This is a genomic window from Shewanella sp. ALD9 (assembly GCF_002836315.1).
GTDB lineage: Bacteria > Pseudomonadota > Gammaproteobacteria > Enterobacterales > Shewanellaceae > Shewanella.
This window is the reverse complement of record NZ_PJCD01000041.1, coordinates 230,687-288,357: the sequence shown is the minus strand read 5'-3', so window position 1 is coordinate 288,357 and position 57,671 is coordinate 230,687. Positions and strand designations below refer to the sequence as shown.

At 40.9% G+C, this 57,671-nt stretch carries 36 protein-coding genes and 1 tRNA gene (2 of these 37 running past the window's edge); 20 read left to right on the top strand and 17 right to left on the bottom strand.

The window, feature by feature from the left end; all coding sequences use genetic code 11:
- Positions 1–1,430 carry the 5' end (the start) of a chromosome segregation protein SMC gene (locus CXF88_RS17885; RefSeq protein WP_101088062.1) on the bottom strand. Its footprint begins 2,005 nt before the window's first position, so 1,430 of the gene's 3,435 nt are visible here — the first part of the coding sequence; its start codon is at positions 1,428–1,430; its stop codon lies beyond the left edge, outside the window.
- A gap of 160 nt (positions 1,431–1,590) precedes the next feature.
- Here CXF88_RS17885 and cysZ point away from each other — a divergent pair, with 160 nt between their 5' ends.
- Both cysZ and CXF88_RS17875 read left to right on the top strand, forming a co-directional pair.
- The gene (gene cysZ, locus CXF88_RS17880; RefSeq protein WP_101088060.1) at positions 1,591–2,364 is read left to right on the top strand and encodes a sulfate transporter CysZ; all 774 of its coding nucleotides are present in this window, start codon (positions 1,591–1,593) and stop codon (positions 2,362–2,364) included.
- A gap of 270 nt (positions 2,365–2,634) precedes the next feature.
- Positions 2,635–5,019 (top strand): carbohydrate binding family 9 domain-containing protein, encoded by a 2,385-nt coding sequence (locus CXF88_RS17875; protein ID WP_101088224.1) that lies wholly within the window; start codon positions 2,635–2,637, stop codon positions 5,017–5,019.
- Between the two features lie 113 nt (positions 5,020–5,132).
- Here CXF88_RS17875 and CXF88_RS17870 read toward each other — a convergent pair whose 3' ends face one another.
- Complete coding sequence (locus CXF88_RS17870; RefSeq protein ID WP_174839635.1) at positions 5,133–6,359, bottom strand: response regulator; 1,227 nt, start codon at positions 6,357–6,359, stop codon at positions 5,133–5,135.
- Between the two features lie 37 nt (positions 6,360–6,396).
- A complete protein-coding gene (locus tag CXF88_RS17865) occupies positions 6,397–7,518 on the bottom strand; it encodes a beta-ketoacyl-ACP synthase III (RefSeq protein ID WP_101088058.1) in 1,122 nt (373 codons plus the stop codon).
- A 385-nt stretch (positions 7,519–7,903) separates the two neighbouring features.
- On the opposite strand from CXF88_RS17865, the gene cysK reads away from it, so the two are divergent.
- Both cysK and CXF88_RS17855 read left to right on the top strand, forming a co-directional pair.
- Positions 7,904–8,869, top strand: coding sequence for a cysteine synthase A (gene cysK / locus CXF88_RS17860; RefSeq protein ID WP_101088056.1), 966 nt, complete (start codon positions 7,904–7,906; stop codon positions 8,867–8,869).
- 331 nt (positions 8,870–9,200) lie between these two features.
- Positions 9,201–10,094 (top strand): LysR substrate-binding domain-containing protein, encoded by an 894-nt coding sequence (locus CXF88_RS17855; protein WP_101088054.1) that lies wholly within the window; start codon positions 9,201–9,203, stop codon positions 10,092–10,094.
- A 66-nt stretch (positions 10,095–10,160) separates the two neighbouring features.
- Here the strand turns inward: CXF88_RS17855 and focA are convergent, their stop codons facing one another.
- Positions 10,161–11,822: a formate transporter FocA gene (gene focA / locus CXF88_RS17850; RefSeq protein WP_101088051.1), complete on the bottom strand. Its 1,662-nt coding sequence runs from the start codon at positions 11,820–11,822 to the stop codon at positions 10,161–10,163.
- 1,496 nt (positions 11,823–13,318) lie between these two features.
- Between focA and CXF88_RS17845 the strand changes: the two genes are divergently transcribed.
- The 4 genes from CXF88_RS17845 to pflA all read left to right on the top strand — a co-directional run bounded on the left by CXF88_RS17845 (position 13,319) and on the right by pflA (position 21,932).
- Entirely contained in the window at positions 13,319–16,192 is a 2,874-nt protein-coding gene (locus tag CXF88_RS17845; RefSeq protein ID WP_101088049.1) for a TonB-dependent receptor, read from the top strand.
- 702 nt (positions 16,193–16,894) lie between these two features.
- A complete protein-coding gene (locus CXF88_RS17840) occupies positions 16,895–18,427 on the top strand; it encodes a DUF3360 family protein (RefSeq protein WP_101088047.1) in 1,533 nt (510 codons plus the stop codon).
- Positions 18,428–18,833: 406 nt separating this feature from the next.
- Positions 18,834–21,116 carry a formate C-acetyltransferase gene (gene pflB, locus CXF88_RS17835; RefSeq protein WP_101088045.1) on the top strand — a complete coding sequence of 761 codons (2,283 nt, stop codon included), beginning with the start codon at positions 18,834–18,836 and terminating at the stop codon, positions 21,114–21,116.
- A 78-nt stretch (positions 21,117–21,194) separates the two neighbouring features.
- The gene (pflA, locus tag CXF88_RS17830; RefSeq protein ID WP_101088044.1) at positions 21,195–21,932 is read left to right on the top strand and encodes a pyruvate formate lyase 1-activating protein; all 738 of its coding nucleotides are present in this window, start codon (positions 21,195–21,197) and stop codon (positions 21,930–21,932) included.
- A 53-nt stretch (positions 21,933–21,985) separates the two neighbouring features.
- On the opposite strand, the gene yfbV is transcribed toward pflA, so the two are convergent.
- Positions 21,986–22,429, bottom strand: coding sequence for a terminus macrodomain insulation protein YfbV (gene yfbV, locus CXF88_RS17825; RefSeq protein WP_101088042.1), 444 nt, complete (start codon positions 22,427–22,429; stop codon positions 21,986–21,988).
- Positions 22,430–22,652: 223 nt separating this feature from the next.
- Here yfbV and ackA point away from each other — a divergent pair, with 223 nt between their 5' ends.
- Together ackA and pta are read left to right on the top strand one after the other, a co-directional pair.
- Positions 22,653–23,855: an acetate kinase gene (ackA, locus tag CXF88_RS17820; RefSeq protein WP_101088040.1), complete on the top strand. Its 1,203-nt coding sequence runs from the start codon at positions 22,653–22,655 to the stop codon at positions 23,853–23,855.
- 62 nt (positions 23,856–23,917) lie between these two features.
- Positions 23,918–26,068: a phosphate acetyltransferase gene (pta, locus tag CXF88_RS17815; RefSeq protein ID WP_101088038.1), complete on the top strand. Its 2,151-nt coding sequence runs from the start codon at positions 23,918–23,920 to the stop codon at positions 26,066–26,068.
- 264 nt (positions 26,069–26,332) lie between these two features.
- Here pta and topA read toward each other — a convergent pair whose 3' ends face one another.
- Positions 26,333–28,972, bottom strand: a complete 2,640-nt coding sequence (gene topA, locus CXF88_RS17810) for a type I DNA topoisomerase (protein WP_101088036.1) — start codon at positions 28,970–28,972, stop codon at positions 26,333–26,335.
- Between the two features lie 391 nt (positions 28,973–29,363).
- Between topA and astB the strand changes: the two genes are divergently transcribed.
- A complete protein-coding gene (gene astB / locus CXF88_RS17805) occupies positions 29,364–30,698 on the top strand; it encodes an N-succinylarginine dihydrolase (protein ID WP_101088034.1) in 1,335 nt (444 codons plus the stop codon).
- 447 nt (positions 30,699–31,145) lie between these two features.
- On the opposite strand, the gene CXF88_RS17800 is transcribed toward astB, so the two are convergent.
- Positions 31,146–35,408 carry an invasin domain 3-containing protein gene (locus tag CXF88_RS17800; RefSeq protein WP_101088033.1) on the bottom strand — a complete coding sequence of 1,421 codons (4,263 nt, stop codon included), beginning with the start codon at positions 35,406–35,408 and terminating at the stop codon, positions 31,146–31,148.
- A 224-nt stretch (positions 35,409–35,632) separates the two neighbouring features.
- Between CXF88_RS17800 and CXF88_RS17795 the strand changes: the two genes are divergently transcribed.
- Both CXF88_RS17795 and CXF88_RS17790 read left to right on the top strand, forming a co-directional pair.
- Complete coding sequence (locus CXF88_RS17795; RefSeq protein ID WP_277949095.1) at positions 35,633–36,943, top strand: dicarboxylate/amino acid:cation symporter; 1,311 nt, start codon at positions 35,633–35,635, stop codon at positions 36,941–36,943.
- Positions 36,944–37,129: 186 nt separating this feature from the next.
- Positions 37,130–37,807, top strand: coding sequence for a LysE family transporter (locus CXF88_RS17790; RefSeq protein ID WP_059745481.1), 678 nt, complete (start codon positions 37,130–37,132; stop codon positions 37,805–37,807).
- Between the two features lie 140 nt (positions 37,808–37,947).
- Here CXF88_RS17790 and CXF88_RS17785 read toward each other — a convergent pair whose 3' ends face one another.
- The 3 genes from CXF88_RS17785 to CXF88_RS17775 are packed head-to-tail and all read right to left on the bottom strand — an operon-like array spanning position 37,948 to position 41,054.
- Positions 37,948–39,465 carry an ABC transporter permease gene (locus CXF88_RS17785; RefSeq protein WP_101088031.1) on the bottom strand — a complete coding sequence of 506 codons (1,518 nt, stop codon included), beginning with the start codon at positions 39,463–39,465 and terminating at the stop codon, positions 37,948–37,950.
- A 57-nt stretch (positions 39,466–39,522) separates the two neighbouring features.
- A complete protein-coding gene (locus CXF88_RS17780) occupies positions 39,523–40,200 on the bottom strand; it encodes an ATP-binding cassette domain-containing protein (RefSeq protein WP_101088029.1) in 678 nt (225 codons plus the stop codon).
- On the bottom strand, positions 40,200–41,054 hold the full coding sequence (locus tag CXF88_RS17775) for a putative selenate ABC transporter substrate-binding protein (protein ID WP_101088027.1): 855 nt from the start codon (positions 41,052–41,054) through the stop codon (positions 40,200–40,202). The genes CXF88_RS17780 and CXF88_RS17775 overlap by 1 nt, the downstream gene beginning before the upstream one ends.
- 240 nt (positions 41,055–41,294) lie before the next feature.
- Between CXF88_RS17775 and CXF88_RS17770 the strand changes: the two genes are divergently transcribed.
- Both CXF88_RS17770 and CXF88_RS17765 read left to right on the top strand, forming a co-directional pair.
- Complete coding sequence (locus CXF88_RS17770) at positions 41,295–41,969, top strand: response regulator (RefSeq protein ID WP_101088025.1); 675 nt, start codon at positions 41,295–41,297, stop codon at positions 41,967–41,969.
- A complete protein-coding gene (locus tag CXF88_RS17765) occupies positions 41,960–43,312 on the top strand; it encodes an ATP-binding protein (RefSeq protein WP_101088023.1) in 1,353 nt (450 codons plus the stop codon). Before CXF88_RS17770 ends, CXF88_RS17765 begins: the two co-directional genes overlap by 10 nt.
- Before the next feature lie 70 nt (positions 43,313–43,382).
- Here the strand turns inward: CXF88_RS17765 and CXF88_RS17760 are convergent, their stop codons facing one another.
- On the bottom strand, positions 43,383–44,078 hold the full coding sequence (locus CXF88_RS17760; protein ID WP_101088021.1) for a 2OG-Fe(II) oxygenase: 696 nt from the start codon (positions 44,076–44,078) through the stop codon (positions 43,383–43,385).
- Between the two features lie 115 nt (positions 44,079–44,193).
- On the opposite strand from CXF88_RS17760, the gene CXF88_RS17755 reads away from it, so the two are divergent.
- On the top strand, positions 44,194–45,444 hold the full coding sequence (locus tag CXF88_RS17755) for a DUF3391 domain-containing protein (RefSeq protein WP_101088019.1): 1,251 nt from the start codon (positions 44,194–44,196) through the stop codon (positions 45,442–45,444).
- A gap of 158 nt (positions 45,445–45,602) precedes the next feature.
- On the opposite strand, the gene corA is transcribed toward CXF88_RS17755, so the two are convergent.
- Positions 45,603–46,550 carry a magnesium/cobalt transporter CorA gene (corA, locus tag CXF88_RS17750; protein WP_101088017.1) on the bottom strand — a complete coding sequence of 316 codons (948 nt, stop codon included), beginning with the start codon at positions 46,548–46,550 and terminating at the stop codon, positions 45,603–45,605.
- A gap of 450 nt (positions 46,551–47,000) precedes the next feature.
- Complete coding sequence (gene yejK / locus CXF88_RS17745; RefSeq protein WP_101088015.1) at positions 47,001–48,029, bottom strand: nucleoid-associated protein YejK; 1,029 nt, start codon at positions 48,027–48,029, stop codon at positions 47,001–47,003.
- A gap of 183 nt (positions 48,030–48,212) precedes the next feature.
- Between yejK and CXF88_RS17740 the strand changes: the two genes are divergently transcribed.
- From CXF88_RS17740 to CXF88_RS17730, 3 genes are all read left to right on the top strand, one after another.
- Entirely contained in the window at positions 48,213–48,425 is a 213-nt protein-coding gene (locus tag CXF88_RS17740) for a YejL family protein (RefSeq protein WP_011637946.1), read from the top strand.
- Between the two features lie 85 nt (positions 48,426–48,510).
- Positions 48,511–50,301, top strand: coding sequence for a DUF3413 domain-containing protein (locus CXF88_RS17735; RefSeq protein WP_101088013.1), 1,791 nt, complete (start codon positions 48,511–48,513; stop codon positions 50,299–50,301).
- Positions 50,302–50,592: 291 nt separating this feature from the next.
- Positions 50,593–50,669 (top strand) — tRNA-Pro (locus CXF88_RS17730).
- Between the two features lie 116 nt (positions 50,670–50,785).
- Here CXF88_RS17730 and CXF88_RS17725 read toward each other — a convergent pair.
- From CXF88_RS17725 to CXF88_RS17705, 4 genes are all read right to left on the bottom strand, one after another.
- Positions 50,786–52,249 carry an ankyrin repeat domain-containing protein gene (locus CXF88_RS17725; protein WP_101088011.1) on the bottom strand — a complete coding sequence of 488 codons (1,464 nt, stop codon included), beginning with the start codon at positions 52,247–52,249 and terminating at the stop codon, positions 50,786–50,788.
- Between the two features lie 111 nt (positions 52,250–52,360).
- Positions 52,361–54,439, bottom strand: a complete 2,079-nt coding sequence (locus tag CXF88_RS17720) for a hypothetical protein (RefSeq protein ID WP_101088009.1) — start codon at positions 54,437–54,439, stop codon at positions 52,361–52,363.
- A gap of 957 nt (positions 54,440–55,396) precedes the next feature.
- Positions 55,397–55,708, bottom strand: coding sequence for an EthD family reductase (locus tag CXF88_RS17710; RefSeq protein WP_101088005.1), 312 nt, complete (start codon positions 55,706–55,708; stop codon positions 55,397–55,399).
- A 272-nt stretch (positions 55,709–55,980) separates the two neighbouring features.
- Positions 55,981–56,829, bottom strand: coding sequence for an AraC family transcriptional regulator (locus CXF88_RS17705; protein ID WP_101088003.1), 849 nt, complete (start codon positions 56,827–56,829; stop codon positions 55,981–55,983).
- Between the two features lie 391 nt (positions 56,830–57,220).
- On the opposite strand from CXF88_RS17705, the gene CXF88_RS17700 reads away from it, so the two are divergent.
- A protein-coding gene (locus CXF88_RS17700; protein WP_101088001.1) for a glutathione S-transferase crosses the window boundary here: on the top strand, positions 57,221–57,671 show its 5' portion. Its footprint extends 206 nt past the window's final position; only the first 451 of its 657 coding nucleotides appear in the window; the start codon lies at positions 57,221–57,223; its stop codon lies beyond the right edge, outside the window.

Sequence of the window (57,671 nt, the reverse complement as noted above, 5' to 3'; positions counted from 1 at the left end):
CTCGCTTCAGTGACGGCTTGTTGCTGCTCAAGTAAGGAAAGCTCAAGTTGACTGTACTGCAGCTGTTTATCATTTAGTTGTTGTTCAACATTAGCTAATTCTGCCGTGCTGTTTTGCAACTGCTGTTGGTTGTCTTGCTGAGCTAAAACAGCTAACTCTGTTTGTAATTGAGCTAAGTACTGTTCGTTTTGAACCAAACTTTGCTGTTGATGGCTGAGCGTCGATTGGCTCAGTGCCAACTGCATTTTGTTAGTTGCTAAGATCTCAGCATATTGGGTTACTTGTTGCTGCTGATCATCACACGCTTCTTCGATAGCAAAAACTTGCTCATCGATTTGCTCAAGCACAATACTCGCCTGTTCATAAGCGGGTTGGTGAGTATCCAATTGCGCAACCAATTGCTGATGAGTATCGGTCATGCTGATAATATTATCGTCAGCTTGTTTGATTTGCTGTTGTAATACTTGAATTTGCTGCTGTAACTGAGAGTCTTGTTGCTGCTGATGAGCAAGCTGCTGTTCAAGCTTGGTCATGGTATTACCGGCTTGGTAATATTGCTCTACTAGCTTATGTTCAGCATCACTGAGCTCAGCCAATTGCTGTTTCACCTGAATAACACTGGTGTCGCCCTGCTGTGCGGTTTTGGCTAACGCTTCAGATTTAAGCTCACCTTCGGCCGTTTCGGCATCAAGTCGGTCTGTTTGCTGCAACAATTGCTGATAGCGCATCACTAATAGTTGACTATGCAACTCACGTTCACTATTTTTTAATTCGCGATACTGCAGAGCAGCTTTTGCTTGTTGCGATAATTTGTCTAATTGAGCACCGAGTTCAACTCGAATATCGTTTAAACGTTCGAGGTTTTCACGGGTATGACGAATACGGTTTTCGGTTTCACGGCGACGTTCTTTATAACGCGAAATGCCTGCAGCTTCTTCAATAAACACTCTTAATTCTTGAGGTTTAGATTCGATTAAGCGTGAAATAGTACCTTGCTCGATAATGGCATAACTACGCGGCCCAAGACCCGTACCCATGAATAAGTCGGTTATGTCTTTTCGACGACATTTTTGACCATTAAGGAAATAACTTGATTCACTGTCGCGGTTAACTTGTCGCTTTACCGAGATTTCTTGATAACTGGCATATTGTCCAGTGAGCCTTCCCTGAATGTTCTCGAATACCAGTTCGACACCCGCAACAGAAATGGGTTTGCGTGCCGATGAGCCGTTAAAAATAACGTCGGTCATCGAATCACCGCGCAAATGCTTTGCTGAACTTTCGCCCAGCACCCAGCGCACGGCATCAATCACATTGGATTTCCCGCAGCCGTTAGGGCCAATAATCGCTGATAAGGCGTTATCAAATGGGATTTTAGTTGGGTCTACAAACGACTTAAATCCAGCAAGTTTTATTTGTTTTAATCTCATGTTGCCAGTTCAGGTACGCATTAAAAGGAAAAAGCAGCTCACTTTAGCAATTGAGCAGCTTTTTGTAACGATTTTTATCCTTTTGACACAGTTTATCACTTGTTTTATTGTGCTTGGCTCGTCAAAATCAACAATATAAGTCACAAAATAGGCAGTCTCAATGGTTACCAATTCAATAATCGCCAAGAAAAGTGGTGTGAATTATTTTATCCAAGGGTTTCAATTAATTAAACAACCGGGTTTGCGCTCATTTGTCTTTATACCGCTGATGATCAATTTAGTCTTATTCGCCTCAGCGATGTATTTTGCACTAGGACAATTAACAGCATTATTTACCTGGATGGATGGACAACTCCCAGAATATCTAAGCTGGTTGAATTTTTTATTATGGCCATTAGCCGTACTAACAATGCTAGTGGTAATGTCATTTTTATTCAGTTCCGTAATGAACTGGATTGCAGCGCCGTTTAATGGTTTGTTGGCCGAAAAAGTCGAGCAGCATCTCACCGGAAAAAGCTTAAACACCGGCGGTTCAGTCGATATGATCAAAGATTTGCCGCGAATTTTTGGTCGAGAATGGATTAAGCTAAAATACTATTTACCACGAGCATTATTGTTTTTAGTGTTATTTTGGTTGCCGATTATCGGCCAAACTGCAGCGCCCATTTTATGGTTTTTATTCACTGCGTGGATGATGGCAATTCAATATTGTGACTATCCATTTGATAATCATAAAGTGCCTTTTGATGATATGAAGTTCGCCCTCAAAAATACTAAAGGATCTAGTTTTAGCTTCGGTGCTACCGTGACAGTGTTTTCAATGATACCGATTGTAAACTTTATCGTTATGCCGGTAGCCATTTGTGGTGCAACCGCTATGTGGGTCGATAAATATCGTGACGCCTACAAAAATAGCAGTATTGCCCCAGATTAATCTGTAGAGAATTAATGCTTAGATGCATGGATGCATGGATGCATGGATGTATGGATGCTCCAACAGTAGACCAGCTTAGATTGCAGCGCCTCAAGACAAGCCCGATAGCGACTATCGGGCTTTTTTATTACATTCACGCAAGCTAATTTAACATTCAGTAACAATTTAGTGATGATTTTAGTACAAGTCGGACCTACGTTTTAAGGACTTTTTTGCGACAATAAGACAAATAACAAAAAATAAAAAAGAGTAAAAGTGATCAACGACTTAATGCCAACTAGCAGCTTAACCCCAATCAACCGATTAACCCGCACCTGTGACGTTATATTCACGTTAGCATTGGTAATATTAAGCAGTTTATTATCTTTTGCTGCGTTTGCGGGGTCGAGCCAGCAATTTCATCTCGACATCCCGACCATCAATGAAGATATTGAGCTTGATGGCGACTTTAACGAGCCTGCATGGCAACATGCTACCGAGGTAATACTGCGTTATGAAACCTCTCCTGGAGAGAATACCGCTGCACCAGTGACAACCACAGCTAAAGTCTATGCGTCGAACACCAGCCTATATTTTGCGTTTACTGCCCACGATCCTAATCCGGACAATATTAGGGCAAATCTACGTGATCGAGACAAATCCTGGGGCGATGACATGGTGGGTATTAAATTGGACACCTTCAATAATGCTCGTTTAGCCTACCAATTTTTTATTAACCCTTATGGCGTCCAAAGTGATTCCATAGAAAATGAACTCACAGGCCAAGAAAGTGATGCGTGGGACGGGATTTGGTATAGCAAAGGTAAACTGACCAAAAACGGTTTCCAAGTTGAGGTACAACTCCCTTTAAGACTGTTTAATTTTGATGACAGTAATCCAATTCAAACTTGGGGCATTGAGCTTATTCGCTTTTATCCTCGCAATGAAACCCATCGCTTATCCACTCATAAAATCGACCGTAACGTGTCATGTCAGTTATGCCAATTAGGTATCGCATCGGGTTTAGCCGGCGCAACTCAGGGTAAAGACTTACAACTCACGCCCTCTATTGTGGCAAATCAAGGCCAGCAACGAGACGTAACACAAGCCCAACCTTGGAGCGATGACAGTAATGTCGATGTTGGATTAGATTTACGTTGGGGGATCACACCGACTACCTTACTTAACGCCACCATTAACCCAGACTTCTCTCAAGTGGAAGCCGATGCGGGTCAGCTAGATGTTAACAACACATTTGCACTCTTCTTTCCTGAAAAGCGCGCCTTTTTCTTAGATAACAAAGATTACTTTGATACCCAATTAGATTTGCTACACACCCGCAATATTAGCTCGCCAGATTATGGTTTAAAATTGACCAGCAAAACCGACAACCATACTGTTGCAATATTGGCGGCCAATGACACTCAAACCCAGTTTTTAGTCCCTGGCAATTTAAGTTCTGATGTGGCGATATTAGATCAGCAAAGTCATAACATGGCGGCTCGTTATCGATTTGACCCCAGCAGAGAGTTTTCAATCGGTGGCCTGGTGACCTTAAAACAAGCGGATGATTATCATAACTATGTTGCCAGTGTTGATATAAAGTACCAACCGACGAAACAAGATACTTTTACCGCACAATATGCGCATTCACAAACAGCTTATCCGGACGATTTATTCACTAACTTTTGCAATACGGATGATTGTTTACAACCATCTGAACGATGCGAATTTGGTGATTGTAATATTAACGAACGCGTTTTACGCACCCATAAAGACGATAATTTTAACGACAACATGTACGCGGTTAGTTATCAACACGAACGCCGTAATTGGTATGCCAGTACTCACTACGAATCTACAGGTGATGATTTCCGTGCCGATCTTGGCTTTATCGACAAAATTGATGTCGCAAAATTTGTTGCTGGCGGTGGCTACATCTGGTATCCAGACAATCATTTTTTCAGCAAAATTAACCTCGGCGGCGATTGGGACATTACTCATAATCAAAACAACGAACGACTCGAGCAAGAAACAGAAATGTATATCGAGTTTGACGGCGGGCTTCAAAGTTTTATCGCCACAGGGATAGTGCAACGACAACGAGTGGGCAGACGCCACAATCCGAGCATTATTGATATAGAGAATAACACTAGTGAATTTAATGAAACCTTAGGTTGGTTTTACACCAACTTCACTCCTATTGGATCGCTGAAATTAGAACTAGATGTTAACTATGGTGATGACATTGATTTCGCTAATGACAGGCCTGCAACTATCACTATGTTGAATCCGGGCATCGAATGGAAATTAACCGAATCATTAGTGCTTGATATATCACACCGCTACCAGACATTAGACGTCGATGATGGTCGTTTATTTACCGCTAATCTCAGTGATATGCGCCTCAATTGGCAGCTGACGCTAAACAGTTTTATCCGCTTAAGCAGTGTGTATACTCGCATAGAGCGCGACCCTGACTTATATCGTTACCAACGTCCAAATACACTGTATCAAGATATTGGTAATGAATTGCTCTATGGCTATAAACTTAACCCCCAAAGCGTGTTTTATCTCGGTTATTCAGACGCATTTATTGCTAATGATGACATCGACTCGTTAACCCAAGACGAAAAAACCTATTTCATGAAACTCAGTTACGCTTGGCTGCTTTAGGCATAACCAATAGGTTTACAATTAACCTTGTCGGGACAGCCATCGAGGCAAAAAAGCCGTTGATACTCAAGTATCAACGGCCTTATATTAGCTAACTCATCAGATGAAGTAACTTACTGAGAAACAACCTTATTGCGACCTGCATTTTTAGCTTTATACAGCAACTCATCGGCACGTTGCAGTGCATGGTCTAATGTTTCATTACTCAAGGTAGACACGCCGCAACTAAATGAAACAGACAAATCCCCTGCCGAGGTCATTATCGGGTTGCTTTCACATTGTTCCCGAAATTTATTCACTAGTAGGCTAGCTTTAATGGCATCTAAACCTTTAAAAGCAACAACAAATTCTTCTCCACCAAAACGCGCTACAGTAAAGTTAGCTCCAAAGGCGTTTTCTAAGCGTTGCACAAATTCAATTAACACTTCATCGCCGACATCATGGCCATAGGTATCATTGATTTTTTTAAAAAAATCAATGTCTAATAGTGCCACTGATAGCAGTTTCTGTTCCGAATCATTTTGTTGGTATTGACCAAAAAAATAACGCCGAGTGTAGGCTTTAGTTAAATAATCACGATTGGCTTTACGCCACAAATTACGCATCATATCGAGTGAATCAAGGGTGTTAAGCACTCGACAATGAAACTCTTCATGCACAAACGGTTTTTGTAAAAAATCATTAGCGCCGTTTTTAATAAACTTTGCCGACAAACTTTCATCATTGTCATTAGACAAACCAATGATAGCGATATCTTCACGGTTAAACTGCTCACGTACCCGCAAAACAAGTTCAACACCATCAACCTTTGGCATGTTGTAATCAGTAATAAGCAACTGAATATCAGGCTGCGCCTCTAATACGGCTAATGCTTCTTCACCATCATTGGCTTCAATAACTTTGAACAAATGCTGTTCAAGTAGCATTTTTACAAACTTACGACTCACCAGCGAATCATCTGCAACCAATACTTTAACGTCTTGATTGCGATAAAGTCTGTCAATTAACTTGACCACATATTGATAACTGTGACGTTTATCTTTTGGGATATAGTCAACGATGCTGAGTTTCAAGATTTCTCGACGTTGAGCAGCATCTAGATTACTAGTCAGTACGATACAAGGAGTCGAATACGATGCCACTAACTTGACAATATCGCCGTCAGAAGCATCGGGTAAATTTAAATCTGCAACCACTACAAAATATTGATTTTTTTCTAAAAAAACCAATGCACTCGACATATCAGGTGCGATATCCACATGGTATCCAAGATCCTGAACAATCATGTGTTTTAATATTTTCGATACCGTGGTGCTATCTTCTACAATCAACACTCGCAATATGGTCACCTTTATTATTGTCTCGTACTCGAGCTATCTAACACTTTTCAAGTACGATACTACCGATAGAGTAGCCTGCACCAAATGAGCACAACAAGCCTAAATCACCTGTTTTAAAATCGTGGTTAAATTTATGAAAAGCAATAACCGATCCCGCAGAAGCGGTATTGGCATACTCATCTAATACAATAGGCGCTTGAGTTGGTTCAACATTATCACCAAGAAGCTTCTTCACTACAAACAAATTCATGTTTATATTGGCTTGATGAAGCCATAAGCGCTTAAATTCTTCAGGCTTTATTTGTTCATCGGTAAATTGTGCGTCCAAATGCTGGTAAATCATCGGCAGTAGTTCTTTAAATACTTTACGACCTTGCTGATGAAACAGCTTATCTGCCGTGGTTGCATTTTCAGGGTCGCAGCGATTAACAAAGCCAAAGTTACTGCGAATATTACTAGAATATTCGGTTACACAGCGCGTAGACAACACGTTAAAGGCAAGTTTTGATGTAGATAACTCTTCGCGTTCAACCACGACTGCAGTAGCAACATCACCAAAAATAAAATGGCTATCGCGATCGCGAAAGTTGATTTGCGGCGAGGTTAACTCAGGATTAATGACCAACACTCTATTAGCTGTGCCGCCACGAATAGCGTTAACGGCATTCACAATTGCAAACGTAGCCGATGAACATGCCACTAACATGTCATAGGCAAAGCCCTTGGTGCCCATAGCTTGTTGGATTTCAATGGCAATAGCTGGGTAAGCTCGTTGGGTATAAGCACACGCCACAATAACCAAATCGATATCTTCAGCCGTTAAGTTTGCTTGTTGTAATGCTTGGTTCGCAGCTTCAATACCCATCTCGGCTTGCATAGACAAAGATTCAGAAGGTCTATCTGCAATTAATGGCATCATAATATTGGTATCAAGAATACCGTCTTTTACCATGACATAACGGCTTTTAATCCCAGAGGCTTTTTCGATAAACTCACTTGACGAATATGCCAACGCTAGCGTGGTCCCGGCCTCAATTTCGGCCGAATGCTGTTGATTAAACTGGTCAACATAACTATTGTAGCTATTAACTAATTCGTCGTTAGAGACACTGTAAGGTGGTGTATATAAACCACTGCCTGAAATCACAACTTTATTCATTTTACTCTACCATTTTTAGTGAATGAGTTAGCGAAAGTTCATTGAGCGCCAAATACATCGATATGGATCACTGAAGGTTTTAACATCGCTTATCGACGACCTTACTGATCAATTGCGTGGCACGACAGAGAAACATTTTGCTGATTAACGCTATTCTAGTATTTTATGATTTAATCTCGTCATACTAAATTAAATTTGTTTGATGGTCAGACCATTGAGTGATGACAATTGACTCCAAAAGCCTAATATAGCAGCATCTATAGGGTTTTTAGAATAAAAATAAACCCCTTAATAACTAAAAAGCATAAAGAAGAACAAACTTTCACTTCTAAATCCTGCTGAGCAGATTATGATTAGACGATGCAACCATAGGAGCAAATAATCCATGAGCAAAATTTTCGAAGATAATTCATATACTTTAGGCAACACACCGTTAGTTCGTTTAAACCGCGTTAGCAACGGTAAGGTGTTAGCAAAAATAGAAGCACGTAACCCAAGCTTTAGTGTTAAGTGTCGTATTGGCGCTAACATGATTTGGGATGCTGAAAAGAAAGGTATACTCACCAAAGATATCGAGTTAATTGAACCTACATCAGGTAACACCGGTATTGCACTTGCTTATGTTGCTGCAGCACGTGGTTATAAATTAACCTTAACTATGCCAAATACCATGAGCTTAGAGCGTCGTAAGCTACTGAAAGCATTAGGTGCAAACTTAGTGCTCACAGAAGGCGCTAAAGGTATGAAAGGTGCCATTGATAAGGCTGAAGAAATTCGCCAATCTGCGCCTGAAAAATACCTAGTGCTTGGCCAATTTGATAATCCTGCTAACCCTGAAATACACGAAAAAACCACTGGTCCAGAAATCTGGAATGATACCGATGGTGAAGTTGATGTATTTGTGGCCGGTGTTGGTACTGGCGGAACCTTAACAGGTGTAAGCCGTTATTTAAAAGCACAAGGCAAAACCATTACCTCTGTTGCTGTTGAGCCAGTTGATTCTCCGGTTATTGCGCAAGCATTAGCAGGCCAGCCAATTCAGCCAGGTCCACACAAAATCCAAGGTATTGGCGCAGGTTTCATCCCAGGCAACCTAGATTTATCTATTATTGACCGCGTTGAAGCGGTAACCAACGAAGAGTCTATTGAAATGGCTCGTCGTTTAATGAAAGAAGAAGGTATCTTAGTCGGTATTTCTTCTGGTGCCGCGGTTGTGGCTGCAAATCGTATTGCTGCATTACCAGAGTTTGCTGATAAAACTATTGTGGTTATATTGCCTTCAGCTGCTGAACGTTATTTATCAACGGCGTTATTTGCTGGTGAGTTTAGCGATAGCGAAAACGTACAGTAATAGATTGCTTGAATAGACTCTACATTTGTCTATTATAAAAACCAGCTTCGGCTGGTTTTTTGTTTCATCTCCATTTTGTTTCATCTCCATAATAAAGCCTAAACGTTGCTCAACTAAAAAAGCATCATGCTCATCGCATATATTGCTAACTCCTTGTCTAATTTCGATAAATAATTATTTATTTGTACTAAAAACTAAACCTCAGTTGCAAAGTTGATATAAGTCGCTTGCCTATGCAACAGCCTTCCGTTTTACTTATTGAAGTAAACACTAGTAAACATCAATTTTATTGATACTTAAATGATTCATAAAACGGAGCTATTACGCTGATATGAAATACTCGCTTAAACAAATTACCGTTTTTGATGCTGTGGCCAGTCTTGAAAGTGTTAGCGCAGCTGCCAGAAAGCTATCGATGACCCAATCAGCGGTGAGTATGTCACTTTCTCAGCTAGAGAATTTACTAGACCGTCCGCTGTTTATTAGACAAGGCAACCGACTAACCCTAAGCCATTGGGGCAATTGGTTAAGGCCCAAAGCACGCCAATTACTTCAAGATGCACAACAAATTCAATTTGGCTTACACGAACAACACATAATTAGTGGTCAATTTAAGTTATGTTCGAGCCAAACTGCAGCAGAATATTTATTGCCAAACTTAATCAGCAAAATTGATAATGATTTTCCAGAATTAAGGATTGATCTTGAGGTTGAAAACACCGAACACGTTGTTGAAGGATTAATTAACTACGACTATGACCTTGGTATTATTGAGGGGCGTAACGACGATAGCCGCTTACATCAAGAAAAGTGGATTGATGATCATCTTGTGGTAGTTGCCGCGCCGCACCACCCTTATGCCAATGCTGAAAAAATTAGTTTAGCGCAATTGGAACAAGCAAAATGGGTGCTTAGAGAGCAAGGTGCTGGTACCAGACGCATTTTTGAAGGAGCTATCCACGGTGTGCTTGAAAAACTCAATGTGTGGAAAGAATACGAACATGTACTGCTGTTAAAGGCATTGGTCAGAAATGGGTCTTACTTAAGCTGCCTGCCCCATATTACCGTAGAGCAAGATGTTGCTGAAGGTAAGCTGGTTATGATTGATACACCACAGCTTAACCTACAGCGTCAATTGTCTTTTGTATGGCGCAATGATGCGGGTGATAATCCGCTTCGTGATTGCGTCCTAAATGAAGCAAGACGCATGAGTAAAACGCTTTAATGGTATTTGATAACGCCTTTACTTAACCATTAGATGGCTTGTGAAAGGCGTTATCGATTGAGTTGACTATCCCATCACCGAACAAATTTTAGTAGCTATCTGTTCTCGAGTAATAACTCCAAGCAATATTCCCTCATTTACAACAGGAAAACTACTCGGTTTATTCGCAGAAGCATGTCTTAAACGTTCTTCATAACTCATAAAGCGGCTACCGGTATACATTCCGCTAGCGGTAACAGGAAACAACTTCTCTCTGTCGACAACCATTAACTCAACAAGATCGGCAATTTTATCGTTGCCAGATACGGTCATCACTTGCGTCTGCATTAAATCAGCAACATGACTGTTAATGTGTTTGTTATATTCTTCTGACCATAAGCATCTTAATAAATCTTGTTGAGATACAAATCCTAATAAGCGATTTTGTTTGTCGACAACTGGTGCTCCTCGTTCTTGCGCAGCAGTGAGTTGCATCAGTCCTTCATGAATAGAGAGTTCTGGTGATAATGTAAAAGGTGTCGCTTGCATTAATTCACTGACAGTAAGATTAATAATTGATTTAGGCATAGCAGTTCTCCCATTCGTTTTTAGCGAAGGTGTAAGGTTAGATTCATGGTGGATTTGGGTTAATACTGAATGTGATTTGGAAAAATCTGTGGTCGATTGACTGACCATTGGTCGACTTGATATTGGTACGTTAGGTATTGGCTTATCTGAATTAGGCTGGTTAGAAGCAGACTTATTTGACATAGCCTGGTTTGGCATATGCGCGTCAATCGCCGGAATACATTCAGCTAATGCCAACGTGGCTAACGCCATAGGCGCTGTATGATTAGCATTAGAGTGTTTTAATCGTTCGATCATTAAATAAGCAAGACCGACAAATAACGCACCGCCGACGATGTTGCCTAACGTGACAGGAATAAGATTATTAAACAGAAAATGCATTATTGTGATATCAGCAAACTGGCTTGCGGGTACACCAATAGCGTTAAAGAAATCCACCGATGCAAATTGCTGCAACATGATCCCCAGCGGCACCATAAACAAGTTAGCGATACTGTGTTCAAAACCACTGCTGACAAACATGGCAACGGGTAGCATCAGTAAGAAGGCTTTGGTTAGTACGTCTTTACTGGAAAACGTCATCCAGACACCTAGGCACACCAAAACATTACATAATATGCCCAAAATAAATGCTTGGCTCCAATCATGATGTATTTTGTGTTGCGCAATATTTAATGCATTCAAGCCCCATTGACCATCATTGAGCAGGTGCATTTTAGCCCCTAAAATCAACAACAACATCAACATAGCGCCAATAAAATTGCCAACATAGACCCGAGTCCAACACATCAATAAATCTCTAGTAGTAACCCGTTTTTGAGCCCATGCAACACTGCTTAAGACTGTGCTGGTAAAAAGTTCCCCCCCACAAATAACCACTAGAATTAACCCTAAGCTAAACGCTAAACCACCAATAAAGCGCACTTGCCCCCAAGGACCAATTGTTCCGGTCGTTACCGTAATATAAAAAACAAAAGCCAACGCAATAAAAGCACCGGCAAAAATAGCTAAACCGAATGACTCAAGGTGCGACTTAATGACTTTAGATTGCCCGTATTGTTCAGCTTGCTGGCACATGTTGATAACTGCACTATTCGCAGCGTCTTGTGTGTAAGCACTCTGTATCGGCACTGTTGAAGTTTTTGTTGTTAAAGCAGTCATAAACTACATTCCAAATAAACTAATGGTTATTCTTTGGCTGCAGCATAAATATTGTAGGAACAGTGAGACATGTATTATCACTCTACTATTCATGGCGGCCTTCTTGTCGAAACATAAGACTACCTTTGAAATAATCAGAATAAAATCTGATAATAATGATGGCAACCATCAATAATATTGATTCACAATTCGTAATACCAACATCTGAAAAAATAGAATGATACCGATGGTAAAGTTGATGGAAGAGTTGATGGAAGAGTTGATGGATTGATCACTGATAGTGGTATTTTTATTGGTACTGATACTGATACTGATACTGATACTGATATTGATGTGAATGTAGATGCCAGCACTGATGTGCAGTAACGGTTATTCGTAGTTATCTCGCGATGCAATGTAAACCATTATGTTTGCGGCTGTTGAGTCTGTTAAATCAGTATCGTGTCAGCTTTTATACACTTAATCCGCAGTTACCCCAAAGTAATGTCGCAGGTTCATCTTTGTAATCATAGACCTAACTATTATTGACTGAGCTAAAACGGTAACCCGTGCAAAGTCTATCTATACTGCTCACCGTTAATGAAGAGAAAGATATCATAATGGGTATTTACTCTGTTTCCGCTATTACGATAGATAATCATATGTCTACATTTGCCAATAAAAAATGGCAGTAGCCATAATTTATGTTGCCGCGTTCTATCTACACTAGGCTTTATCATCGATGTTATTTGCTGATTTATTTTGTGATTATAAAAACCTACGGTAGTGAATTAGGATTTTATTAGCCATTACAAATGATGGATAGTGTTCAATATTAATGGTGCTTATGGACAGTACTTATGAATAGCGCTTATTGATAAAGTATCTGCAATGTTTCTTACTAGTATTTTTTGTTTATAAAAAACTCATCTATGACAATCATCTATGACAATCAACATCATGCTAAACATAATAACGAAGCGCATAAAAAATCACTTAAAAATCATTAATATTCAAATAATGAATAATAATCTATTATCAACGAAGGTCAAAACCTAGATTTTTTTACGTAAAAACCACATTAATTAAACTCATGAAAAAAATTTATAATATGTTAAATCGATAATTTACCTGAAAAAAACGCTAGGTTATAATTTTTCATATAAAAATTAAAAATAATTTATGAACATTATTTTAACAAATTAAATTTCGGCAGCCACAAATAACACAACAAACCAATATATTAAAAACCATTTATTAACAACACAAGCTACTTTAAATAACATTGTAATCTTGATGCTTACATTATTACAACTTATCAGCGTTTATGATGTCGAATTGTTAATAAAAATGAGCTTAATTGTATATACCCAGCTAATTACCAACCAGATGGCCTGATATTGTTTTTTTATTTAGGTGTGCTTATATCGATAGCTGTGTAACTTTGTTTCATTTTTATATTAAAAATGATCTGAATGATTACACCATAATAAAAAAACATTTTAGGGAGTTAAAATATGCAAGTTAATTCGCATTTAGCCAAAGCTATTCGCTTTGCGCTAATCAGTGGTGTCGCTGTTTCTGCAGCAACCACATTCAATACCTTTGCAGCAGAAGATCAAGCTAATCCAGCATCAACTGTTGAAAGAATATCGGTAACAGGCTCACGTATTATTCGTGAAGGTGCTGTTGCACCAACGCCGGTTACAGTAATTACTGGCGACGAGTTATTATCAACTGGTGTAACAAATATTGGTGAAGCGCTAAACCAATTACCTGCACTAGGTAACACCTACTCACTTGCCAACTCAGGCCGCTTTATTGGTACTTCGGGTCTTAACTTGCTCGATTTAAGAAGCATGGGTACCGCCAGAACACTCGTGTTAGTGGACGGTAAACGCCATGTATCAAGTTCTGCAGGTACTTCTTCAGTCGACGTCAATACCATTCCAAGTGTATGGATCGATAGAGTAGAAGTGATTACCGGCGGTGCATCTGCCATTTACGGTGCTGATGCGGTAACCGGTGTTGTAAACTTCATTTTAAAGAAAGATATTAATGGCTTAGATGTATCAGCAACCAAAGGTTGGGCTGACGATAGTGGCCACAATAAAGACCGCTTCTCATTATCTTATGGTTCTGATTTTGCCCAAGGTGATGGTAATGTTGCCTTTGCGGTTGAGTACAGCGCTCAAGAGCAATTAAGAGCATTTGATCGCGATCAGACTTCAACTGCTTTTTCGAGCCTAGCAAATAAAAACCGCACTGAAGATAACAATGACCCATCAGATCCAGACAAAATATGGACTCCTAACGCCGGTCACTACACGATTAGTAATGCCGGTACCTTCAATTTAGATGGTTGGAAAAGCTTTAATCCTGATGGCTCATTAAGCGATGTTTATAGCGGTCAAAATGTTGATGGTATTCGTTGTGCAAATTGTGATGTCACTAACTTAAACCAGTTTGTCGAATTACAACCAGAATTCGAACGTTACAATATTAACTTTAAAGCAAACTACCAGCTTAACGATAATCATAACGTTTATTTTGAAGCTAAATACGTTAACAGCCAATCAACAGATGAAGGCCAACCGGCATTTTTCTTTGGTAACCCGGTCAACGATATCAAAATTGATAATGCTTTTATCAATCCTGAGCTGGTTGCTTTAATGAAAGCAAACAAAGATAGCGACGGTAATTCAGCGCCATTAGATACACTTAATATTCGTCGTTTTATGACGGACTTGGGTGCGCGTATTGAAGATGATACTCGCGAAACTCAACGTTATGTTATCGGTCTTGAAGGTATAGTATTCCAAGATTGGGATTACGATGCCTATGCTATTTATGGTCAAACTGATTTAGAGCGCGTTAATAAAAATAACTTAATCTATGACAATTACACCAACGCCCTTGATTCTGTATTAGAAAACGGGATTGCAGTATGTCGTGATCAGTCAGCTAGAGATGCAGGCTGTGTGCCAGTCAACATTTTTGGTTTTGGCGCGCCAAGTCAAGATGCTATTAACTATATTAATACCGCTTCAACTGGTACATCGATTATTAAGCAAACCGTATTAGGTGGCTCACTAACTAACTCTAGTTTATTTGAATTACCTGCCGGTTATGCAGGCTTCTCTACTGGTGTTGAATACCGTAAAGAAGAAAGTGAGATATTTGAACCTTCAAATGCAGCAGGTACTTTCTTCAATGCATTGGGCGAAGATAAAGGCGATTTTGATGTAAGCGAAATTTTTGCTGAAATCACGCTTCCTTTGCTAGCCGATTTACCAATGGTACGTCAGCTAGACTTAGATCTTGCAATACGTTTTGCTGATTACAGCACCATTGGTAATGCAACAACATGGAAAACGGGCTTAAGCTGGGAAGTTGATGATCAGATCCGCGTTCGTACTACATACTCAGAAGCTATTCGTGCACCTAACATCAGTGAGCTTTATGGTGCTGCAAGCCAAACATTCTTCTCTGTAGATGACTCTTGTCGTGCTAAAAACTTAAATGATCTAGCTGATCCAACTCAACGTCAGGCTAACTGTGCGGCGTTAGGGATCCCTGCTGGTTTTGACGCTGACTACGACGATAAAACACTTGAAGGATTAAGTGGTGGTAATCGCGAGCTAAAAGCAGAAGAATCGAAAAGTTTCACGTTAGGAATTGTTTATCAACCTGATTTTATTGATGGATTATCGATCACTACCGATTATTGGAATATCGAGATCGAAAATGCAATCAGTGCTGTTGGTGCTCAAGATATTATCGACCGTTGTGTTGATTCTCCATCTGGTGTGAATAACGAATACTGTAGTTTGATTACTCGTGATTCAACTAGCCACGAAATTACTCAAATTAGACAGTTCTCGTTAAACATTGCATCTCTTGAAGCTGCTGGTATCGACTTTGATATTGGTTATAACTTTGAAGCCTTTAGTGGTGATGTACGCACTAACCTTATTGCGACTCGTCTATTAAAACGTAAAGACTTTTCATTCCAGGATGAACCAGATACGTTTGAAGAACTTGCAGGCACGGCAGGCTATGCTGAATGGCAAGCAAACTGGAGCCTAAGTTACTCTATCGATAGCTGGGATGTTAGCTGGAGAACGCGCTATGTTGAGGGTGTAAGCCTTTATACTGATAAGGAATTAGCCTTAAACGCGAATCCTAATAGCAACATGGAATTTGACGATTACTTTATCAACGACATGGCAGTTGCATACAACTTCGATTCAGGTATTCGTTTGAAGTTTGGTATCGATAACGTGTTTAACCGTGAACTACCATACGGTTATACAGGTACTGATACTACAAGCTCAGCTTATGACAACGTAGGTCGCTTCTTCCATACTACAGCCTCTTATAAGTTCTAAACTATTCGTTATAAGCGATAGGTTTATTGATACAACGGCATCTTCGGATGCCGTTTTTTTTATCCATTCATGTTTATCAATTTCATGCTTCTCAAGTACTGACATTATCAACCACCAAAGCCAATCTTACTTTCCTTCACCCATAATAAGCATTTATACATTAACGACTGCCATAATAACTAAAACTTCAGCCAGCACTCGACCAATTTATTTTGTAACCACCATGGTAGCTACTGCAGAGGTCATTTCTCTATTATTCTTAATAATCCCGTCGACAAGTCTTAAATATAATTGAATAATAATTATACCCAGTATCAATTATATTGATGTTACACAATATTCTGAAATGAGTATTGCTTACGAGGTGAGTTATTAGGCAAATTTACTGATCTAATTTTGCTGTTAACTTGTTATCCAGCTCTCACTTCTAGTAAACAAAACATCAACTTTCTTGATACCAAGTGATGCAATCTTAACGCTATGCTAAAATCAACAAGGTAAATTGGTCTTACCAAAAAAGATCGTAATAAGGACATCACTGTAATGCTTCCCTAATAAAGGCATCGCAGCTGAGCAAAGTGATAAGAGCCATTGCGGCTCACCGGCAAGCTGCTCTTACGGACATAGCCATCACTTCAAAGGAACACACTCAAACTTCATCATTTGATGGATTAACCTGTTCTTTTCGGAGAATGAGAAATTATGTCAGACACAGTCAGTAATTCAGATACACAAGCTCAAGAAGCAAGCTACAGCGAGCTTCACCGTCCTGCTAGCGAGTTTGACACTCGCGATGCCTATCTAGAAAATGAACTCAAGATAATGAAGCCCAAACGTTGGGGACTCAACCTTCCTGGACGTGATTTTCGTTTTGAATGGGAAGACTTAGTCCCAGCCATTGCAGGAACCATTGGTATTACTGTTATGTATTCTGCAGTAATGGCAGCTTGGGCTGCAGGTTTAAGTGAAAAATGGGATCACGTCAATCTTGGGGCAGAATTTGCTATCCAGATTGTCCGTGTAGAAATGCTCATCCCAGCTTTACTCTTCTGTATTATTAGCTCTGGTTTTATTAATCCAAGAGCAAACCTTGGCGGCAACCATGGACCAATGATCCCGTTAATTGGTACCATCGCGCTCGCTGGTGCTCATCCATTAGCGTTAGCAATCCTCATTGGTATATTTGGCTTGATTTTAAGTTATTTCAAAGGGGGCTCGAAACTGGTTAACCTCACCAGTAGCGGTGTGGCCGGCGGTTTATTGGTGTTCTTAGGATTTATGGGAGCTAAAAGTCAGATAGGTTCGTTATTTGACTGGGCAGGAGGACTGCAAGCCAAGCACAGTCTTGACTATTCACTCGGTTATGTTGCATTTACCATCTTGTTAATCAATGTCATTATTTATGCAGCATTAGCCAAATACGGTAAACGCTGGTTAGCGATTCCATTGTGTTCTATTGCAGCAGTTGCTCTGGCATTTGGCCTAGGCGCAGGCTTAGATTTACAATTTACTACCGCTCCAGGTATCCCAAATCTCAATCCGGTTTATTGGTGGGGTTCAACTGAACATGGTTGGCAGTTAGGCTTACCAAATGCTGCTCATTTTATTGCATCATTACCGTTCGCAATTCTGGCTGTTGCCATGTGGTCACCAGACTTTCTTGGTCATCGTATTTTCCAAGAATTAAATTATCCAAAAGGCGCTGAAAAAGTACTGATGGATGTTGATGACACGATGACAACTTGCTCAGTAAGACAGATCGTCGGTACTGCCGTCGGTGGCGGTAATATTACCTCATCGTGGGGAACTTACATGATCCCAGCGGCTATTGCCAAACGCCCTATTCCAGCTGGCGCTATCCTACTCGGTAGCTTGTGTATTATTGTGGCTATCATTGGTTATCCTATGGATATCACGGTGTGGCGCCCTGTTATGTCGATTGCGCTTTTAGTTGGCGTATTCCTGCCGTTATTAGAGGCAGGTTTACAGATGGTTAAAGACACGACGAGTAGCCAAGCCGCAGGTATCTGTATTTTCGCTGCATTTGTTGCCAACCCAGTATTAGCTTGGGCGTTAACCATGTTACTTGATAATAATGGCTTAATTGGTGATAAAGAGCGTCCTAAAACCTTGTCATTTGCAGACCGTATCGTTATCCCAAGCCTAGCCTTTGTGATTTGTTTGGCGGCGATGTTAGCAGTAGGCATGATCGAAGGGATTCCAGCGTTGCTATAATCTAGTCATGTTCGGTAATACCATCAATATAAAAGCGAGATCGGCAATGGTTTCGCTTTTTATTTGCCAAAAATTGCCGCGGGCTACTCCAAGTTATAAACAGATATGTTAGCCAGTTAACACTTTTGATAATCCGTTAGCGAAAGCTGCCGATATCGTCATTATGCTGTGCTATTATTAACCCATGGATAATTGGTCTTACCAATTAGTTCATTAACAGAAACAATATCGATTAGCGTCATTACACAAGCCAGGCGGAACATTTCTGCCATCAATGTCGCAGAAGATGTAAACGGCTCAGTCTAGCGAATCTACCTAGACGACAGAATGTAAACACTCAACGGATACCAACACTTTGTGTTAATTGTGATGACATCCGTAGAAAATCAACCAGAGGGTTAAGTAAATGACAGATAAAACCGAACTATTTGCCAACGCGTGGGAAGGTTTCGTAGCTGGCGATTGGAAAACTGAAGTTAACGTACGTGACTTTATCCAACAAAATTACACACCATATGAGGGTGATGAATCATTCTTAGCAGGTGCAACAGATGCAACATTAACTTTGTGGGACAAAGTAATGGAAGGCATCAAGCAAGAGAACCAAACTCATGCTCCAGTCGATTTCGACACTGAAATGGTTTCAACCATTACCTCTCATGATGCTGGCTATATCAATAAAGACCTTGAAACTATCGTTGGTTTACAAACTGAAGCGCCATTAAAACGTGCCATGCTGCCCAACGGTGGTATTCGTATGGTTGAAGGTTCATGTAAAGCTTATGGCCGTGAACTTAACAGCGATGTGAATTACGTTTACTCTGAGTTACGCAAAACCCATAACCAAGGCGTGTTTGATGTTTATACCCCAGAAATTATGGCTTGCCGTAAATCAGGTATATTAACAGGTTTACCTGATGCCTATGGTCGTGGTCGTATTATTGGTGACTACCGCCGTATTGCTTTGTACGGTATCGATTACCTAATGAAAGATAAGTTTGCCCAATTCAGCTCACTGCAAGCGCAGTTTGAAGCTGGTGAAGACTTATCAAGTGTGATCCAATTACGTGAAGAGATTTCTGAGCAACATCGTGCTTTAGGCCAAATGAAAGTGATGGCAGCTAAATACGGTTGTGATATTTCTGTACCCGCCAAAAATGCTAAAGAAGCCATTCAATGGACTTACTTTGGTTACCTTGCTGCAGTAAAAAGCCAAAATGGCGCGGCAATGTCACTGGGTCGTACCTCAACGTTCATTGATGCTTATATTGAACGTGACATTAAAAATGGTGTTCTTACTGAGCAGCAAGCACAAGAAATGGTTGACCATTTCGTGATGAAACTGCGTATGGTGCGTTTCCTGCGTACACCTGAATACGATGAACTATTCTCAGGCGATCCAATCTGGGCAACTGAATCTATCGCAGGTATGGGTCTTGATGGTCGCACATTGGTGACTAAATCAAGCTTCCGTTTCTTGCATACCTTGTACAACATGGGCCCAAGCCCAGAGCCAAACATTACCGTGTTATGGTCCACAAGATTGCCACAAGGTTTTAAAAGTTACTGTGCCAAAGTATCAATTGACACTAGCTCAATTCAATACGAAAACGATGACTTAATGCGCCCAGACTTTGAGTCAGACGATTACGCCATTGCTTGTTGTGTTAGCCCAATGATTTTGGGTAAGCATATGCAGTTCTTCGGTGCTCGCGCTAACTTAGCCAAAACCATGTTATACGCCATTAACGGTGGTGTTGACGAAAAGCTTAAAACCCAAATTGCACCAAAAGCGGACCCAATCACTGCTGATGTACTTGAGTTTGATGATGTTATGTCACGTCTTGATGGCTTAATGGACTGGCTTGCAACGCAGTATGTGTCTGCGCTTAACGCGATTCACTTTATGCATGACAAATACTCTTACGAGTCTGCGTTAATGGCATTACATGACCGCGATGTGCGCCGTACAATGGCGTGTGGTATTGCAGGTTTGTCAATTGCTGCCGATTCATTGTCAGCGATTAAGTTTGCTCAAGTTAAGCCTATTCGCGATGAAAATGGTATTGCGGTTGATTTTGACATTCAAGGTGACTATCCAAAATTTGGTAACAATGATGCTCGTGTCGATGACATTGCTTGCGATTTAGTTGAACGTTTTATGGCGAAAATTCGCACTAAAAAAATGTACCGTAATGCCATTCCAACACAATCAATCTTAACCATCACTTCAAACGTGGTTTATGGTAAGAAAACCGGTAACACTCCTGACGGTCGTCGTTCAGGCGCTCCGTTTGCGCCTGGTGCCAACCCGATGCATGGTCGTGATGAAAATGGTGCAATTGCTTCATTAACATCAGTGGCTAAACTGCCTTTTGCCCACGCACAAGATGGTGTTTCTTATACTTTCTCTATCGTGCCAAATGCATTAGGTAAAGATGATACGGGTCGTCGTACTAACTTAGCGTCATTGATGGATGGCTACTTCCTAAGCAAGCCTAACCGTGAAGGTGGTCAACACTTAAACGTTAACGTGATGAACCGTGAAATGTTAGAAGATGCGATTGTTAATCCGGATAAATATCCACAATTAACTATTCGTGTATCGGGTTATGCCGTTCGCTTTAATGCGCTCACCCCTGAGCAGCAGCAAGACGTGATTACTCGTACATTTACTAAAAGTATGTAGTCTCTGCTAAAATTGGCTGTATCGATGTGTAACATCTTATCGATACAGCCTTTTTTATACCCATTTTAAGGAACAACAATGACGTTAGGTCGCATACATTCAGTGGAATCATTCGGAACCGTTGACGGTCCAGGAATTCGCTACATCGCTTTTATGCAAGGTTGCCTTATGCGCTGCCAATATTGTCATAATCGTGATACATGGGATCTAGATGGCGGTAAGGAAGTTTCTGTTGATGAAATAATGAGCCAAGTCATTTCATATCAACCCTTTTTAGACGCCAGCGGTGGTGGCATTACAGCCAGTGGTGGTGAAGCAATTTTACAAGCTCAATTTGTCAGCGAACTGTTTAAAGCCTGCAAAAGTCAGGGTATACACACTTGCTTAGACACCAACGGCTTTGTGCGTAAATACGAACCCGTAATAGATGAGTTGCTCGACAATACTGACTTAGTGTTACTTGATATCAAACAAATGGACGATGCCAAACACATCGAACTGACTAAAGTCAGTAACCATCGAACACTACAGTTTGCGCAATATCTTACCAAACGAAATATTAAAACCTGGATCCGTTATGTGGTTGTCGCTGGATTTACTGAAGATGTCGAATCAGCCATCGCATTAGCTGAGTTCATTAAACCGATGAGCAATGTTGAAAAAGTTGAATTATTGCCTTATCACCCGTTAGGGGAACATAAATGGCAAGCTTTTGGCGAAACGTATACTTTGGCAGATATTTCACCGCCAAGTACAGAAATTATGCAGAGAATTCAGCAGGTGTTTGTTGACCGAGGTATTAACGCTACATTTTAGTCACAATAACAATAAACAGATGTAAATTAGCATCGGCTTATACATAAGATGAATTATAATTCGTCCCAGTAACTTTGATCTAAACGTTCAAAAGCCAGTTTCAAAATGGTGGCCATATCAGAATAGCAGGCTTTTGCGCCTAAAGGTTGGCAATAAATACCCATCTCAGTCAATGCTGAGCTGAGTTGGTTGCCCCAATCAAATAATGATAACGGTAACGGATGGCTCGCTCGCCAACCTAACCATAATAAGCCTTGTAGTGGCAAGCTGATAAAAAAGAGCAACATCGTTAATGCTTGCGGTAAATAATCCCAGCCAAATATATACAGCTGGCTAGCCGCAACGACTAATGCCAACACAGGCATTGCAATAATCGCTAATTGAGTCGCTTTGACGACACGGTACTCAGGGAAATAAAACCCAAGTTGCCTAACCATTGGCCAGGTCTTCATATAACGTTGACCATCGCCAAGTAATTTAACCAAATTCATGTTCAATATACGGCTACCTTTACAGCTTGGGACATGAGTATAACGATAACATAATACAGTGTCATGCCCAAAATGCACTGGAGAATTTACGCCTATACTGATTTAAATTTCAGTCGTAAATCACGGTAAGAACACCGAAGTGTGGCGTTTATGAATGAATAATCATAAACCTTAATCAAAATGGAATTTTACTATTTTATTTAGTTTCATTGACTTAAAAGGCGTTAACATGTCAGACAAATTAGTACTCGTGCTCAACTGCGGTAGCTCATCATTAAAATTTGCCATCATTGATGCTCAATCAGGCGATGATAAAGTTTCTGGATTAGCTGAATGTTTTGGTTTAGAAGATTCACGCATTAAGTGGAAATCTGATGGCAGCAAGAATGAAGCCAAATTAGGTGCCTTTACTGCGCATCGCGAAGCGGTAGAATTCATCGTTAATAACATTTTGGCAGACCATCCAGAACTTGCGGCACAAATTAAAGCCGTTGGTCATCGTATCGTCCATGGTGGTGAAAAGTTTACTCGCTCGGTTATTGTTACACCGGATGTCATTCAGGGTATTGAAGATTGTGCGTCATTAGCGCCTCTGCATAATCCTGCGCATTTAATTGGTATTCGTGCCGCGCTCGCTTCATTCCCAGATTTGCCACAAGTTGCAGTATTTGACACCGCATTTCATCAAACCATGCCCGAAAAGGCATATATTTATGCCCTACCCTACAAATTGTATCGTGAACATAGTATTCGCCGTTATGGCATGCATGGTACTAGCAACATCTATATTTGTCGTGAAGCAGCCAAAGTATTAGGCAAAGAGACTAAAGACACCAATATTATTTGTGCACATTTAGGTAATGGTGCATCGGTAACGGCCATTAAAGGTGGCAAAAGTGTCGACACGTCAATGGGCTTAACTCCGCTTGAAGGTTTAGTTATGGGTACACGTTGCGGCGATTTAGACCCATCAATTATTTTCCATTTAGTTAAACAACTTGGCTATACCCTTGATGAAGTCAATAACCTACTGAATAAGCAAAGTGGTTTATTGGGTATTTCAGAACTCACCAACGATTGTCGTGGGATTGAAGAAGGTTATCAAGACGGTCACAAAGGTGCCACACTAGCCTTAGATATCTTCTGCTATCGTTTAGCCAAATATATCGCCTCTTACACTGTGCCATTAGGGCGTTTAGACGCCATTATATTTACTGGCGGTATTGGCGAAAACTCAGACCTTATTCGCGAGAAAGTCCTTAATTTATTGGCAATATTTAACTTCAAAGTCGATGATAATTTGAATAAAGCGGCTCGTTTTGGCCAGCAAGGCATCATTACCCAAGTAGGTAGCCCTATTGCTATGGTCATACCAACAAATGAAGAGTGGGTTATTGCCGAAGATGCTATTAAGCTGATCACAGCTAAATAAGCAGCTTATTCGGTATTATATTCGGTTAATTAACATGAACAATACGCACACAAGAGGTCGTCATGTCTCGTAATATTATGCTTATTCCAATCGGTATTGGAGTGGGATTAACATCACTAAGCTTAGGTATGGTTCGTGCACTTGAACGCAAAGGCGTTAAAGTGCAATTTTTTAAACCTATTGCGCAAATTCGATCCGGTGATACTGGTCCAGAACGTTCAACCACTATTTTAAGCACGTCTCCAACTGTTAATCCGTTGGAACCTTATTCAATGGTCCATGCTGAAGCGTTAATCCGTTCAGAGCAAACTGATGTCCTACTAGAACAGATTATTGCCCGCGCAGCAGAATGCGCCAGTAATACTGAAATCCTAGTGGTTGAAGGCTTAGTACCAACACGTAGCCATCCATTTGCTGATGACATTAACTATGAAATTGCCAAAGCATTAGACGCCGATGTTATTTTCATCGCAACCCCTGGAAACGATACGCCTAATGGATTAATGAATCGATTAGAAATCGCCTTTAACTCTTGGGGTGGACAGAAAAACAAACGTTTAATTGGCGCTATCATCAATAAAATTGGTGCTCCCGTTGACAACGAAGGTCGCACTCGTCCTGATTTATCTGAAGTATTTGATGATAAAAATATGAACGCGGTTGATAGCTCGGGAATGTTCCAACTTCCGGGTAAAAGTCCGCTGCGTATATTAGGCAGTGTGCCATACAATTTAGAGCTAATTGCCCCGCGCGCATCTGATTTAGCTAAGCACTTAAATGCCAAAATCATTAATGCCGGTGAAATGCATACTCGTCGTATGCGCCGTGTAACATTTTGTGCCCGTAGCCTGCCTAACATGGTTACTCACATCAAAACAAATTCATTGTTAGTGACTTCTGGCGATCGCTCCGACGTGATCGTATCTGCATGTTTAGCAGCCATGAACGGCGTTAAAATTGGCGCGTTGTTGCTTACTGGGGGCTACCCGCCAGAACCAGAAATCATGAAGTTATGTGAACAAGCTTTTGAAACCGGCTTGCCAGTATTTTTAATTGATTCCAATACATGGCAGACCTCGCTCAATATTCAACGTTTTGATCATGAAGTGCCTGTGGATGATGCGGTGCGCGTTGAAAAAGTGCAAGAATACGTGGCCAGCCATATCGACCAAACCTGGATTGAAAGTGTTACCCAGGATTCTCCACGTGAACACCGTCTATCTCCTCCGGCATTCCGTTACAAGTTAACTGAACTAGCCCGTGCAGCCCGTAAAACTATCGTGCTTCCTGAAGGTGAAGAGCCTAGAACCGTTAAGGCTGCATCAATCTGTGCAGAACGGGGTATTGCTCGTTGCGTGTTAATCGGTAACCGCGAAGAGATCTTACGCGTTGCATCGCAACAAGATGTTATTTTAGGTGAAGGCATCGAAATCATTGAGCCAGAAACTGTGCGTGAAAAGTACGTTGAGCCTATGCTCGAATTACGTCGCAGCAAAGGATTAACAGAAGTTGTTGCCCGTGAACAACTGGAAGATAACATGGTGCTTGGTACCATGATGCTGGCACAAGATGAAGTTGATGGAATTGTGTCTGGTGCTATTCATACTACGGCACACACTATTCGCCCACCATTGCAGTTGATCAAAACGGCACCGGGTTCTAGCTTAGTGTCATCGATTTTCTTCATGCTGATGCCAGATCAAGTATTAGTGTATGGTGATTGCGCGATTAACCCAGATCCAAGTCCTGAACAGCTAGCCGATATTGCGATTCAGTCAGCTGAATCAGCTAAAGCCTTTGGTATTGAGCCTCGCGTTGCGATGATCAGTTACTCAACGGGGACTTCTGGCACCGGTTCAGATGTGGATAAAGTACGCGAAGCCACACGAATCGCTAAAGAAAAACGTCCGGACTTGATTATCGATGGTCCATTGCAATACGATGCAGCAGTCATGCCTAACGTAGCGCTCTCTAAAGCACCTGACAGCCCTGTCGCAGGTAAAGCAACCGTATTTGTGTTCCCAGATTTAAACACGGGTAACACCACATACAAGGCGGTACAGCGTAGTGCTGATTTAATCAGCATCGGGCCAATGCTTCAAGGTATGCGTAAACCGGTTAACGATTTATCACGCGGCGCATTAGTCGATGATATTGTCTACACCATTGCGTTAACGGCGATTCAAGCTGCACAGAATAGTGAGAAAAAATAACGTCAGGCACTTCAGTGTAATATCGTTGTGAATTTACAATAAATGACCACTAAAAAAGCACTGATATTTATCGGTGCTTTTTTAGTGTCTGATGTCTTAGATTTTTTGTTTTTTTGCCTGTTTGCCTGTTTGCCTGTTTGCAAAAGCATGTCCCTATGCGGTTCATGATACAAAAAATAATTAAGTCATTTATGGCACAAACAAAAACGCTACCCAATTGGGTAGCGTTTATAAAGAGCGTTATGTATCAATCAATACTAAAAATTATTTCTTAGCTTTTTTCTTAGTTGATTCACTAACCCATTTACCGCCGATAAACTTAGAAGACCAACCGGTAGCTTTGCCGTCAACTTCAGTAGCAACATACTGCTCTTTGGTTTTACGACTAAATTTAACCGAGGCTTTATTGCCTTCATCATCTTCGACTGGCGCATCGGCAAGATACGCATATTTAGGCCATAACAAATCGCGATACTGCACTAACTCTTCCACTAACGGCGCACGTGTTTCACGCGATTTAGGGAAAGTACTGGCGGCTAAAAATATGCCCGCAGCACCATCACGAAGCACAAAGTGAGCATCCGATTTAGTACATTTTAATTCAGGTAAGAAAATAGGATCTTCTTTTGGTGGCGCCGCTTCACCGCTTCTCAGCAACTTACGGGTGTTTTTACACTCACTATTGGTGCAACCAAAATACTTACCAAATCGACCGTTTTTAAGTTCCATATTATTGCCGCAACGATCGCACTCAATAATTGGACCTTCATAGCCTTTAATCTTAAATTGTCCGGCTTCAACTTCGTAACCATCACATGACGGGTTATTACCACAAACATGTAATTTACGTGTTTCGTCAATGAGATAACTGTCCATCGCGGTACCACACTTACCACAACGATGTTTAGCACGTAACGCTTCCGTTTCGCCATCTTCATTGTCGCTTACCGCTTCTTCACCTGGGGTTAAGTTAAGCGTGGTCTTACAACGTTCTTTAGGTGGTAACGCATAACCAGAACAACCTAAGAACACCCCTGTTGAACCAGTACGAATACCCATTGGACGGCCACAGGTTGGACACTTAATGTCGTCTGTTAATACCATCTCATTAGGGCGCATACCACCTTCATCAGGATCTAACTCGGCCAACAATAACTGCTTGGTAAAGTCGCCATAAAAACCGTCTAATACTTTTTTCCAGTCCAGCTTACCTTGAGCAACATCATCTAATGTTTGCTCCATGCTGGCGGTAAAGTCGTAGCTCATTAATTCTTTAAAACTGCCGACTAAGCGTTCGCTGACAATCTCACCCATTTTTTCAGCAAAGAAACGGCGGTTATCAACTTTAACGTAACCACGATCCTGAATGGTTGAAATAATCGTCGCATACGTTGAAGGACGACCAATACCACGCTTCTCAAGCTCTTTAACCAAAGACGCTTCACTGTAACGCGGCGCAGGCTTGGTAAAGTGTTGCTTAGGAGATAAGGTTTCAAGCACTAACTTGTCACCTTTTGCAACGACTGGTAGCGTCTTATCTTCTTCGTTTTTCTTACTCACTTGTGGCTGAACACGAGTCCAACCATCAAAACGTAAGGTACGGCCACTGGCTTTTAATTCGTAATCACCCGCGGTTACCGTTAAACGTGTTGCATCATATTGAGCAGGTGTCATTTGACATGACACAAATTGACGCCAGATAAGCTCATACAAGCGCTGAGCGTCTCTTTCCATATCGGTTAACGAAGCGGCCTGCACAGCCACGTTCGACGGTCTAATAGCTTCATGCGCCTCTTGAGCGCCCTCTTTGCTACCATAACGAATAGGTTCTGCCGGTAAATACTTGTCACCGAACTCGGCACCAATCATTTCACGTAAGTTTTCAACCGCTTCTTTACTCAAATTGGTTGAATCGGTACGCATATACGTAATGTGGCCAGCTTCGTACAAACGCTGCGCCATCATCATGGTTTTCTTAACACCAAAACTAAGACGAGTACTGGCAGCTTGCTGCAATGTCGACGTAATATAAGGTGCCGAAGGTTTGCTTGAGGTTGCTTTATCTTCACGTGCAGTAACAACATATGCTGCATCACGTAATGCATCGACAGCAACTTTAGCTTGCGCTTCATTAATCGGTTCAAATGCAGCAGATTGATACTTCATCACCTGCATTTTCAAGCTAGCGGCGGTAGGTGTATTTAACTCAGCATGGATATCCCAAAACTCTTCTGGAACAAACGCTTTAATTTCACTTTCACGCTCTACAACTAAGCGCACTGCTACCGACTGAACACGCCCAGCAGATAAACCACGAGCGACTTTTTTCCATAATAATGGTGATACCATAAAGCCAACAACACGGTCTAAAAAGCGACGAGCTTGCTGGGCATTAACCATATTGGTATCAAGTACCGACGGTTTACTAAACGCATCTTGAATCGCTGTTTTAGTAATTTCGTTGAACACAACTCGCTGATACCGTGAAGGATCACCACCAATAATTTCCTGTAAATGCCAGGCAATGGCTTCCCCTTCACGGTCCAAATCCGTTGCGAGATATATTTGGTCAGCAGTTTCTGCTAACGCTTTTAATTCTTTAACAACTTTTTCTTTACCAGGCAGAATTTGATACTTAGCCGCCCAGTCTTTATCTGGGTTAACACCCATTCGCGCCACAAGCGCTTGTTTGTCTCTGATCAGCTTGTATTTAGCTTTTTCTTCAGGAGATAATTTCTTAACTTCTGCTGCGGTTTTAGTCACAGTTGTACCGTCAGAAGTAGACGAAGTTGGTAAGTCACGAATATGACCTACACTCGACTTCACAATGAAGTCTTTACCAAGATATTTATTAATTGTCTTGGCTTTGGCCGGCGATTCGACAATAACTAGCGATTTACCCATAGTTTTATTTGCGCCAAAAAGTCTCGAAAAAAAGAAAATTGATTCCATATATAGAGGGTTGAGACAATAGTTTCAAGTTAATCCCTCTTTTACATGGCTAGTAAGTCATTTTTTAATCAGAATTGAATCAAAAATAAAAAATGTAAAAAATAATATGCGTTTTTTAAACGTAATTTTTCACTTAATGATACTTGCGAGCACCTTCAGTGCATTTTTAGTCATTTATACACATTTGTACAAATTAACCACACCTTGTTAACCCTTATAGCTTCAGTATACTGGGGTTAAATTAGCGTTAACTGACATGAACAATCACGTTCCTTTTTTATAAGTAACACAAATGAGTGTAACTACAATAATAATTATTCACTAAAATTCTCAAGGATCACGAATGAAGCATTTTGAAGCGAACTTTGATGGCTTGGTTGGACCAACCCATAACTATGCCGGATTATCATTTGGTAATGTGGCCTCATTTAGTAATGCGGCCCAGACATCAAATCCTAAAGCGGCAGCTAAACAAGGTTTGCAAAAAGCCAAGTCATTAGCAGATTTGGGGATGGTGCAAGGGGTATTAGCCCCACAGGAGCGCCCAGACCTATACACATTGCGTCGAATTGGTTTTTCTGGGTCTGACGCTGAGGTTTTACAAAAAGCTGCTCAGCAGGCTCCTGCGCTACTTAATGCTTGTTGCAGTGCATCAAGTATGTGGACAGCTAACGCGGCTACAGTGTCACCCAGTGCAGACACCTGTGACGGTAAAGTTCACTTCACCCCAGCTAATTTAGTTGATAAATTACACCGCAGTATTGAACCTGTCACTACCGGCAATATTTTGCAGGCGACATTTAATAACGACCGCTATTTTAAGCATCATCAACATTTGCCAGAACACGCAAGCTTTGGTGATGAAGGAGCAGCCAATCATACTCGCCTATGTTCTGAATATGGTCATGCTGGCGTTGAATTATTTGTCTATGGTCAAACAGCAACTAACCCTAACGCCCCTAAACCAACAAAATATCCAGCTCGCCAAACTTTGGAAGCATCTCAAGCAGTAGCGCGGTTGCACCAACTTGAAGATGAAAGCTGCGTGTTTATGCAGCAAAATCCAGATGTGATTGATCAAGGTGTATTCCACAATGACGTCATTTCAGTGGGTAACAAAAATGTGTTGTTCTACCACGAACAAGCGTTTTTAAATACCGAAGCAAAGTTCGATGAAATTCGCCGTAAAATGAACTCTGACATGCATTTTGTCAAAGTCACCACAGAGCAAGTATCCATTGATAATGCCGTTCGTAGTTACTTATTTAATACCCAAATCATCACCCTACCTTCAGGTGAAATGGCCATTATTGCGCCAACAAATTGCCAGGAAAACCCTGCGGTATTTGCTTACTTAAATGAACTTGTTACCTTAGGCACGCCGATCAAACAAGTGCGCTATTATGATGTTAAGCAAAGTATGCAAAACGGTGGTGGTCCAGCCTGTTTACGTTTACGAGTCGCGATGAACGAACAAGAAGTCGCTGCAGTTAATCAAAACACATTAATGAATGACGGTTTATTTACGCGCTTAAATACCTGGGTTGATAGACATTATCGTGACCAACTCACGGTAAGCGATCTAGCAGATCCACAATTAATTATTGAATCACGCACCGCGTTAGATGAACTCACACAAATATTAAAGTTAGGCAGCGTGTATCAGTTCCAAAGATAACGTTAACCAATAAGCTATTAATTAAGCTTTTGGTAAATTATAAATTTATTATGTTTGTAAATGTCACTAATTTTATGATTAGTGACATTTTTACACTATAGCTAGCACCAGTAAGTTAAATGGTAGCAACAACTCAACCTATCAGATGTAACTCACCTTTGACATAAATCCCATCATCTTTAGTTATTAACAAATTGATAAATAGCTATTATCTAATTTGTTAATCCACCAAACACAACCTATATAGGTAAATTATTAGCGTCTTAACAATCCGTTCTTTAGTTTCCTTCATTAAGATAAATCAGCCTAACCAGCATTTTTTATTTCGATAAAGAACAATATATTACACCATAAAAAAGGCCACAATTAATTTTGTGGCCGATTAAATTACTACTTATGAAGCATTCGTAAAATCAAAGTATCTCAAAATAATAAGCCTACTTATTATCAACCATCATCTCGAACATTAACACTGTATGAAATCGGATCGCCGTAAATAGTTTTAACTGTAATAGATAATAATCCAACTGATTTTTGATTTGGGCTAGCCTCTCGAGTTACAGTAAATGGATACAATAATGGTTTATTGGAGGTATTGTTGCCGATAATATAAGACGATGTAGATGTGGATAACGCTCCATTATCAGTGGCTGCAGAAATATCAGTACCATTGGCAAGGGTATTATTATTAAGATCCGAGACAAATAAATAAACAGTTTTTGAGGATACACCTGTTGCCGCAGTTAAATCTATATCGACTACAGGGGTAATGTTCCCCAAGCTGTCAATATCAACTAAACGACCGTATGGCACAGAGCCCGACATAACAATCGGCATATTCCTGAATACATTTAGCTGTGCTTGAGTGTTATTGACTCCGGTTTGAGTACAGTCAGCAGCTGAACCCGTTGCGCACAAAAGACCAGTATAAAATGTATCCTTGGTATCAAAGCTTCCATTAGCATTAAAGTCAATGAACTCTTCGTTAACCGCGCCTAAAGGCAATGATGAACCACGATAAACCCCATCTTCGTTATCATCGGTAAACGCTTCAGATAAATCAATGAAATCCTCATCTGTATCAAAAAGTCCATTACCGTTTAAATCAACAAAACTTTCCTCACCTATCGCATAAGCTGTAATAGTTGAACGACCAGGACGAGGTTCAACAATCACCGAGCCTGTCCCATCAACGTAAGCTGATAATAGTGGACCTGTACAAGGTGGAACATTAGATCCATTGAAAGCAACAGGACAAACAACAGATGTTCCATCAAATGGGCGTGGATTCTGACTAGTCCAATCTACAGAACAAGCCCCTGTTCGACCAGCCGTTTCACAGCTAGCGCCGATAGAGCCGCCTTCAGTTCTAAAGTTGATCACAGTCCCATCAGGAACAGGATTATTAAAATGATCTGCTGAACGAATGGTAATCGTCGATGATTCTCCATCATGACTCCAACCCTCTACGTTTAACGTTGTCGCTGACAACGAGAAACTATTGTAATCTGCTAAGCCAGTTGTCACGGTTAAACTATCAGACACATTTGACACTATAAGACTTGTTGGATCTGTAGCATCCTGCCACAGAGCAAAAACTTTAACAGGCGTTGGTATTGTTCCTGAACGTACAGTGACAGATACATTACCATTCATATCCGTATAAGCTACTGCATATTTATTAGGGATAGTAATATCGCTAGGATACTCAGCGTCACCTACTTTAGGAAAATTAGGGCAGTTTATAAAATCATCAGCTAATGGTGCTGGCGTTAATACCATGCCACCCACATCAGTAGACAGTTCAAAACAAACTCTTTCAGAACTTGCAGGCTGACCAATCTCATTAAGCAACTTGAAAGCGACATTTGAGGTTTCAGAACGAGCACCTGCACCGTCAAGACCTCCGGATACTTTAATGGCTAGCTCCTTTGGTGATGCACTGACGAATTGAATTGCACCGACCGCATTGGGGCTAATGGTGATATCCGCAGTTGCACTTACACTTGATGCTCCTGTAATTGCTGAAACAGTAACAGTATCCGTACCTTGACAATTAATGCTTCGATAGGTAGCAAAACCTTTACCCGCATTTGTTATCACCGGAGAATCAACCACTGCATTACCTGCCGACATACATTGAGAAGCAAACTCTAATGTAAATGGTTGGCTTGTCTCAATACTTCCATCCGGAGATTTAACGGTCACTTCAATAACAGTAGAACCACCAGCAGGTAAAGTATTAGTACCTATATAGGTACTAACTTCAAGAGAGATATCTACACGACCAATCTCAAACGCTTTGGTAGAAGTCACTTGTTTAACTTTTAAAGACACTTCACCGGCACCAACATCACCATTTGAATAAAGGTCTAGTACAGCTTTACCATCTGCATTTGTTATTGCCGTGGCAGAATTAGGGCTAATTGCACCTAATGTCGTACCAGCAGTTACTAATACTTGTTTTAAAGGTTGATTAGAACCATCAAGTTTAACTATTGCCCCTAAAATACCAGGCCGTTGATTGGTAATATTATCTGTAACAGGACATAATTCGAAATTTTTCAATGCCTTATCAAAACCTACAACACCATTACAGTCATAAATTTCAAAACTGATAGATGGGTCTGCTGCGACAGGATCGATATCATCACCAGCCGTGGTAAAACTAGCTGTTGCCGTCGTTAAGCCATAGCTAGCAGTTACAGTTGCAGCCCCCTCAACGGTTCCTGCTGTAATAGTTAATTCAGCTTTACCTGCTCCATCAGTAAGAGCTGTCCCTACTGAAGGTAAAAACTCACCTAAGCTACTAGAAAATGATACAACTTTTCCACTTAATGGGTTGTTATTTCGGTCAAGTAGATAAACTTGTACACGGCCTGGAGATGCTTGGCTAATACTAGAAGCCTGATTTCCAGTACCATCCAATAAGCTTATAGATAATGAATTGTTTTCACCATCGCCACCAGGAGCATCGCCAGCCACACTATAATTAAATGTTTCGACCAATAACTCACTGCCTAGATTAAAGGTTGCTTGAATAGTACCAGCACCATCCACCGTACCAGTTAATAGAGTCACTTTAGCAAAACCACTCGCATCAGTTAGTGCATTACCTGACGTTGGATTAATCACCCCCTCACCAACTAGAGAGAAATTAATTAATGCATTCGGCACAGCTATTCCATCTTTTAATAACGAAGCTATTACTGTTCCTGGCGAAGTCTTACTTATATTTCGTAATTCATTACTCGATGAATCGAATACTGTAAGATTTAGAGTATAAGAATCGATAGGCTTAATAATGACTTCATCGCCCAAGGTCTCAAAATAGATACTTACTTTAGAAGTCTCTATTTCAACAGATAACTTAGCCGCTCCCGCAACATTACCAGCGGTCAAACTAATTGATGCAACACCGTTAATGTCAGTAACAACTGTACCTATGATAGGGGATAGATTCCCTAAACTAGAAGAGAACGTTGCTAATTTACCAACCAGAGGTAATCCATTTAAATCAACATATGTAGCTTCCACTTTAGCTGGAGTGGAATTACTTATTATAGAGATTGGGTTACCGCTATTATCAACTAACTTTAACGATAATCTATTGGTACCTGCTGCGACACCATCACCTAACATGTAAAAATTAACAGACGTAGTTAAACCTAATGCGGAGCTAATAGTGACTGTTGCGGCAGTCTCCACATCAGCTGTACGCAATTTAATTTTTGCAATTCCTGTAGCATTAGTAAGCGCAGTTCGACTAGCAGGCTCAAATGTACCGTAAGAACTATCATTTAAAGCAAATGAAACGACTTGATTTGCAATACCTACTCCAGCAGAGTCCGCCAAAGCAACCTCTATGTAGCCCGGTTGCGCATCTGAAATTTCAGTTATTGCAGTACCCGCAGCATTAAGTAATTTGGCTGTTAATGTTGAAGAGCCTGAAACACCAGCATCACCTTTAGAATAAAAATTAATCCCAATAGTTTCTTGTTCATCAATAGTAACATTAACTGTGCCAGCACCCTCTTTGTTGGCTGCTATGACTTTAATCATAGCCATACCGTCAGCATCTGTTAACGCAGTTCCACTATTAGGGATAAAAGTCGCTAAGGCTGTATCGTTTAGTTCAAAACTCACAAGACGATTAACTATTGGATTGCCAGCGGGGTCTTGGTAATCAACATGAATATATCCAGGCGTCAAAAAACTAATATTACTAATCTCATTACCGGCGGTGTCTTTTAAAGAAAGCTTTATTTGATTCTCACCTGTCACGGCACCATCACCAGACATTGTTACACCTGTAGATGCCGATTCACCAGAATCAAGAGATGCAGTAACAGTAACGGCCCCTTGAGAAGATGAAGTACTTAACGTTACTTCAGCAACACCATCAGCATTAGTTTTGGCTGTACCTGACGTCGGAGTAAAAACCCCAAATGAACTATCAGATAAAGAAAAAGTAACAACCTTGTTCGCCACTGAATTATTAAGTGAACTCGAAACAGTTGCTTTTAGAATTGCAGGCGAAGCTGCTGATATATCGTTCGATGAAGTACTCAGTGAAATAGATAAAACTTCTGTTATTCCACCATCGCCTCCAGAATCAGTTCCATCATCAGTAATACTTCCTCCTCCACCACACGCGAAGAGAAAAATTGAACATAAAAGCGCAAAATAAACTTTATATGCTGACCTCATTGTCAGGCTCCCTGTTACATTAAGATTAAACTAAATAATTATTATAGTTACTTATACATTAACAATACGCAAACATCTTATAACTTTAGCATAACTCTACTATTTTATTCGCTATTTATTGGCGAAAACTTTCACTTTTATGCCATTTCCTAAGTTGCCGATACCTGCTAATCTTTAGCGCATTCAATAAAGACATAAAATAATATGATGAGAAGGAACACTCTGTGAGTAATCAATACAAGCTCGGACTCACGAGCAAAATTTTAATTGGCATGGCATTAGGCATTATATTTGGCCTAGCATTGAGAAACTTTTTCCCTGGTAGTCAATTTATTCAAGAGTACATTACCGATGGATTCTTACATGTCATTGGTACTATCTTCATCTCAAGCTTAAAAATGCTTGTCGTACCTTTGGTATTTATCTCATTAGTATGCGGTACTTGCTCCCTTAGCGATCCATCTAAACTGGGACGTCTTGGTGGCAAGACCATATCCTTCTATTTATTCACTACCGCTATTGCGCTCACTATTGCGATTCTAGCAGCCGTGTTAATCCATCCAGGTAATGCCAGTTTGGCCGGTAACGTATTAGAATACTCGGCAAAAGACGCGCCTAGCCTGTCTGAAGTCATTATTAATATTGTACCGACAAACCCTATGCAAGCGATGAGTGAAGGCAATATGTTGCAGATTATCCTATTTGCAGTTGTTTTTGGCTTTGCCATCTCACATATTGGTGAAAGAGGTACGCGTATAGCGTCATTTTTTAACGACTTAAATGATGTGATTATGCGTGTGGTTACCTTAATTATGCAGTTAGCACCTTATGGTGTGTTTGCACTGATGGCGACCCTCAGCTTAACGTTGGGCTTAGAAACCTTCGGTAGTGTTGTCAAATACTTCCTCCTGGTGGTTGCCGTTTTATTTATCCAAGGCTTAGTGGTTTACCCTACTCTACTAAAACTGTTCTCGGGTCTCAGCCCGTTGATGTTTTTACGTAAAATCCGCGACGTACAGCTGTTTGCTTTTAGTACCGCAAGTTCCAACGCAACATTGCCGGTAACCATTGAAACCGCAGAGCACAGAATGGGCGTCGACAACAAAATCGCGTCATTCACCTTACCACTTGGTGCCACTCTCAACATGGATGGCACCGCCATTATGCAGGGTGTTGCAACGGTATTTATTGCCCAAGTATTTGGTATTGAACTGAGCATCATGGATTACGCGACTGTAGTGGTAACGGCCACACTGGCATCTATCGGTACTGCGGGTGTGCCTGGTGTCGGCCTTATTATGCTGGCAATGGTGTTAAACCAAGTAGGCTTACCGGTTGAAGGTATTGCCTTAATTATTGGTGTAGACAGAATGCTAGACATGATCCGCACTGCAGTAAACGTCACTGGTGATGCAGTGGCTACGGTGATCATTGCCAAATCAGAAGGCGAATTTAATGAAGAAGTCTTCAACGATTCGCAAGCAGGTAAAGCAGCCAAAAGTTTTGAAGAACAAGTGCTTAACGCCAAAAAATAACACTTAAGTTCACCTTATATAAAAAAGCGCTAATTTAGCGCTTTTTTATTATCTTTTTCCTACATAAATGTGCCATTATCATCAACTTACATTGAAATAAGCTCTCATAGATATCAACAAATGGATATCAACAAATGGATATCAACAAAATCTAGCCAGCTTTAACTTATAAAAAACGGAATAAATATGGACATGACTTTATTGGCGGGTTTAGCGGTTATTCACATTGTGGCATTAATGAGCCCAGGACCTGACTTTGCCATTATCGTTAAAATGGCTACGCAGCAAACACGCTTAACCGCACTTTATTGTGCCTTCGGCATTGCTGTCGCTATCTTAATTCACACTTTTTTGTCGTTGATGGGCATCAGTGTGATGATACAACAGTCTCATGTTGCCTTTATGACCGTACAACTAATTGGCAGTAGCTATTTAGCATGGATGGGATATGGGGCGCTCAAGTCAGCTATCACCAGTATGATTAGCAAACGTCGTAATTCAGATATTTCATCAACGCAACCTAATGTGGCAAAAGCGGCGCTGATATCGTCATTAAAGGGATTTAAAGTTGGACTATATACCAATCTACTGAATCCTAAAGCGCTGATCTTTTTTATTACTTTATTTTCTGTATTGATTACGCCACAAGTCAATTACTCAACTAAAATTGCCGCCACGGTATTGTTATTTGTGTTGTCATTGGCGTGGTTTAGTTTACTCGCACTGATCCTATCTAAACCTCGGGTACAACAAAAATTACTCGCGGCCAATACCATTATAGATCTACTCGTTGGGATTATTTTTATTGCCGTTGCAGTCACGATTGCCAATAATATAATTCATCAAATTATCGGTCAGTTTTAAACATGATTAAATTCGATTAAGTAAGCAGTTGAATAATTTGACTATTTTTATCAAGCAGTTACCTGTTTGAGCCACGATGCTTACCCGTTTATAGCTTTAAACTAAGAGACTTTATTTAGCAAGCCTGAAACCAAGAGACTTTAGCAAGCCTGTAAACGGCTGCGAGGATAATGCAATAATCGACGTGCTAAATAATCTACAACCACATTCAAACCCGCAGTGAAAAACAACAGCAACAATGCACCACTAAAGCGAATTTCAGAAAAATTACTGTCGACATAAAAACCCAACGTCATCACCCCAAGCATGCCCAAGATAGCCGTTTCACGGATAATCACTTCAAATCGATAAAACAGCAGTCCCATAAAATGTGGGTATATAGCAGGTAGCACTAGATAACTGTACTGATCAATCCTAGGCTTGTATGTCAACGGCACACTAATGCTGTCAGCTTGACGTGACATTAAAAAGACCATCAAGCCGCTATTGTGCAGCGCTAACGCGATAATCGCTGGCAACATCGAGGGCCCTAGTAGCATCATAAACACAAAAGCCAATAAATATTCAGGCAATGAACGTAATATTAAATTCACCGCCCTCATGATTAAAATAACCACTTTTGGCATCATCAAGTGGGTATTAAAAGGCAATAATACCAACGTCAACACATGAGTTAACCCCAAAGCACAAAAAGCCAGTACCAAGGTAGCAACCATCCCGGGAAACACTTGCTGGCTGATTAATGTATAACTCCAGTTAACGAGCTTCGACAGGTTATCTGTGTCAAACCAGCTCAAGAAGGGTTGTCCTTGAAGCATCGGTGGTAAAACATCAACACTGATAAAACGCCAAATAAGTTGCGAGTCGATAACAGGAATGGGAGGTAAGAAGTACACAGCAAGCGGTAAATACAGCCAAAGCATTATCGGTTTAGCCCAAAAACGTATGCTACCAATTAACAACACAAATAAGATTAATAGTGCACCGCCTTGTTGATAATGCCCCTGACGAAAAGCGGATTCTAAATAAAACCCTAATGTCGGCATACCAATAAAGCCCAACACAGCACTACTACGAAGCGCGCATTCAAAACGGTAACGAATATAATCGACAATCTGCGGATACATGTGCATCCATCGACCATATATAAATGCCGACAGTTTATCGGTGCCCTTAGGCAGTGAAAATAAGGTATGCATTGGCGCTTGCTGTAAAATATCAGCAAACACACGGGCAAAAGTAGCAGCATAAGGAAGCGCTATGGCTAAAATACCGGTAATGGCTGAAAGACCAAATATCTGTAAGAATATCAATGCCCAAAATATCTCATGGATAGCACGGATAAAGGCACACATTGCCGCCACTACAGGATGTTGATACCACAATGCTAATGGAAATCCCAATAGCAACCCAATCGTAATCCCAAGCAGCGCAAAACTAATGGTTTGCCACAGCGCATCAAGTAAATACTCTGTCGCGAAAAAGTCAGGGTGCACAAAGCCTTGCCACATGCGACCAAGCTCAGACCAAGGATCGAGTGCAATCACCTCGGTATCAGCAAAAAACCAACACACCGAGACCATGAGTAAAAGCAACAGAGTGATTTTCTGCCAATGCCCTACAAAAGAGTAGCGACTGTGAGTCATCATTTTAGGCATTATAAAAACGGGGATAGAATGAAGATAAATAGTTTAGCTGCATCGACATATTCATATTTATGCCACTGAATGGTTTGGTAAATCGGCTAATGCATAATGCTGTGATAAATGAGCCAGAGATAATTGGCTCGCTTTGTCATCCAGTACTACTTTGCCATCACTAATGACAATAATACGCTCAAAGTTTGCTAACGCTAGTTCGGCATCATGCAACACACAAATAACACTCTGATGCGTTTGCTTAATCAAGTTTAGTAATCGTAAGCCCATTAGCGGATCTAATGCAGAAAAGGGCTCGTCGCCCATAAACACCGCTTGTTGCTGAAATAACGCTCTGGCTAAAGCCACTCGTTGGCGCTGACCACCAGACAACTCATTGACTTTCTGTTGCAAAGGCACGGTCAGTTCTAGTTGCTGGCAAATAGCGGCGATTTGTTGTTGCGGCTTATTAAACGGCAACAACAAATTAGCCAAATTATACCAACGGGAATAACGCGCTAACCCACCAATAAACACATTGTGATATATCGACAGGTTATCAACTAACCCCTGTGCTTGTGAGCACAAACAGGTTTGCTCGGCCAATTGTTGATAAAGGTGATGCAACAGCGTGGTTTTACCCACGCCTGAAGGGCCTAAAATAGCCACATGCTCATTTGCCTTAAATGACAAATTCACTTTAGGTAATATAATTTGCTGGTTATAACCTAAATCAACATCAACCAACGACAACATTAATCGAGCATTCCAATTGTTTTTGCCACGCGCTCAATCGGTTCATAATCGCTATTTTTAGCCGGTACAAACGACTCACGTGGGAAGCTGGCTAACAAATCTTTATCCGTCATACCAATTAACGTTTTAGTCAGCTTTTCTTTAAAGCCTGCACCAAACGTCTCATCAACACCCGAATGCACCGTCCATTGATAATCAGGGTAAGTAGGGCTTTCCCAAATGACTTTCACTTTGCTGGTATCAACTTCACCTTTCTCAACGGCGGTGTCCCACACTTTGTAATTAACCGCGCCGACTTGATAAACACCTGCTTCAACTTGGCTGATAGTACGGCTATGGTCGCCAGAAAAACCAATGCGTTTAAAAATTTGTTCAATTGGCTTACCGGTATTTTTTTCAATAAAATACTGTGGCATCAAACGGCCTGAAGTTGAGTCTTTAGAACCAAAGGTAAAGGTATAATCATTCAATGAAGGAAAATTAGTTGAAGCAGCCATTTCAGTAGATTTATGAGCAATCAAATAACTCTTGAAAAACTGATCTTCAAAACCTTGGGCAATAGCCTCAGAACCTGGCACTAAACGACGCGCTTGCACACCAGATAAACCACCAAACCAAGCAAGTTGTACTTGGTTATTACGAAATGCTGTTACCGCTGCAGAATATGACTTTACCGGAATATATTTCACTTCCACGCCCAACTGCTCGGTTAAATAATCAGCCACTTTATCAAAGCGAGTCCGAAGCTGACTTTCATCTTCATCAGGGATAGCCGTAAAGGTAAACGTTGCACTTAATGCAACTGTCGAAAATAAACTTAAAAAGCTAGCCGATAATAAATGTGTTAGTTTCATCTCAATCTTAAAAGTTAGTCTGTCAATAACCCTATTCTAACTTACCTGATACCTGATTACACCGACAAAGCCCATTCAGTGTGAAATGTTAGCAAGAATAATTACTACGATGACCATAATGATAATAAGTTTTAATATAACCATCATAAAAAGTTTGGTTAATATTTAACCGTACCAACTTGTAGGGTAATATTGGCCAAGCACATTTCACATAAAGTGACGGCTTAACAAGGATGGATTATGCGCATATTGGTTATTGAAGACGACCCTCTGTTGTCACACCATTTACAGGTGCAGTTATCAGATCAAGGTAATCAAGTGCAAGTGGCATTAACCGCAAAAGAAGGATTTTATCAAGCCACTAATTATCCTATTGATGCTGCTATTATTGATTTAGGCTTACCCGATCAAGATGGAATAAGTCTAATCAAAATGCTGCGTAATGCAGATGTTAAAGCGCCGATTCTAATTTTAACCGCTCGACTAACGTGGCAAGATAAAGTCGAAGGGCTCAATGCTGGTGCAGACGACTACTTAGTTAAACCATTTCAAAAAGAAGAACTCATCGCCAGACTTGATGCCATAGTGCGCCGCAGCAGTGGTTTTGTTCGCTCAACCATCACCAGCGGTGCTCTGCAAATAGATGTCGCGGCAAAACATGTAACGCTAAACCAAACACCATTAGACATCACTGCCTTTGAATACCTTATTCTGGAATACTTGATGCGCCATTGCCATGAGGTTGTCGCTAAACAGCGTTTACTGGATGTGGTCTATGCCGACAAAGAAGGCGATCCCAACACTATTGAAGTGATGGTCAGCCGATTAAGAAAGAAACTTGCTCAAGGTGGAATAGAACAGTCCATCATTACCCTTCGCGGCCAAGGATATAAATTTAACCACCCATGCGACTAATTTTACGACCTAAAAAACGTCTGCTTACCAGGATGTTCTTAACCTCCTTGGGTATTATCGCGTTAGTAGGATTTGGTCTGGCCTGGTTAATTACCTTGCTCCATGCCCAAAATCGCTATAACCAAACCACCAGCGCCTTAATAGCTCAACTACCCATCATTGCCGCTGAGTTTCGCGAAAACAATCTAATCCCTATCACCCAGGCCCGTGAAGGTGACGACGTCGACACGCAATACATTATGGCTACCTGCAATAGCAGCTATAACACCTTATGGCGTTCTGACTTCGCTATCAGCTTAAACTTGAATAACATTTGTGAACAATATCTTGATATAAAAGATGATTTCCCACCGTTCTACCTCAATTTTAATGACCAACAAAGTTACTTTGCTTACTTGCTCAGCATTGACGTTGAAACCGAAATGTATCATCTATTGATTTTAAAAGACGCCACCGCATTGAAAACTGAACTCAGTCAATTTAATCGACTCACTTATTTTAGATTGGCAATGGTAATGGCTATTGCACTGTTACTGCTAGTAAGTGCAGCCTACTGGGGAATGCGGCCATTAACGAAGCTGAAACAAGAGTTGATACAGCTGCAACAAGGACATAAAAAAAGCCTATCACAAGATTACCCCGTTGAATTACAAGGCATCACCACGGCATTAAATCAACTTATGGACCAAACAGATCAACGTCAAACGCGCTATCAAAATGCCATGAACGACCTTGCTCACAGTTTAAAAACGCGTCTCGCCGCCAGTATTGCCATCATTGACGATGACTCATTAGATCGTCAGCAACAGCACAAAAAAATACTTGAACAAATAAATGACATGGATCATTTAGTACAGTATCAACTCAAGCGTGCCATGTTAGGCCAACAAGGCTTACGTCAACAACAAACCGCTATCGCACCGATTGCTCAACAACTTGCGCAAATGCTCGATAAAATATATCGAGACAAACATGTCATATTCACCCTAAACATATCAGCATCATTGCAACTACCACTCAGCAAAGGCGATGTAATGGAGCTATTGGGTAATTTACTGGAAAATGCATTTCGCTTATGTGGCAATAACGTCATGATCAGCGCCGCGAGCCTCGATAACAATATCATCCAACTCAGTGTTGAAGATGACGGCCCCGGCGTAGACCACGCCATTAAACAAAAAATAATCCAACGCGGTATGAGAGCCGACACTCAATCATCGGGACAAGGAATTGGTCTAGCAGTATGCCATGAGCTCGTTAGCAGTTATGGCGGCACAATGACCATTGGTACTAGCGAGCTTGGCGGAGCAGCTTTTGTCATTCAACTCCCCGCAACGGCATAAGCACGCAGCAACAAAGTCATCAATCAAATAAGCATATAAAGCCACAACTGGTTTTACCCAACAGTAATCACTAACTTAATGGCGCATAAAGTTGCTCGGCACGATTAAACATCGCCCAAGAAGTCGCAATATATTTATCGTTACTAATGGGCACATTGCCACGATGGCTGTGTGTAAAACCGGCTGGAGCAATCACCATAGTGCCTTTTTTAGGGCTTATTTTACGTTGTTGATAATAAAATTCTGTTTCGCCGCCCTCTTCAACATCATTCAGGTAAAACATGTATAACACCACCCGATGAAGCGCCTCATTATGGCCATTCTGTGGATACTGCTCTGAATGCCAATGCGGATATCCACCCACACCTTGCTGATAATGCTGCACATTAATCGTACCACTGCGATACAAATATTTAGTTAATGCCGCTGCCCTTGGCCGACCCAATACCTCAAAATTATCAGGCGTTAACGTTTGCGGTTGACCATTTTCATCTGCTACTTGTACAGAAACCGCTCCCATTAAGGTTAACGAGTATTGGGTAAAATAATCGCTAATATGGGTAAATGTCGCCGCTAAAAGTTCATTTTTTAATTCAGCTAAATCATCAAAAGCATCTAACATTAAATCACGACTGCGCTTTTTCTCGGTATCTACGCCAAAACCTGTATGGCCTGGCCCTACACTCGGATGCGTTTCAAATGCTGCAATTAAGCGATCACATAAATCATTACTTATCGCGTTGGGATATACTTCAATAAAATCCATAGGGAGTGACTATTGTTAATTTATTTATAGTAGTATGCTGCCACGCAATTAAAGTGCCTGTAAAGGGCAATACATAACATAGCTCATTGTTCTTCAAAGTAACTATCGATTGAATATGAAAAAAAACCAAAAAATCGCTGTAGAACAATTAGAAGTGGGTACCTTTATCCGCTTGCCAATTTCCTGGAAAGACCACCCTTTCCTGTTTAGCAGTTTTAAAATTAAAGACGCTGCACAAATTGAACTTATCAAAGGCTTAGGGCTAAAAGATGTTTTTTTTGATCCCGAAAAAAGCGATATTGAGCCTGTAACGTCCGAGAATGCCAACACCTCTAAACCCGACGAGCAGGCCCTCAACGCACTAAAAGAGCAAATGATTAACCAGAAGTCGGCCAAAATAGATGAGCAACAAAAGCTCAAACGAGATTTAAAGAAAACCGAACAACAATTTAATCGCTCAGTGTCGATGATGCGTTCAATGGTCTCTAAAATCAGTAGCCGACCACTCAATGCGGTCAGTGAAGCGAAAGACCTCATCAGCAACATGACCACCATGCTACTCAATAGCGATAATTTAGCCTTACATTTAATGGGCGATGCCAAAAATGATGAGCATATTTATCACCATTCACTCAACGTCGCCATGTTGTGTATGTTAATGGCAAAAGAGCTAGGTTGGAGCCGCGAAGAAGTTGAAACGATTGGTATTGGTGGGTTATTTCACGATATAGGTAAACTCAAAGTTCCGAGTAACATTATCAATAAGCGAGTGCCTCTTACCACACCAGAAGAAAACTTCATTAAACAACACCCATTAATGAGCATTAATTTTCTTAAACTCGCTGACAGCTTTCCAGACGAAGCCAAACCGTTAATTGCTAATCATCACGAATTTTTAGATGGCAGTGGCTACCCACAAGGGCTCAAAGCCGACAAATTAGACAAGCTGTCGCAGTTAATCGCCGTGGTTAACGAATACGACAATTTGAGTAATGGCACCAACCAAACCAAAGGAAAACCGCCAAGTATCGCCTTGGGGTTACTGTATAAAAACTATAAAAACAAACTCAATACTGAATATATTAGCATGTTAATCAAAATGTTAGGTATTTATCCGCCTGGCAGCATTATTGAATTATCCAGTGGCCAATTTGCCATGGTTATGTCGGTAAACTTGCAAAAGCTATTGTGCCCTAACATTGTGGTTTACGACCAACTGGTACCCAAAGATTTAGCCCCCATCATCAGTTTACAAGATGAAGGCTTAACTATTGTTCGCAGTCTACCTGCCGCAGCGTTGCCAGAAAAAATCCATAAATACCTCAATCCTAGAGAACAAATCAGCTTAGGTATTGGCCAAAACTAGTGTGCTGCAGATAACATAGACTATTTCATCTCTTTAATGAGTGACTTACATAACACCATTTCAGTTTATTTACCCTAGCCAACTCAAGTATTTGAGACATAAAAAAAACCATCAATCGGCAACAATTGATGGCATTATTTTGTCTAAAATAAATTGCGTTATAACCAACCTTTCCGTTTAAAGAAAAAGTAGGTTCCTGCTGCACTGGCTAGCATTAATGCCACTGCCATTGGGTAGCCAAACCGCCAGTCGAGTTCTGGCATAATATGAAAGTTCATCCCATAACTGCTGGCAATTAACGTAGGGGGTAAAAATACTACCGCCGACACCGAAAATATCTTAATGATTTTGTTTTGTTGCAAGCCACTGAATCCCATCGCTGCATCCAGTAAGAATTGTAACTTGTCGAAAATAAACTGGCTGTGTGGCATCAATGATTCAATGTCAGATAGCATCTCACGAATGTCTTTCAAGTTTTCATCTGACAATCGGTCACGATAATAACGTTGCATATAACGTAATGAACGCTGAGTATCCAACAAACTCAATCGAATTTTACCGTTCGAATCTTCTTGCAAGGTAATCAGTTTAAAAACACCGTCAAGCTCTTCGTCATTAAATACTTGCTCGCCAACATTTTCTAAAATACTATAAATATCTTCAATTAAGTCAGATAGATAATCAACTTTCAAAGTAAAGAGCTCTAACAATAAGCCTTGTGGAGTGGTAATATCCAAGCGCCCTAAACGTAGGTAATTACGCAGTAAACGAATAAGGCCGACATCTTCTTCACGTATTGTTAGCAAAAAACGTTCTCGCAAGTTAAACGACACGTTCACTGCGCGTACATCTGAACTCACCCGCTGTGGAAACAACGAGTTAATGTGTAAACCGTCTTGGTTTTGGTAAAAACGCGCCGAAGCCTCAATTTCTTTAATATCTTCTTCGTCAGGTACTTCTTCAGCAGAGAATAGCCTCAACCATTGACGCTCTTCGTCGTCGGGTTTTAATAAATCTAACCACAATGTCGACTCAGGCACTTTATCGCCCACACTCAATTCGGTGGTGATTAATTCTCTATTTTGATAGGCGTATGCAGTGATCATCGCTCCCCCAAAGTCCGTTAGGCTATTACAAGCATAACAAACAAAAACACTCAAAAAGTGGCGCTAGTTTACTCAACTACAAATGAATGAAAAGTAAAATATTCAACTGCGCCAAAAATCGTACCAGTTAGATAATTTGATCGGTAATTTGCTAAATAAGCCATGAGCTAAGCCGTTATATAAATCCAAATAAAACGTTGCAAAGTTCACCGCCATTGACACGATTTAAGCATCAGTAAATTGATATAAAAATCTGCGTAAATTAATGTCACTCTGCACGCTATTGAACCCAAAGTTCACACGCAACACTAGATCCAACAACATGTTAGCTCGCTTTACTCGCTAACTCACCAAAGCATAGCACGCGTTAAACCTAGACTCGCTATTATCTTCGCTCATAAAAAAGCGCCCAAATAGGACGCTGTTGTAACAACACCAAATAAGCTTAAGTTATTCGCCTTTTAAGCGACGGTCTAATTGGTCTTTCAAATTGGCTGGCACGCCTTTAATCAAAATAGTGTCAGATATCGGATCATAAATAACCCGTTCACCTAAATGGCCGCCATCAAAGCTCAAGGTAACTCCGCCGCCTGTGCCTGAAAACTTCTTCAAGCTGCGTAGACTGGCTTTATCGGCCGGAAACTCATCGTCTAACTCATAACTGCCGCCACACGCAAAATCATAAAATGAATCCATACCAGAATCAGCTAACTCATCGGCTAAATCTTTAACTTCAATCACATCACCGGAACCTGCGCGTTCAGAACAATAATCAAATACCTTGTTACGACAATCTTGGCGTTCATCTTTGGTAAGCTCACTACCTGCGACAAAATCTTCAACTGCATGGATCAGGGTTTTGTTTTGCGCTTTAATGTTAACGCCTTCAACACAGCCCATAAAGTCTAAAAAGAAATCGGCAACTTTACGGCCAGCACGACCACGAATAAACGAAATATACTTACGCGAGCTTTTATCGGCCTGCCATTCAGTTAAATCAATGCGCGCAGCTAATTGAATATTGTTTAAATCTAAATGGTTGTTTTGCGACAATTCCATGTCATCTAATACTGTCATCGACGACTTAGCGCTTAATAACGCCACAAATAAATAGTCGCTCGTCATGCTGGTATAGCAAGACATCAACAAAAAACCGCCTTGGCTAAAATCGTACTTGGCCAGTTCTTGTTGCAACAGTTGGCTCGCTTGACCACTAAACTCAACAAAACCTAAATCGCCTTTGCGATAACCGGTTAGTGCATCAGAAAATTCACTGTTGGCTTCGCCATCATCGCCATGGGTTCCAAAAAAGCCAAACCCCTTACCCGCTTTACCCGAATAGGTTTGATGTAACTCTTCTAACATGGTTTCAACGGCGTGAGTATTCAACAACGGTTGCGGGCGTAAACGACAACGCATTTGCCCCTGACTGTCTTGAGAAATTTCGTGAATAATTGCTTGCTCAATACTAATGCTCATAAACCTTGTTAATCCTAGTCTGTCGCAGATGATAATTTAAAAAAGAATGATATCAGACCAACCGTATAAATCGAACAAGGGTTTACAATATTCCTCACATGCAGCGAATAAAACTTGAGGCGAGCGTCGGCTAAATCCGTTATTATGTGCAGCTAATTCATTATTTATTGAAGTTTTCTGACTATGGCAATTCAATCTAAATACACAAACACTCAAGTTGAAGCACTTATCAGCGAGCTGCTTGCAGTACTAGCTAAGCATCAAGCACCTACCGATTTAAGCCTTATGGTATTGGGCAATTGCGTGACCCATTTACTCGACAAAAAAGTCCCTGGTGAATCACGCCAAAAAGTTGCTGAGCAATTTGCCAAAGCCTTAACACAGTCGGTTAAGTAATCGACTAAATAAAATTTATCACTAATGCTAACAATCAGTTACACTGAAAAAAGTCTGTGATAATAACGTAGGAATACGAGTTAACATGATCGAGCGTAAAAAGCAGCAAATGACGCGTGATAAAGTGTCACGCTTAGTTAATTGGGGTCACTGGTTTGCCTTCTTTAATGGCATATTAGCGATGTTAATTGGCGCTCGATATATTGGCAGTGTCGGCTACCCAGAAACCATTATTGGTTGGGCTTACCTGTCAATCAGCACCATAGGTCATTTTACCTTTTTAGCCTTTATCGGTTACTTAATTTTTATTTTCCCGATTACCTTATTATTACCTTACTCCAAAATCTTACGTGGTTTTGCTGCATTTATTGCCTCTCTTGGTTTATATGCCCTACTGTATGACACCATTATTTATGACGACTACGGTATCCATTTAAGTCCTTTTGCGTTCGACTTAGCCTGGCAAGATCTCAATGCGCTATTACACAGCACTTCATACATAGTGACACCTATCGTCATTGTGATTGTTGAGCTTACCGCGGCCAATTATCTGTGGAAACGCATCGACAAAATTCAGAAAAAACAATGGGGCAACAAAGTAGTGCTGTTTGTCGGTATCTGTTTTGTCAGCAGCCATTTATTTCATATTTGGGCCGACGCGACCAATATGACCGAAGTCACCCGTTTTGACGACGCCTATCCAGTGTCATATCCTGCCACAGCACGCTCGTTCATGGAAAATCACGGCATTGACAGCAGCATGCAGTCAACAGAGTCTCGCAACACTAAATCACGTAAGCTGAGCTATCCCATCAGTCCGATGCAATGTACTGCAGACAGCCAACCCAATATTATGGTTATCAGCATAGACAGCCTACGAGCAGACATGGTCGACAGTGTCACTATGCCGTTCTTAAGCCAGTATCGTATTCAAAATCAGCGCTTTATGAATCACTATAGCGGTGGCACCGACTTTGAAACCAGCATGTTTACCCTCATGTATGGCTTACAAGGCAACTACAGCGATCGCAAAGAGTTTGATAGCACCAGCCCAATATTGACCGACACTCTGTCACAACAAGGCTATCAATTAGCCATGTTTGCGCCTGAAAATGATCAATACACTGCTAATAGCGCCATGTTCAGCGGTATAAACATTCATATCAGCGAAGGCGATAATGGCAGCGCAGATGCCGATATCAACACCATTAATGCGGTGAATGCTTGGCAGCCAAAACAAACACAACCGTGGTTTGCCTTAGTGAATCTTACCGCACCAAAAGATTACGACACCCCAGTCGGATTTTTAGGCGTACAAACCATCAAACCGCACATGCCATTAAAGCCTGCGCAAAAGGTGCTGTTTAATCAATATCGTCAATCACTTAACTTTATCGACCAACAACTGGCAAGCCTACTCAATAACGTGAGTGATGATACCATTGTGCTAATCACTGGCACTTACGGCCAGGTCTTTACCAGTAATACCAGCGACGCCCGCAGCGATTTATCGCCAGGTAATGTTAAAGTGCCGCTGATCATCCATTGGCCCGACAGCCATGGTAATAAAGTGAATTACCGCACCAGCCATTACGGCATAGCGCCAACCTTGCTAAGCCATGTGTTAGGTTGCACCAATCCAAGTACAGATTACAGTTCAGGCCGCAGTTTGTTAGAACCTAATAATGAAACCTGGGTCTACATAGGCGACAGCCGCCGCTTTGCCATTTACCAAAAAGCTGAAATAACGGTACTAGATCGTTTCGGTAAATACCGCATTTACGATTTAGACTATAAAAAACGTTTAGATAAGAAAATGAGCGCACCAGAATTGATCCAAGTCATGCGTGAAGGCCGTAGACTGTATAATCAATAAGATATTTTATTACTAATAACATATTTAGCTTAAAATATTGTAAACGAGCGAACTATTCATCTGCTTGCTTATGCTTGCTTATGCTTGCTTATGCATAGATAAGGTCGACGATTTTATTAAATGGATAGTTTATAATCAATCGATAACCGACTGATAACTAACTACTTGCGTAAACAAATCGCAATTGATACAGTAATTATCCACTTAGTAACCCCAAGGCTCACAGCCATGCTAAGTGATTGGCATTTATGATGATATTTTCATTATCTCTGAAGTCAAACGAAGTAATTTCGGTATGTAGCGCAGCCCGGTAGCGCACTGTCATGGGGTGTCAGGGGTCGGAGGTTCGAATCCTCTCATACCGACCAAATTAAAAATAAAAAAGCCTGTACGCATAAAATGCTTACAGGCTTTTTTGTGTCTAAAGATAATACGTGAATTTTATTAATCCGGTCAAACTCCAAACTCAATATGCTTTTCAATCTCAACATCCATCGGCGTTATATTTAGCTCCCTTTGTGCATAATAACGCTACAACGTTCGCATGCCCTTGCTGCTTGGCGCGCATTAAAACGGTTCGGCCTTTATTATCGCGAAAATTGACATCTGCACCTTGGGATAATAGCAACTGCATGATGCCGATGTGTTGCTTGTCGGCAGCGTAGAGCAATGGCGTAAAATGCTTATTATCATATCGATTAACCTCAGCACCATGGGAGAGGAGTGTTTGCACTATATTGAGCTGAGCTTTTTCTGCCGCAGCCATTAATGGTGAAAAATCATCACTGTTTGTGCCATTAACATCAGCTCCGTTATCTAGTAAAAGACTAATAGATTCAATATCATTATGCTCAATGGCCAGTAATAGTGGCGTCATCTTACTTTCAGCGCTTTGTAACTCAGTTTCAGCGCCATGTGAAAGCAATAAACTGACCATTGCCACATTGCTAGTGGCAACCGCATATAACAAAGGAGAGGTGCCGCCATTATCTTTGATATTTATATCAGCGCCATGGTTGAGTAATAACGTGACTATGTTTAGGTGCGATCGATTTGCCGCCCAGTTAAGTGCGGTATGGCCGGTTCTATCTTTTAAATCCACACTGGCACCTTGTTTAAGCAGTGTATTAACCACGTTTTCATGACCACTCAATGCCGCTAGCATTAATGCTGTTCGCCCTATTCTGTCTTTTGCTCTGGCATTTGGGCTTGATCCTTGCTTGAGTAATGCTTTTACCGCTGGCTCGTCGCCAAATGCGGCTGCATGAAGTATTCCTTTGCGCTGTTGGTTAATCATCGCACGTGTTTTGACCTTATTTGCTGAAGCATCAACCGATGGTTTATTTGTCTGTACATCACTATTTTGTTCGGTTGGTTTAGTCTGTACTGGAGACGTATCAGCTGGAGTAGTCTCTATTGATTCAGCCGGAAAGCGTGGCGGATTTTGATATTGCTGATGTTGTGGGTAAGCCGAGTCTCCCTCGCCGCGGTAGCCAGGAAAACCTACATCTGCACCACTTTTGCGCTGGTTATCTATGATTGATGGCGCTTTTGATTGACTCTCTTGGTTGTTGATTATGGGTTGAGCATCAGATACAACCTCCTTCCCGCCACGATAATTGGGATCACCTTTGCCAAGCTTGGGCATATTTTTTTGGTAATCGTGACCCATTGCCGTTTTTTTCGCACTTTGTTTAGGCGCTGGCGGGGTTACTGCAGGGTTTGCTATAACTGGCGTGACTGGCTCTGTCGAAGTTACTGCCGACGTTACTGCCGGAGTTTTGATAGCTGGCGTGACAGCTGGTGTGACTAGCACCGGCGTGGTTGCAGTAGCCGGTAGAATGGTAGTTGCCGGTTGGATTGGATCGCTGTTTTCTTCAGCGAATAACGAGGTAATCACCGAGGATAAAATAATGGCCGAGACAAAGATTATTCGTATGATGCGCATTTGCTATTCCTATCTTCTAAGTCTGTAAAGACCGTTAATAACAATATCAATAAGGTTAAAAGGAGAGAAACAAAAGTTCTCCCCTTTGATTCACCTGCTAATCCTTAATTATCATCTACGGATTTTTGTTGTTGCGGTGGCAGTATCGTTATCACTATTAAGATCGCCTTCTGCTGTCACCGTCGCCGTCCAGCTAACAGCGGACGTTCTGATGATGTTGGCTGTCCAACTTGCATTTAATGAAATCGTATCTCCTTCATCCAAATCGCTGAAAGCCATCGGCGGCAGTTCAATAACCACGCCTTGGTTAGTGACTCCAGTAATGGTTACCTCACCACTGACACTACTGGGTTTAAGATTGCTCACATCGACAACCATTGCCACCGTTTGATTAAAGGACACTGTAGCTGATGCTGCAAAAGCAGTCAGTGCAACATCGACATCAGTATTCACCACAGGAACTTCGCCTTCATATTCGATAATGAGCTGTGCGTTATATAAGGCTGTTGATTTACTATCGCCCTTAATGTAAACCGCAAGGTCAAAATCTGACGTCATCGGTAAACCATTGCTGGTAACCGCCGGTTCGCCGTCCTCAGTGACAATAGTGACATACTCATTTGCTGTCACATCAACCCAACCTCTACTGGTTGCCAGCGGAGATATTTCTCCCTCTTCCCAATCCAGTAAATTGATCACTGTGGTCGTTGGCGTACCGACCTCATACTTAATGTTTTCTTTGGCAAAAGGCGGCGCGCTACATTCAATCAACGGGATCTCAAGTCCTGGCAAGTCTTGACCAAACTTATTAGGTTTAAGTCTCCAGCGAGGGCCTGAAACAAGCTCACCGAGCGACGCATTTGGCAGTGCACTACCGATGAAATCCTGAATTTTTGGGTCAGGATTGGCATCATAAGACCATTCAAAGGGGTCACGATTGATGGTGGTATAGTAAGCATTAGAATAGCCACCAGCGAGATCTGATGAGAATGCATAAGGGTGCTCTGCAGCGCTTTCACCTGGTGTAGCCAAAGGGTCCAGTGCTTTAGGAGTATTCTTTAATATTGTACCGACACCGATAAAGGATGGATCGAAAGCGCCACTTTCAGTATCGATTATATCGCTGTCGCCTTCATAACACGGAACAGTACTTTTCCATACGGCTGCTTCACCATCACCTTCAATTCTATAGGAAGGCTTACGCCCTGTTGCAGCTTCATTTTCCAAGTCTTCTGGACGAAGTTGGTCATTAGGGTTATTGGTGATCCAGTGATTAACCACAAGCTCTGCACGAGTAACGACAAAGTTTTCTGTGGATGTTTTCCATTCTTCAGGAAGCGCCAACTGGGCATACATGCGGATATCGTTCGGCCGTTTATGTATTCCACCCCAACCATAAAGTGGCTTACCATCATCTTTAAGCTGCACGGAATAATCACTGCTTAAGGCGATGTTATCGAGCATGTTGGTCTTGTCGTTAGGAAACATCTGGCACCCTTCAGGTTGGCCATCTGTTTCACAGGGTATCGCATTGGTTAAGCGATAGGCTTGTTGTCCATCCACTAACACTTGAACATTATCATCTAGTGGCGCGCCAGCGCAGTCATACGACAGAGTGCCGTCTGGGGTTGATATAATGGCTTGGGTACCGTCCGGGCTGGCAAAAAAGTATGGGATGGTCTCATAACAACTAAGCGCATGTTCCATAACAGTATAATGCTCTGTTTCACATTTTACCGAGGTGCCACCGAGCCCTTGACACCATGTTCCTAATGGTGGTTTTACCTTGTATTTTTCGGTGGCGGCATTGGCAACTTGAATACCAATCACCCCTCCGCCTTCGTCAATATTACCAACGAATCCTTCGAGGTAATCGCCATTACGCGCTTTGGGCTGCGCGCCTAGAAAATCAACCACATAAAAGCCAAACTCGCTATCCACTGGATATAACATCACCCCCGACTTGTCGAGAAGCGCTGGATTATCATCAGGACAACTCACTGGGCCAAGGCCACAAATGATCGTTTGGTCGTCTGCGAAGGTCACTCCATTCAACCCTCCCAGTACGTCATTAACAGAAAACACATGCACTGGCGATTCATAAGCCACCGCACTTCCTATTGAGGCCAGCAATGCTAAAGAGATAGCAAGGGCAATCGGCCTTTTATTAAAGTATTTAACAAATAACATAACAACCTCCTGTAATTATTGTTGGGGTTAAACTAGTTAGACATAACGACCTCCTGGATTTATTTTTAACCAAAACACGTCAGCTCAGTGTCAACACCTACACGCACTGCAAATTAACAAACAGGTCGTCATTCGATGATAAAATGAATGACAAGTAAGTAATAAGTAGTAGGTTATTTTTACGGCTACATAATGCTATGTCTCACTTTTACAGCACTCGAGATATTTACTTATGCGCCTGCTATTAACCATAGAAAAATCATGGTTAAATTCAAGAGGCAAAAAATCATAAAAGTAACGCTAAACACGTTTTTGGCGGGGGAAATCCTTCAACATCAATCTATTAAAATAATACGGGGTCAGATCAATAAAAAGTCATATTTTCATCGTTACTACTCAATAGGTTAGCTTCGTAATTCTTTAGAATGACACCTAAATAAAAATAGCCAGATCGGACGAAATAGGCTGTATTGACGAGTAACATCGAAATGAATCAGAGGATGATATTATGGAGACAAAAACCACGTTTTAGATACTACCAAAAGGTTATATTGAAGCGAAAACAGGGTGATTTTAACGAATAGATCATACTAAATAATTATTTATTTTTATAACCTATAACAATAAATACCTACAAAGTGATACCAAATCATTTTAAGTTTGGTGCGCATTGTTAATGGTCAAATACACACTTTAGATAACAAAAATCATAAGTGGAGTACAAGTTGCAGATTGAATAAAAACCACCGTTTTGGAACTGTCACTTCGATGTAAGCATCGATAGTAACTTCACCAATAGATGGGCTTGGAATAAAGCTGCGGTGATACGCATTTATAGTCAACAGTCGCATCGCGAATTAGACGGTAAGGTTAATACCAATGCGTCCTAAATGATTTTATTCATTTAAGACGCTAAAATGGCAATGCTAGGGTAACGTACATTAGACAGGCATAATATTATTGAGCAATGTTACTAATTTGTATCACGGGATGGGTATTTGTGAAATTAACTATATCTGCCGCTATCACAGCTTGATGTGGGCCAAATGATTGTTTAAATGTTTCTACAGATTCAAATGTAAGATGACCCATTGCGATGTACATAGGAGGCTCACCGGGTACAACACTAGCAAGGCCAAGGTCTGCACTGGCTGAAAGAAGTGCTTCCCCGACTAAATCTGCAACAAGTGGTAAATGGGTTTTACAGTAGTAATCCATATCGAAAGTAGCACTTTCACTATTTGGGTACAATACACTGACTTTAATCATGACATTCTCTCTTTTATTAATCGTTAAGTTCTACAGTATTCAAACATAGTGGCGACAGATTAACACTTTGACGAAAACCTTATCTACACAATGCCCGGTCACCATATCGTTTTTTAAAATTGTTGCCCATGCTCATTGCTTCATTTTGCAAAGTGTTAGTTACATTTAATGAGGCTAGTCTACGCAACAACTTGTATAGGTACTTATCAGAAAAGCTCAGTTGATGGTCACTTTAGTCCAAAACGAATTAATGCGCTCTCCATTGCTACATATTAAGGGGATTGCCGTTGGCGATACTCAGACGGCGAGCAACCGATATGTTTTTTAAACACACGATTAAAGGTTGATATAGATTCAAAGCCTGTTTGAAAAACAATGTCGGAAACCCGAGAGCTTGGTTCGTCTAGCAAACTAATGGCTTTATCAATTTTTAATTGGCTGATATGTTTTTTAGGGGACTGTCCATAAACCTCGTTGAATTTTCGTTTGAAGCTCGACACACTCATATGGCACAACGCGGCCAATTCATCGATGCTTACATCACTGAATAAGTGATGTTGGATAACTTGTTCGAATTTGACAAAATTAGGCTTAAACATCGATGCTAAAAAATCTAATTCTGATGGGGCTGACACCTTTTGGGTCATCAACAACACAAATTCACGTAACTTGGTTTCTATCATCAAGGGCGTTGCCAAATCAGGTGTGTCGAGCAATATAGAAATACTGTCCCGAAAATGTGTCAACAATTGGTCCACTTCTACTTGCTTTAAGTCGTAATCGACTTGATAGTCCGATTGGGTGAAATCGAAATGGAATAAACGTTGAAAAATATCGGGAAACAAAAAAACACCAATCACCTCACCACGGCCTTGCTCTAACTGGCCACTTACGGTTTCATAGAAATAATTGACGCATTTGGCAAGCAAGCCAATATCACGGTTTACCGTCAATACTCCTGTTGCAGTACGCACCTGGTACTCACCTTCGGTAAAAAAAGCAAAACATGCTTCGTTAGACGCAAATTCTCGAGCAAAACGCTTAAAAGCTGGAATAGTAAGTTTTTTAAAAACAACATGACCTTTGTATTCAAGTGTTTTCTCAATAGAGGAACCCTGCATGAATGAACTACCGCATAATTGAACAGTCGTTAAAGTATGTAATACAGCTGTCTTTTACGCCAGAGGTTTGTGGTTCAAGACCTAACGTTAAACGAAAAATAGCGCCATAAGTGTTGGATAACAAGGCGCAGTTTCTTATATCTCATAGCGTTATTCGTTACCTATATCAAGGTAATGAATACTCTATAAAAACTGATTTTTAATCGTTTAATACTCTTGTTCTGAAGTTAATCATTTAACACTTAACCTAGAAAAATGAGCTTCAAACAATACATTTCAATCTTCAAAAAAACTCCCGTAATCAATATTTAAAGGGTTAGGTATTAGTGATAAAATGAACAGGATTATTTTGCTAACTGCATTACCTGACTGAGAGATAATAAACAACATCATGGTATTACCTGTACTCTATTCGTTGAGAAATTGTCCTTACGCAATGCGCGCTAGACTGGCTATTTATGCATCCAAACAGCAAGTAAACCTGCGCGACCTAGTGTTAAGCAACAAACCTGCAGAAATGCTTACGGTGTCGCCCAAAGGTACAGTGCCAGTTTTAGTCACCACAGATAATCAGGTCATCGATGAAAGTTTATCCATCATGCTATGGGCTTTTTCACAAACAGACCCTGACGATTATGTTAATAAAGCAACGCCAAACGCGTTAACTGAAATGTTGGCGGTTATTGCGATATTTGATAATGAATTCAAAGGACATTTAGAGAAATACCGCTGCTCTAAACGTTACCATGAACCGTCGCTTATAGAAGATAGACAACAATGCGAGCGTTATCTTGCTGATCTCGAATCAAGGCTTTGCCAGCACTCATATTTAATGTCTGACC

Excerpts from the sequence above, each read along its gene's own strand:
- CXF88_RS17845 (WP_101088049.1), top strand. The coding sequence starts at position 13,319 with ATGCAAGTTAATTCGCATTTAGCCAAAGCTATTCGCTTTGCGCTAATC.
- CXF88_RS17780 (WP_101088029.1), bottom strand. The coding sequence starts at position 40,200 with ATGTTGTCGTTGGTTGATGTTGATTTAGGTTATAACCAGCAAATTATA.
- CXF88_RS17705 (WP_101088003.1), bottom strand. The coding sequence starts at position 56,829 with ATGCAGGGTTCCTCTATTGAGAAAACACTTGAATACAAAGGTCATGTT.
- pflA (WP_101088044.1), top strand. The coding sequence starts at position 21,195 with ATGACGTTAGGTCGCATACATTCAGTGGAATCATTCGGAACCGTTGAC.
- astB (WP_101088034.1), top strand. The coding sequence starts at position 29,364 with ATGAAGCATTTTGAAGCGAACTTTGATGGCTTGGTTGGACCAACCCAT.
- CXF88_RS17740 (WP_011637946.1), top strand. The coding sequence starts at position 48,213 with ATGGCAATTCAATCTAAATACACAAACACTCAAGTTGAAGCACTTATC.
- topA (WP_101088036.1), bottom strand. The coding sequence starts at position 28,972 with ATGGGTAAATCGCTAGTTATTGTCGAATCGCCGGCCAAAGCCAAGACA.
- CXF88_RS17725 (WP_101088011.1), bottom strand. The coding sequence starts at position 52,249 with ATGCGCATCATACGAATAATCTTTGTCTCGGCCATTATTTTATCCTCG.
- focA (WP_101088051.1), bottom strand. The coding sequence starts at position 11,822 with ATGACTGCTTTAACAACAAAAACTTCAACAGTGCCGATACAGAGTGCT.
- CXF88_RS17775 (WP_101088027.1), bottom strand. The coding sequence starts at position 41,054 with ATGAAACTAACACATTTATTATCGGCTAGCTTTTTAAGTTTATTTTCG.
- cysZ (WP_101088060.1), top strand. The coding sequence starts at position 1,591 with ATGGTTACCAATTCAATAATCGCCAAGAAAAGTGGTGTGAATTATTTT.
- CXF88_RS17765 (WP_101088023.1), top strand. The coding sequence starts at position 41,960 with ATGCGACTAATTTTACGACCTAAAAAACGTCTGCTTACCAGGATGTTC.
- CXF88_RS17785 (WP_101088031.1), bottom strand. The coding sequence starts at position 39,465 with ATGCCTAAAATGATGACTCACAGTCGCTACTCTTTTGTAGGGCATTGG.
- pta (WP_101088038.1), top strand. The coding sequence starts at position 23,918 with ATGTCTCGTAATATTATGCTTATTCCAATCGGTATTGGAGTGGGATTA.
- yejK (WP_101088015.1), bottom strand. The coding sequence starts at position 48,029 with ATGAGCATTAGTATTGAGCAAGCAATTATTCACGAAATTTCTCAAGAC.
- CXF88_RS17855 (WP_101088054.1), top strand. The coding sequence starts at position 9,201 with ATGAAATACTCGCTTAAACAAATTACCGTTTTTGATGCTGTGGCCAGT.
- cysK (WP_101088056.1), top strand. The coding sequence starts at position 7,904 with ATGAGCAAAATTTTCGAAGATAATTCATATACTTTAGGCAACACACCG.
- ackA (WP_101088040.1), top strand. The coding sequence starts at position 22,653 with ATGTCAGACAAATTAGTACTCGTGCTCAACTGCGGTAGCTCATCATTA.
- CXF88_RS17735 (WP_101088013.1), top strand. The coding sequence starts at position 48,511 with ATGATCGAGCGTAAAAAGCAGCAAATGACGCGTGATAAAGTGTCACGC.
- pflB (WP_101088045.1), top strand. The coding sequence starts at position 18,834 with ATGACAGATAAAACCGAACTATTTGCCAACGCGTGGGAAGGTTTCGTA.
- CXF88_RS17875 (WP_101088224.1), top strand. The coding sequence starts at position 2,635 with ATGCCAACTAGCAGCTTAACCCCAATCAACCGATTAACCCGCACCTGT.
- CXF88_RS17760 (WP_101088021.1), bottom strand. The coding sequence starts at position 44,078 with ATGGATTTTATTGAAGTATATCCCAACGCGATAAGTAATGATTTATGT.
- CXF88_RS17720 (WP_101088009.1), bottom strand. The coding sequence starts at position 54,439 with ATGTTATTTGTTAAATACTTTAATAAAAGGCCGATTGCCCTTGCTATC.
- CXF88_RS17710 (WP_101088005.1), bottom strand. The coding sequence starts at position 55,708 with ATGATTAAAGTCAGTGTATTGTACCCAAATAGTGAAAGTGCTACTTTC.
- CXF88_RS17770 (WP_101088025.1), top strand. The coding sequence starts at position 41,295 with ATGCGCATATTGGTTATTGAAGACGACCCTCTGTTGTCACACCATTTA.
- CXF88_RS17865 (WP_101088058.1), bottom strand. The coding sequence starts at position 7,518 with ATGAATAAAGTTGTGATTTCAGGCAGTGGTTTATATACACCACCTTAC.
- CXF88_RS17790 (WP_059745481.1), top strand. The coding sequence starts at position 37,130 with ATGGACATGACTTTATTGGCGGGTTTAGCGGTTATTCACATTGTGGCA.
- CXF88_RS17840 (WP_101088047.1), top strand. The coding sequence starts at position 16,895 with ATGTCAGACACAGTCAGTAATTCAGATACACAAGCTCAAGAAGCAAGC.
- corA (WP_101088017.1), bottom strand. The coding sequence starts at position 46,550 with ATGATCACTGCATACGCCTATCAAAATAGAGAATTAATCACCACCGAA.
- CXF88_RS17755 (WP_101088019.1), top strand. The coding sequence starts at position 44,194 with ATGAAAAAAAACCAAAAAATCGCTGTAGAACAATTAGAAGTGGGTACC.
- CXF88_RS17800 (WP_101088033.1), bottom strand. The coding sequence starts at position 35,408 with ATGAGGTCAGCATATAAAGTTTATTTTGCGCTTTTATGTTCAATTTTT.